Source organism: Niallia sp. FSL W8-0954 (assembly GCF_038005605.1).
Taxonomy (GTDB): Bacteria; Bacillota; Bacilli; order Bacillales; family Cytobacillaceae; genus Niallia; species Niallia circulans_A.
Genome location: NZ_JBBOTN010000001.1, coordinates 110,001 through 167,094 on the forward strand (window position 1 = coordinate 110,001; position 57,094 = coordinate 167,094).

Genomic DNA, 57,094 nt, shown 5'->3' on the forward strand with positions numbered 1-57,094 from the left:
TCCCAAGGGTTGGGCTGTTCGCCCATTAAAGCGGTACGCGAGCTGGGTTCAGAACGTCGTGAGACAGTTCGGTCCCTATCCGTCGTGGGCGTAGGAAATTTGAGAGGAGCTGTCCTTAGTACGAGAGGACCGGGATGGACGCACCGCTGGTGTACCAGTTGTCTTGCCAAAGGCATCGCTGGGTAGCTATGTGCGGAAGGGATAAGTGCTGAAAGCATCTAAGCATGAAGCCCCCCTCAAGATGAGATTTCCCATAGCGCAAGCTAGTAAGATCCCTGAAAGATGATCAGGTTGATAGGTCAGAGGTGGAAGCGTGGCGACATGTGGAGCTGACTGATACTAATAGATCGAGGACTTAACTAAAATGAAAAGCGGAAACGCCTGTTTATCGGCGTTGGAGCTGGACAATAATGATTACTCATTTCTTTCTTTTACTTCATAATCTAGTTTTGAGGGAACAACCTCAAAATTAAATAGTCTGGTGGCGATAGCGAGAAGGTCACACCCGTTCCCATACCGAACACGGAAGTTAAGCTTCTCAGCGCCGATGGTAGTTGGGGGTTCTCCCCCTGTGAGAGTAGGACGTCGCCAGGCTGTCAAAAAGTTCTAAAAGCATTTAGCTTTTAGGGCTTTTTTTATTGTTTTTTTATCGATAAATAACTTTCTGCTAATTCCCCATACTATGCAAAAAACTCCTTCTTTTTTAATACATTAAAAGATATACATTACATAAATTCTTAAACTTGAAAATTGCAATAAATCAGACTATAGTTAATATAATCTTTAAACATATCCTTTCCTTCCATGAAAGAATAACGATAGCAGGTTTGGAATAACTAAAAAATGGGAAAATTAATAAAACGTCTTCCTTGCTAAATAATATTTTTATCGTGTATAATTATAGTCAAATATAGTCAAAGTCAGAAGGGGGAGGCTTGGTGAGAAATATTTCGGATATAATTGAGAATTACTTAAAAGAAGTATTAGAAATGAGCGAAAAATCATTAGTAGAAATAAAACGAAGTGAAATCGCTGATAAGTTTGAGTGCGTACCATCACAAATTAATTATGTAATTAATACCCGTTTTACGATAGAAAAAGGGTATGTGGTGGAAAGTAAACGTGGTGGCGGTGGTTTTATTCGAATTATGAAAGTCCAAACATATGATCATGCCCATTTAATTGACCAATTACTATCCCTTATTCAAAGTCGGATACCTCAAAATAGTGCAGAAGATTTAATTCTTCGATTAGTAGAAGAAGATGTTATCAGTAAGCGAGAAGCGAAGATAATGTTAAGCGTAATTGATCGTTCTGTATTATATTTAGAATTACCATATAGAGATGAATTAAGAGCAAGATTATTAAAGGCGATGTTAACTTCATTAAAATATAAATAATATCCCTGTGTATAAATTGAGGTGAAGATTATGATGTGTTCTGAATGTAATCAAAGACCAGCTACTTTACATTTTTCTAAGAATATCAATGGCAAAATAACAGAGTTTCATCTATGTGAGCATTGTGCAAAGGAAAATGGTGATATATTTATGACGAATGGCTCATCTGGTTTATCTTTGAATAGTTTATTAGCTGGGTTATTAAATATAGAGCCAAGTTTTCAACATATCACAGAAGATACGTATAAGAGACAGCAGCCGTTACAGTGCAAAGAATGTAATATGACATTTTCTCAATTCAGGAAATTAGGTAAACTAGGTTGTCCTCATTGCTACGATACATTTAAAGACCAGCTGCTGCCATTTATAAAGCGTCTCCATGGTGGGAATATTGAGCACAAAGGAAAAATCCCAGAGCGCATTGGAGGGCATTTTCTCATTAAAAAGGAAATTGAGCAGTTGCGAATAGAGTTGAAAGAACTAATAAACAACGAAGAATTTGAAAAGGCTGCAATCATTCGAGATGAAATAAAAGATAAAGAAAAGCAGTTAACTTCTTTTACTGAGGGAGGGGAGTAACGTGTCTTTAGAAAAATTTATAAGTAAAGCACGAACTTCATGGATGTGTTCCGATGGTCCCGACTCTGAAATTGTTCTTACCTCTCGAATCCGATTAGCAAGGAATATAGAGGGTGTGAAATTTCCTCTATTATTTTCAAAAGAAGAAGCTGAGAATGTGATTCAACAGGTTGAGGGTGCAATCATAAATGAGTCCAATCAACCCTTTGGTCAATTGGAACTTCTTGCAATGAATAATTTAAATACATTGGAAAAAAGAGTCCTTGTAGAGAAACATTTAATTAGTCCTCAGCTGGCAGAACAATCTCCTAATGGTGCAGCAATCTTATCAGAGGATGAAGAAGTAAGTATTATGATTAATGAGGAAGACCATATTCGTATTCAGTGTATAAAGCCTGGTCTTCAAATAGAAGAAGCGATTAAAGAAGCTAATACAATTGATGATTTATTAGAAAAAAAGGTCAATTATGCTTACCATGTAGAAATGGGATATCTGACAAGCTGTCCAACTAATATCGGAACAGGATTAAGAGCTTCTGTTATGATGCATCTACCGGGAATGGTATTAACCCAGCAAATGAACCGAATCATTCCGGCGATTCAACAGCTTGGCTTAGTAGTTAGAGGAATATATGGAGAAGGCAGCGAAGCCCTCGGAAATATTTTTCAAATTTCTAATCAGATAACACTAGGAAGATCAGAAAAGGACATCATTGAGGAACTAAAAAGCGTTGTTACTCAATTAATTGAGCAAGAAAAAGAAGCAAGGAATGCATTAGCGCAAACCTCAAACATACAATTAGAAGATAGGGTTTTTCGTTCATACGGAATACTGTGTAATAGTCGTATTATGGAAACAAAGGAAGCAGCTAAATGTCTATCCGATGTTCGGTTAGGAATTGATATGGGATATATAAAAAATATATCGAAAAGCATCCTTAATGAATTAATGATTCTTACCCAGCCGGGGTTTCTACAACTATATGCTGGAGAAGAGATGAATCCAAATGAACGCGATATTCGTCGTGCAGTCTTAATAAGAGAAAGATTAAAATTGGAAACTGAATAGAGATTCTAAGGAGGATGAAAGTATGATGTTTGGCCGATTTACAGAAAGAGCGCAGAAAGTATTAGCACTTTCCCAGGAAGAAGCAATTCGATTAGGTCACAATAATATTGGTACAGAGCATATCTTATTAGGATTAGTCCGTGAAGGAGAAGGAATTGCTGCAAAGGCGTTACAAGCACTTGGATTAGGTGCTGAAAAAATCCAAGAGGAAGTAGAAAACTTGATTGGTCGTGGTCAAGATACAACACAAACCGTACCACATTATACACCCAGAGCTAAAAAAGTGATCGAACTATCCATGGATGAAGCAAGAAAATTAGGTCATTCTTATGTGGGAACAGAGCATATTCTTTTAGGCTTAATTAGAGAAGGCGAAGGGGTAGCTGCTAGAGTATTAAATAATCTAGGTGTAAGCCTAAATAAAGCGCGTCAACAAGTCCTCCAGTTGCTTGGTAGTAGTGAATCAGGAAACCATCCCGGTGGCTCTGCTGCTAGTGCTAATACACCAACGCTTGATAGCTTAGCTAGAGATTTAACTGCTATTGCAAGAGAAGGAAGCCTTGATCCAGTTATAGGGAGAAGCAAAGAAATCCAACGTGTTATTGAAGTATTAAGCAGACGGACAAAAAATAATCCTGTATTAATAGGGGAACCTGGTGTTGGTAAAACTGCTATTGCGGAAGGTCTTGCACAACAAATTGTTCAAAATGAAGTTCCAGAAATTTTGAGAGATAAACGTGTAATGACATTAGATATGGGAACAGTTGTTGCTGGTACGAAATACCGTGGTGAATTTGAAGATCGCTTGAAAAAGGTGATGGATGAAATTCGCCAAGCTGGTAATATCATTCTCTTCATTGATGAGCTGCATACATTAATCGGTGCAGGTGGTGCAGAAGGTGCTATTGATGCATCTAATATTCTAAAGCCATCCTTAGCTAGAGGAGAGCTTCAATGTATTGGTGCCACAACACTAGATGAATATCGTAAATATATTGAAAAAGATGCAGCATTAGAAAGAAGATTTCAGCCGATCACGGTTGATGAGCCTACTAGTGATGAATCTATTCAAATATTAAAAGGCTTAAGAGACCGTTATGAGGCGCACCATCGAGTATCAATTACAGACGATGCAATTGAAGCAGCTGTAAAATTATCTGATCGCTATATTTCAGATCGTTTCTTACCAGATAAAGCAATTGACTTAATTGACGAAGCTGGTTCTAAGGTTCGTTTAAGATCTTATACAACTCCACCTAACTTGAAAGAGTTAGAAGTCAAGTTAGAAGAAGTACGTAAAGAGAAGGATGCTTCTGTGCAAAGTCAAGAATTCGAAAAAGCTGCATCTTTACGAGATACAGAACAAAGATTGAGAGAACAGTTAGAAGAAACGAAGAAAAATTGGAAAGAGAAGCAAGGACAAGAAAATACAGAGGTGACAGTAGAAGATATTGCAAGTGTAGTATCTAGCTGGACTGGAATTCCTGTATCTAAGCTTGCACAAACAGAAACCGATAAATTACTGAACATGGAAAATATCCTTCATAATCGCGTAATTGGTCAAGAAGAAGCCGTTATTGCTATTTCTAAAGCTGTAAGACGCGCAAGAGCTGGCTTGAAAGATCCAAAGAGACCAATAGGTTCCTTTATTTTCCTTGGCCCTACTGGAGTAGGGAAGACCGAACTTGCTCGGGCACTGGCAGAGTCCATGTTTGGTGATGAAGATGCCATGATCCGTATTGATATGTCTGAATATATGGAGAAGCATTCTACTTCTAGATTGGTAGGATCTCCTCCTGGTTATGTAGGATATGAAGAAGGCGGACAATTGACAGAGAAGGTTAGAAGAAAGCCATATTCTGTTGTTCTTTTAGATGAAATTGAAAAAGCGCATCCCGATGTATTTAATATTTTACTTCAAGTGCTGGAGGATGGTCGCTTAACAGATTCGAAAGGAAGAACGGTTGATTTCCGAAACACAGTGTTAATTATGACTTCCAACGTTGGAGCTTCTGCATTAAAACAAAATAAATATGTTGGTTTTAATGTGCAAGATGGAGATCAAGATTATAAAGATATGAAGGGCAAAGTAATGGAAGAGCTGAAAAGAGCATTCCGTCCAGAGTTCTTAAACCGTATCGATGAAACAATTGTTTTCCATGCATTAGAGAAGAAGCATTTAAAAGAAATTGTTACTTTAATGGCAGATCAGTTAGTTAAACGTCTATCAGAACAGGATATTCAATTGAGTATCACAGAAGCGGCCAAAGAAAAAATTGCGGAAGAAGGCTATGATCCAGAGTATGGAGCGAGACCACTTCGTCGTGCAATACAAAAGCATATAGAAGATCGATTATCTGAAGAACTTCTAAAGGGAACAGTATTAACTGGTCAACAAATTGAATTGGATGTCGAAAATGGTGAGTTTACTGTGAAGGTGAACGGTGCAGAGCCAGCAGTAAACCTACAAAAATAATACCTAGAACATTTATAAGGTGACACACGTATTACAGCTTTACGTGTGTCCTTTCTTTATTTAAGATAAAAATAGAAAAAAATTAATATCTATTATTTGGGTTGGAGATGTTAGTAATAAAAGGGGAAGGAGGCTGAATATGGCCAAAAGAAAAACAAAATTTCTTTGCCAGGAATGTGGATATGAATCAGCAAAATGGATGGGGAAATGTCCTGGTTGTGGAAATTGGAATACAATGGTGGAAGAAGTAGAGAAGAGTGCTGTTCAAAGAAAAGGTGCGTTTGCTCATTCTGCAGCCACTACTGTTGCTGCAAAGCCTATTCCTATAACAAGCATTGAAACGGTTAATGAGCCCAGAATATATACCGACTTAATGGAGTTAAACCGTGTTCTTGGTGGAGGAGTTGTGCGTGGTTCTCTTGTATTAATAGGTGGAGATCCCGGAATTGGTAAATCAACGCTTCTTTTACAAGTATCCTCGCAGTTAGCACATAAGAAACATTCTGTCTTATATGTTTCAGGAGAAGAATCGCAAAAGCAAACAAAGTTAAGAGCAGACAGATTGGGGGTAGTTTCTGATCATTTGCTCGTCTATTCAGAAACCAATCTAGAGGAAATAAGTAGAACCATTGAAAATACGAATGTGGAATTTGTGGTTATTGATTCGATTCAGACCATCTATCATCCGGAGGTCACCTCTGCTCCAGGAAGTGTTTCTCAAGTTAGAGAATGTACAGCAGAATTAATGCGGATAGGAAAAACCAAAGGAATAGCAATCTTCATTGTAGGACATGTCACAAAGGAAGGATCGATTGCAGGACCAAGATTACTGGAGCATATGGTTGATACTGTATTGTATTTTGAAGGAGAAAGACATCATACATATCGTATTTTACGCGCTGTAAAGAACCGTTTTGGCTCTACTAATGAGATGGGTATTTTTGAGATGAAGGAATTTGGACTGGAAGAGGTAGAGAATCCCTCTGAAATTTTCTTAGAAGAGCGATCACAGGGTGCCGCTGGCTCCACTGTTGTAGCATCAATGGAAGGAACAAGACCGGTTCTGGTTGAAATCCAAGCATTGATTTCACCGACTAGTTTTGGGAATCCACGAAGGATGGCAACGGGCATAGATCATAATAGAGTGCCGTTGTTAATGGCGGTATTAGAAAAAAGAGTTGGAATGTTACTCCAGAATCAGGATGCCTATTTAAAAGTAGCTGGTGGTGTAAAACTTGACGAGCCTGCTATAGATTTGGCGATCGCTGTAAGCATTGCCTCGAGTTTTAGAGATAAACCAACAAGAGCAACTGACTGTATTATTGGGGAAGTTGGCTTAACTGGAGAAGTTAGAAGAGTATCCCGTATTGAGCAAAGGGTGCAGGAGGCTGCTAAATTAGGTTTTGAGCGTGTTATTATTCCAGCTAATAATTTAAGTGGTTTGAAGGCTCCAAAAGGCTTAGAGGTCGTTGGCGTTCATACGGTTGCGGATGCTTTAAAAGCGGCTTTAAGCGATTAGTTTTTCGAAAAAATACATTGATGTGAATTTTTAGTTGTGTTAAAATGTAATATTTAATTATTTGACTTGCGTTTATTTTTAATGCTAATCTAGTTTTATAAATTAAATAGGTATTTATCTCTTTGTCTGTGTTATATTTCCATTTTTGTAAGGGTTTAAGGGTTTTTCTGAGCTATTATAAATGTTTCTATTAAATATAAATAGTTGGTCATTATTTCCCGAGCAATGGAAAAGGGCATTTTTAACATTAGTATATGACATAGTCATCATATCTATAAAAATAACTTTTTCATTACAAATAAAAAATTCCTGTAATATTAGGTTTCAAAACTGGGAATTTGTTTATAATGTGAAAGAGGAGGTGGAAGTATTGTTAAAACGCATTGTTCAAGTTTGTTTTTTAATTATTGGAGGAACAATCGGGTTTTTATTTATTCCTGATTTATTCTCAGTAATGTCTATCGATCATGATCTTATTAATAACGCATATGTGTCTGCAATACTTGGTGCCATTATTTTTTATCTTATTACTTTTTGGGCGATTGATTATATTGTTAACTTTATTAAGTTTTTAGAAGAATCAATTGTAAAGGCTCCGATTACGGATATAATTTTCGGTAGTCTTGGAATAGGATTTGGGTTAACTTTAGCCTTTTTAGTAGGCTATGCATTAACGTCTGTTCCTGTGCTTAATACTGTCGCTCCAATCCTTTTATCATTACTTTTTGGGTATTTAGGCTTTCAAGTTGGGTTTAAAAAGAGAGATGAGCTATTAACACTCTTCACAGCTAGAAAGAAGAAGGTAGTGGAAGAGGAACCCACAAAAGTTGAGAAAAGTAATTTAAAAATATTGGATACTAGTGTTATTATTGATGGAAGAATAGCTGATATTTGTCAAACGGGCTTCCTGGAGGGCACAATTGTTATTCCGCAATTTGTGCTGGGAGAACTTCAGCATATAGCAGATTCATCCGATGCGCTAAAACGTAATCGTGGACGAAGAGGGCTAGATATTCTAAATCGAATTCAAAAGGAATTAGCGATTAAAGTGGAAATTTACGAAGGTGATTTTGAAGATATCACTGAAGTAGATAGTAAACTAGTCAAATTAGCTAAATTAACAAATGGTGTTGTTGTAACAAATGATTTTAATTTAAATAAAGTTTGTGAACTGCAGAAGGTTGCTGTTCTCAATATTAATGATTTGGCAAATGCAGTAAAGCCAGTAGTTCTTCCAGGGGAAGAGATGAAAATACAAATTATTAAAGATGGAAAAGAACATAATCAAGGTGTTGCCTATCTAGATGATGGCACGATGATTGTAGTAGAAGAAGGTCGCAATTATATTGGAAAACATATAGATGTTCTTGTAACGAGTGTATTGCAAACATCTGCAGGTCGAATGATCTTTGCAAAACCAAAATTATTAGAAAAAGCATTGTAAGAATAGGGGTTAGTTATATGACTTATGAAGTCATTATTCCGGCAGCAGGACAAGGGAAACGAATGGGACTAGGAAAAAACAAATTATTTCTTGAGCTAGACAGTTTACCAGTATTTATTCATACCTTAATTGTTTTCGAAAATGATCCAAACTGTAATGGAATTTGGTTGGTAGTTAGTTCAGATGATAAAAAAGAAATGAATGAACTAGTAAAAAAATATGCAATTACAAAGGTTATTGCTCTTATTGAGGGTGGTACAGAAAGACAGCATAGTGTTTACCATGCAGTAAAGGAAATATCGGATGATACAATTGTTCTTGTTCATGATGCGGCGAGACCTTTTATTCAAACAGAGCAAATAGCTAGATTAACAAAGGTTGCAGTAGAAAGCGGCGCAGCTGTTTTAGCAGTACCAATTAAAGATACGATCAAAAAAGTTGATGGTGATTTGGTAGTGGAAACAGTTGAGCGTTCAAGCTTGTGGGCGATTCAGACCCCACAAGCTTTTCGCGTTTCTATTTTAAAAGAAGCACATGAAAAGGCGATTCTCGATACATATATAGGTACAGATGATGCTAGTTTGGTGGAGCGATTAGGACAAGCTGTTCAAATCGTAGAAGGAAACTATGACAATATTAAATTAACGACACCAGAAGATTTATACTTTGCCGAAGCAATTGTGGCAAAGCGAAAAGAAAATATAGCAGAAAGTAAATAGATAAGCTTTGAGAAGTTTTAATACAAGCAAAATAGAATGGAGGAGTTATAGATGTTTCGCATAGGCCAAGGGTTTGATGTTCATCAATTAGTAAGCGGAAGGTCCCTGATTATCGGAGGGGTAGAGATACCATATGAAAAGGGTCTACTAGGACACTCTGATGCAGATGTTTTACTACATACGATTGCTGACGCTTGTTTAGGTGCTATTGGTGAAGGGGATATCGGAAAACATTTTCCTGATACAGATGAAGCCTTTAAAGATGCTGATTCTGCAAAATTATTGCAGCATGTATGGCAAATAGTAAAGGAAAAGGGTTATGAATTAGTGAATGCTGATTGTACGATAATGGCTCAACAGCCGAAAATGGCGCCACATATTCAAGCAATGCAAGCGAGAATTGCAGAATTGCTGGAGACAGAACAAGATAATATTAATGTGAAAGCAACAACCACAGAGAAATTGGGATTTACCGGAAGAGGGGAAGGGATTGCTTCCCAAGCAGTTGTATTGCTCCAAAAAAGAAATGTATAATTGATAACCAATTATAGAGGCGAACACCTTTTAAAGGAAAAAGCAAAGTGATAGAATAGATTAGAAAAAAGCGTAAGTAATCAAGGAGGCACAAGCATGTCTAACGAAATTCGTGTTCGTTATGCTCCAAGTCCAACAGGGCATTTGCATATAGGGAATGCGCGTACAGCGTTATTTAATTATTTATTTGCACGTAGTCAAGGCGGGAAATTTATTATTCGTATTGAAGATACGGACAAAAAAAGGAATATTGAGGGTGGAGAAGAAAGCCAATTAAAATATTTAAAATGGCTTGGAATGGATTGGGATGAAAGTACGGATGTTGGTGGAGAATATGGTCCGTATCGTCAATCTGAAAGAAATGACATCTATAAGAAGTACTACACAGAATTGCTGGAAAAGGGACTTGCTTATAAGTGTTACTGTACAGAAGAGGAAATTGAAGCAGAAAGAGAAGACCAAGTAAGTAGAGGGGAAACACCTAAGTACTCTGGCAAATGTCGTCATTTAACAAAGGAACAGCAAGCGGCATTAGAAGCGGAAGGAAGACAGCCGAGTATTCGAATTCGTGTTCCTGAAAATGTTGTATATGAATTTAATGATATGGTAAAAGGGGACGTTTCGTTCGAATCAGCAACAATTGGCGATTATGTTATTGTGAAAAAGGATGGTACTCCAACCTATAATTTTGCAGTAGCAATTGATGATCATTTGATGGATATCACACATGTATTGCGTGGAGATGATCATATTACCAATACACCAAAACAATTAATGATCTATGATGCACTAGGTTGGGACAGACCTATCTTTGGACATATGACTTTAATCGTTAATGAAAGCAGAAAGAAATTGAGTAAGCGGGATGAATCCATTATTCAATTTATTGAGCAATATGAAGAATTAGGCTATTTACCTGAAGCATTGTTCAATTTCATTGCTTTATTAGGGTGGTCTCCAGAGGGAGAAGAGGAATTATTCACTATAGAAGAATTTATTCGCATCTTTGATCCAGCAAGATTGTCTAAGTCTCCTGCGTTATTTGATCAAAATAAATTAGCGTGGATGAATAATCAATATATCAAAAAGGCAGATTTAGAAACGGTTGTTCGTCTAGCTGTTCCTCATTTAGAGAAAGCAGGCTTAGTAAGTGAAAATCGCTCAGCTGATGAAGAGGCATGGGTAAATAATCTGGTTGGTTTATATCAAGAGCAAATGAGCTGCGGAGCTGATATTGTAAACTTATCTACGTTATTCTTCAGTGATGAAGTCCAATATGATGAAGAGGCAAAAGAGGTTTTAGCTGGTGAACATGTTCCGACTGTAGTCCAAGCATTTAAAGAAGCATTAGCTGAAATGCCAGAGTGGAGTGCCGAGCAAATTAAAGCCGCTATTAAAGTGGTTCAAAAAGCTACTGGTCAAAAGGGCAAAAATTTATTTATGCCGATTCGCGTGGCTACAACAGGTCAAACACATGGTCCTGATTTACCAAAGGCGATCGAACTATTAGGTAAAGAAAAAATTGATGCGCGATTAACAGCATTAATTAGTTAACATTTTGGAGAAAATATAATATAGTAGTAGGAAAGCTATATAGAAAAAACGAAGATGAGGAAAAGTAAAAAAGGAGAAGCTTATTAGAGAGAATCATCACCCGGCTGAAAGTGATTCAAGTAACCTCTTTTTTGAAGTGCGCCTCAGAGTCCTGTATCGAAAAAGAATTTATTTAGTAGATAGAGGCGGAACCTATCCGTTAACAGGGATGAGTGGAGATTATTGCTTAAAAGCAGTAATCTAAACAGAGTGGAACCGCGCCTAAAAAAGCGTCTCTGTCTTTTAGACAGAGACGCTTTTTATATGGATAAAAAGCTTCAGTGGCATCAAGGAAAGAGAATGTAATAGTTTTACTTTTTTAGTGGGAGTTATGGGATTGAAATGAAGTAGTAAAAAATAGGGATTAAAATGGTTTTCTTGTATATAAGATATATAGACGTTTAAAGGGAAACAATGGTAAAGGAAATGACATCTTTTACGAGAGTGATGATTGCTAGATAGCTGCATTATAGTTGCAAAACAGGGGGGAGATTTGTATGTTTCGGCGCATGAAAGAGGATATTGCTGTAGTGTTTGAACAAGATCCTGCTGCAAGGAGCTCGATAGAAGTTATTTTAACTTATTCTGGGTTGCATGCTATATGGTTTCACAGAATTGCTCATTTCTTTTTTAGGCATAATCGTTTTTTCTTAGCAAGAGTTATCTCGCAATTTAGCCGCTTTATGACAGGGGTGGAAATACATCCCGGAGCAAAGATCGGCAATCGTCTATTCATTGATCATGGTATGGGTGTAGTGATAGGGGAAACCTGTGAGATAGGGGATAATGTCACTATTTTTCAGGGAGTAACGCTTGGGGGAACGGGAAAAGAAAAAGGGAAAAGGCATCCAACCGTTAAAGATAATGCTCTTATTGCCTCTGGTGCAAAAGTATTAGGATCTATTGTAATTGGAGAAAATGCCAAAATTGGTGCAGGATCAGTAGTGTTAAAAGATGTTCCTGCAAATTCGACAGTAGTAGGTATTCCAGGAAGAGTTAAAGTACAAGATGGTATTAAAATAAAGAAAGACTTAAATCATTGTGATTTACCAGATCCAATTGCGGATCGACTGAAAGAAATGGAATTGGAAATTAGCTATTTAAGAGAACAACTAAAAGAATTACAGGAAGAAAGGAGTTATAAGTAATGCCTATTCAAATATATAACACATTAACACGAGCAAAGGAGGATTTTGTTCCGCTAGAAGAGGGAAAGGTAAAAATGTATGTATGTGGACCGACTGTCTACAACTATATCCATATAGGAAATGCTCGACCAGCAATTGTCTTTGATACTGTGCGACGTTATCTAGAGTTTCGTGGATACGATGTACAATTCGTATCGAATTTTACCGATGTCGATGATAAGTTAATAAAAGCGGCAAATGAGCTTGGAGAAACGGTGCCGGTTATTGCTGACCGCTTTATTGACGCATATTTTGAAGATGTTTCTGCGTTAGGCTGCAAAAAAGCTGATTCTCATCCGCGTGTAACAGAAAATATGGATATTATTATCGATTTTATTGCAGCATTAATAGATAAAGGGTTTGCTTATGAGTCAGAAGGAGATGTGTATTATCACACTAGAGCCTTTGATGGATATGGAAAGCTTTCTCATCAATCTATTGATGAACTTCGTTCAGGTGCAAGAATTGCAGTTGGGGAGAAGAAACAAGATTCATTAGATTTTGCCCTATGGAAGAAGGCGAAAGAAGGCGAAATTTTCTGGGAGAGTCCTTGGGGGAATGGGCGTCCAGGCTGGCATATTGAATGCTCTGCGATGGTGCGTAAATATTTAGGTGATACAATTGATATCCATGCAGGTGGGCAGGACTTAGCATTTCCGCATCATGAGAATGAAATTGCCCAGTCAGAAGCATTAACAGGTAAGACCTTTGCTAATTATTGGATGCATAATGGTTATATTAATATTGATAATGAAAAGATGTCTAAATCCCTAGGGAATTTTATCACTGTAAACGATATTATTAAGATTCATGATCCACAAGTGTTAAGATTCTTTATGCTTTCTGTACATTATCGTAATCCAATTAACTATAGTGAAGAAGTATTGGAAAATACGAGAGCAGGGTTAGAGAGAATCAGAACTTCTTATGAAAATTTAAAACATCGCAGTATCGCGAGTACGGATCTTACAGATACCAATCAGGAATGGATTGCAAAAATTGCCGATCTTCGAAAACAATTCGTTGATAGTATGGATGATGATTTTAACACAGCGAATGGTATTTCTGTTCTTTTTGAATTATCGAAGCAAGCAAATTATTACCTGCTTGAAAAAACAACCTCTCCTGCTGTTATTCATGCTTTTATGAATGAGTTTGAAGAATTATTTACAGTGCTTGGGTTATCTTTATCTGCGAATGAGGAATTATTAGATGAAGAAATCGAGGCGCTAATAGAAAAAAGAACGCAAGCTAGAAAGGATAGAGACTTTGTGCTTGCTGATCAAATTAGAGATCAATTAAAAGCAATGAACATCATTTTAGAAGACACCGCACAAGGTATACGATGGAAAAGAGGGTAAAAAGATGCTCCTCTATGATAAAAAAGTGGATGAAAAACAACTGAACAGCCTTGCCCTTGCTTATATGGGCGATGCTGTTCTTGAAATATATGTAAGAAGACATTTGTTGTATAGCGGGAAGGTGAAGCCTAATCAGCTTCATCGAGAAGCAACAAAATATGTTTCGGCAAAAGGACAGGCAAAGGTAGTGCATAGTCTTTTAGAAAAAGGATTTTTTTCTGAAGAAGAGATTGCGGTATTAAAGCGAGGGCGAAATGCGAAATCAGGCACTATTCCTAAAAATACCGATGTACAAACCTACCGATATAGTACTGGTTTTGAAGCAGTTTTAGGTTATTTATATTTAGCGAAGCGAGAAGAGCGACTTGAGGAAATAATCAAAGCTGCTTTTTCTATCATTGAAAGCAAATAGGAGGAGCAAAAGTGTCAAGTGACTTTATTGTTGGAAAAAATGCAGTTATTGAAGCGTTAAAATCAGAAAGAGATGTAAATAAAATACTTATTGCGGAAGGTTCCCAAAAAGGCCAAATGCAAACAGTAATTGGTTTGGCTAAACAGGCAAATGTGCTTGTTCAGTTTGTTCCTAAAAAGAAATTGGATAGCTTAGTAGACGCGAATCACCAAGGTGTAGTAGCGCAAGTTGCTGCCTATCAATATGCTGAAATAGATGATTTATTTGCACTTGCAGAAAAGAAGCAGGAAACACCTTTTTTCTTGTTGCTTGATGAAATTGAGGATCCTCATAACTTAGGATCCATCATGAGAACGGCTGATGCGGTAGGTGCTCATGGGATTATTATTCCACGGAGAAGAGCAGTTGGGTTAACGGCTACAGTTGCAAAGGCATCTACTGGTGCTATCGAGCATATTCCCGTTGTGCGAGTAACAAATATGGCAAGGACGATAGAGGAGCTTAAAACGAGAGGAATATGGATTGCGGGAACGGATGCAAAAGGAAGTGAAGATTATCGCAAATTTGATGGAACGATACCATTAGGATTAGTGATTGGCAGTGAAGGAAAAGGCATGGGAAGATTGATTAAGGAAAAATGCGATTTTCTTATTCATTTACCGATGGCTGGAGCTGTTACGTCTTTAAATGCTTCTGTTGCAGCGGCACTTTTAATGTATGAGGTATATCGGAAACGCCATCCACTTGAGGGATAATAATGGATATTCTTATTGTTGACGGCTATAACATTATTGGTGCTTGGCCAGAACTAAATGCTTTAAAGAATAGAGATCTTGCAGCAGCAAGGGATGCTTTAGTAGCAAAAATGGCAGAATATCAAGGCTATTCCGGATACAGAGTAATGGTTGTTTTTGATGCATACTATGTAAAAGGCACAGAGAAAAAATATAAAGATTACAAGGTAGAAGTCATTTTTACCCGTGAAAATGAAACTGCTGATGAGCGTATCGAAAAACTAGCTATTGAACTAAATAACAGAAAAACACAAATTCATGTTGCGACTTCAGATTTTACAGAGCAATGGGCTATTTTTGGACAAGGTGCCCTGCGGAAATCAGCACGAGAGTTATTGTTAGAGATGGCTGGAATGGAACAGGAAATCGGAAAAAAAGTAAAAAAAATTAAAGAAAAAAAACCAGTTGCAAAGATTCCGCTTTCAAGAGAAGTGGAAGAAATTTTCGAAAAATGGCGACGTGGAGAGAAATGAGTTGTTGACGCTCAAAAAAAGGCTAGAGTATAATGGATTTATCCATGATTGCACGGTCGGGGGGATCTGTATGAGTACTGACAGCTGGACTAAGCGTAACGAGTATACTGGGAATTATATGGAACTTGAAGATGAAGTGTTGGTGGAATTGGTGCATCAAGGGGAAAGTGATGCTTTGGATTATTTAATTCAAAAGTATCGTAACTTTGTGCGAGCTAAAGCCAGATCCTATTTCTTAATCGGAGCAGACAAAGAAGATATTGTGCAAGAGGGAATGATTGGTCTTTATAAGGCAATACGCGATTTTAAAGAGGACAAACTTTCTTCCTTTAAGGCATTTGCTGAATTATGTATAACAAGACAAATCATTACTGCTATCAAAACGGCCACTAGGCAGAAGCATATTCCTTTAAATTCTTATGTTTCTTTGGACAAGCCCATTTACGATGAAGAGTCTGATCGAACGTTAATGGATATTATCTCTGGAGCAAAGGTTCTTGATCCAGAAGAATTGATCATTAATCAGGAAGAATATGATCACATCGAGATCAAAATGTCTGAATTATTGAGTGATTTAGAAAGAAAAGTATTGTCTCTATATCTTGATGGTCAATCTTATCAAGAAATTTCTGAGGAATTGAATAGGCATGTGAAGTCTATTGATAATGCCCTTCAGCGGGTGAAAAGAAAATTAGAGCGGTATTTAGAAATAAGAGAATTCTCGCTATGAGCGTAAAAGTTTTTTTGGAATAGCAAATATTTACTGATATTGACATCTTACGCGTGTCCATGATACAGTTTGAGAAGATATAAAGGACGTAGTAGGTGTAAGTGGAATGAGAAAAAAGATTGTGTTAGCATGTGAAAAATGTGGGTCAAGAAATTATTCTACTGTGAGTAACAATGGTACAGAACGTTTAGAAGTAAAGAAATTTTGTCAAAATTGTAATGCTCATACTGTTCATAAAGAAACAAAATAATGATTTTGGATAATGCCCGCTCTTAAAGATGGAGGTAACAAAAATGCAAAGTGCTGTTAAGTATTTTCGTGAAGTTGGTAGAGAATTAAAGAAAGTTAGCTGGCCGAAAAAAAAGGAGTTAACTAATTATACACTCACAGTCCTTGTGACAGTTGTCTTTTTTGCTATCTTCTTTGCTGTTGTTGATTTAGGAATTTCCGAACTTATTCGTTTAATACTTGAATAACAGTTGTCTACTCATGGTATAATGGTAAAACGATAGGAAACATTTACAAAAGCCCGGTAACGGGTTTTTTCATTTGCTGAAAAATAAATGACTTGTTCCTTACAGATACTATAAAAAACAGCACGAAAAAAATAATGTTGCAGGGAGGGACGGACGAAGTAGTCCTCTTTTATGGAAAAAAACTGGTATGTAGTGCATACGTACTCTGGATATGAGAATAAGGTGAAAGCGAATTTAGAAAAACGGGTAGAAACAATGGCGATGCAAGATAAAATTTTTCGCGTGGTTGTACCTGAAGAAGAAGAAACAGATATCAGAAACGGTAAAACAAAAGTAGTAAAAAGAAAAGTATTCCCAGGTTATGTGTTGGTAGAAATTGTTATGACTGATGATTCTTGGTATGTCGTACGTAATACCCCTGGTGTAACTGGATTCGTTGGTTCCGCTGGGTCTGGATCAAAACCAACGCCGCTTTTACCAGAAGAAGTCCAAGTAATTCTGAAAAGAATGGGCGTAGAGGAACAAAGAATTGAAATTGAGTTTGAATTAGGAGAAACAGTAAAAGTAAATGAAGGTCCATTTGCTAATTTCACTGGTACAGTTGAGGAAATTGATAAGGATAAAGCAAAGGTTAAAGTACTAGTAAATATGTTTGGTAGAGATACTCCTGTGGAGCTCGATTTTACACAAATTGAAAAATTTTAACTAGAAAACTTGAAATGGTATTGAAAAAGTGTTACTATTTCATAGGTCAGTATATCTCATAAAGAGATAAGATATTGTCAAATTTCTTTATTTCATATAAAGACGATAAGTTGAGTGGGAGGGGAAACCCCTATTACCACATCACGGACTTTAAGGAGGTGTGTCTCGTGGCTAAAAAAGTAATTAAAGTTGTTAAATTGCAAATCCCAGCAGCTAAAGCGAATCCGGCACCACCAGTTGGTCCTGCATTGGGTCAAGCTGGCGTAAATATCATGGGATTCTGTAAGGAGTTTAACGCTCGTACAGCTGAACAAGCTGGTTTAATCATTCCTGTTGAGATTACGGTTTTCGAAGACCGTTCATTTACATTTATTACAAAAACTCCACCTGCTGCAGTTTTACTTAAAAAAGCAGCTGGTATCGAGTCTGGTTCTGGTGAACCAAATCGTAATAAAGTAGCAACTGTTAAGCGTGATAAAGTACGCGAGATTGCTGAAACAAAAATGCCTGATCTAAATGCAGCTAGTGTTGAATCTGCTATGCGCATGGTTGAAGGTACTGCCCGCAGCATGGGTATTGTTATTGAAGACTAAACCTATATATGGTTAGTGTTGATTAAGGTTGTGACGACGGTGAATCTTTAGTCGCAACCTTTATTCGTGGGAGGTAATTCCGCTAAAACCACAATTCAAGGAGGAAATATAGTTATGGCTAAAAAAGGTAAGAAGTATTTAGAAGCTATCAAACTTGTTGATCGTACTAAAGCTTACCCAATTCAAGAAGCAATTGAGTTAGTGAAAAAAACTAGCACTACAAAATTTGATGCATCAGTTGAAGTTGCTTTCCGTCTAGGAGTAGATCCTAAGAAAGCAGACCAACAAATCCGTGGAGCAGTAGTTCTTCCAAACGGTACCGGTAAAACTCAACGCGTTTTAGTTTTCGCTAAAGGTGAAAAATTAAAAGAAGCAGAAGCAGCAGGAGCAGACTATGTAGGCGATGCTGAATTTATAAATAAAATCCAACAAGGTTGGTTCGATTTTGACGTAATCGTTGCAACTCCAGATATGATGGGTGAAGTTGGTAAACTTGGTCGTGTATTAGGACCTAAAGGTTTAATGCCAAACCCTAAAACTGGTACAGTTACATTTGATGTAACAAAAGCAGTTAACGAAATCAAAGCTGGTAAAGTAGAATACCGTGTAGACAAAGCTGGTAACGTACATGTTCCAATCGGTAAAGTTTCTTTCGATGAAGCTAAACTAGTTGAGAACTTCCAAACTATCTTTGACACAATGTCAAAAGCTAAACCAGCTGCTGCGAAAGGTACTTACATGAAGAACGTATCTGTTACTTCAACAATGGGACCTGGCGTAAAAGTAGATCCATCTACTGTTTGATAAAAATTGGTATTTGACAAAACAAGATGGATAGCATATACTTCATCTTGTTGAAAAAATAAATAACATTTGTACCGTAGACAGTAGGTGCTAAATTTTAGCTTAATTTCCTGCCGAGGTAATACGATAGATTATTTGATCAGTTGTGAGAACGACTATTGTATACACCTCCATGTCTAATAGATATGGAGGATTTTATTTGTCGGTATGAATGTAGAAATTCTACAGGAGGTGTAAAGATGAGCAGCGTAATCGAACAAAAGAAACAAATAGTATCTGATATTGCGGAGAAATTCAAAGCAAGTAAATCAACTATCGTTGTTGACTACCGTGGTTTGACTGTTTCAGAAGTAACTGAACTTCGTAAACAACTTCGTGATGCAGGAATCGAGTTTAAAGTTTTCAAAAACTCTTTAACTCGCCGTGCTGCAGAATCTGTTGAATTAGCAGGTTTAAACGAATCCTTAACTGGTCCAAACGCTATTGCGTTCAGTAATGAGGATGTTGTTGCACCAGCAAAAATTCTAAATGACTTCGCTAAAAACCATGAAGCATTAGAAATTAAAGCGGGAGTAATCGAAGGGAACTTAGCAACAGTTGAAGAAGTGAAAGCTCTAGCAGAACTTCCGTCACGCGAAGGTTTACTTTCTATGTTACTCAGCGTTCTTCAAGCACCAATCCGCAACCTTGCTCTTGCTACAAAAGCAGTTGCAGATCAAAAAGAAGAACAAGGCGCTTAATATTTTATACGGAAACGTATCATAAAACCCCAAAAAACAAGGAGGAAACATATAATGTCTAAAGAACAAATCTTAGAAGCAGTTAAAAATATGACTGTTTTAGAATTAAACGATTTAGTAAAAGCAATTGAAGAAGAATTTGGAGTAACTGCTGCTGCTCCTGTAGCTGTAGTTGCAGGTGGCGGAGAAGCTGCTGCTGAAAAATCTGAGTTTGATGTAGTTCTTGCATCTGCTGGAGATCAAAAAATCAAAGTTATCAAAGTTGTACGTGAAATCACAGGTCTTGGTCTTAAAGAAGCAAAAGAACTTGTTGACAACACTCCAAAAGCAGTTAAAGAAGGAGCTTCTAAAGAAGAAGCTGAAGAAATCAAAGCTAAACTTGAAGAAGTTGGAGCTAACGTTGAAGTTAAGTAATGTTAGTTGAAAAGAAGCTCGCTATTTTAGCGGGCTTTTTTTTCCTGAAAAGTGAGAAGGACTTAAGAAAAGTTAGGCGCAATTTACCAAGTTAGAAGTGAATGTGAACTGCTGGGGGAATTTATCTTCTAAGGAGTTCTATGAATAAGCTACTGATGGTATAAGATAACTTTAGGAAAAGTCGTCTGCGCTTTTTAATTGATTACGATGCTGTGCTTTGTAGTCAATCCTCAAGTAGTCTTCCTTAAATAAATTCTCCTAAGGAGGTGTTCGTATGACGGAACATTATTATTCCCGAACCCAAAATGTAAATAGCGATCCAAATTACTGGAATTTTACGCTTAAAGGTAATACAATACGTTTTAAAACAGATAATGGAGTCTTTTCTAAAAAAGAAGTGGACTTTGGGTCTAGATTATTGATAGAGACGTATACCTTGCCTGATTTAGATGGAGATATATTAGATGTAGGCTGTGGATATGGCCCGATAGGTATATCTATTGCGAAGACTTCCCCAAATAGAATGGTCCATATGGTTGATGTTAATTTACGTGCTATTGAATTAGCAGAAGAAAATGCCAGACAAAACGGCGTTGAAAATATTCGCATATATGAAAGTGATCGACTGCTTCGTGTGAAAGGACAAAAGTTTGCCTCTATTTTAACTAATCCGCCGATAAGAGCGGGGAAGAAAGTAGTTCATGATATTTTTGAGCAAAGCTATGAGTGTTTAGTACCTAATGGGGAATTATGGGTTGTGATTCAAAAGAAACAAGGAGCACCCTCTGCTATTGCGAAATTAGAAGAATTCTTTAAAGAGGTAAACATAGTAGAAAAGAAAAAAGGCTATTTTATAATTCAAGCAAAAAAGATTGACTAGTCCTTTTTGTTGTGATAGCATTGTATAATGCCAATATAATATTTTTCTGAAACTCGCAATTTTATCTAAGTTACTGTATAAAATTGGTGTAAGAAGGAAAAACTAACAGAATAATATTAGAAATATGAAAATGTGGTTTTTTGATTGGAAAACCCTTTTTCTTTTTGTCTTATAAAAATGGGTCTAATATCCTTTTTTATAAGATGTTAATAGATGTACTATAACGTTTGATTTGAGGGGTGAATCAGTTGACAGGTCAACTTGTTCAGTATGGACGACACCGCCAGCGGAGAAGCTACGCACGAATTAGTGAGGTTTTAGAATTACCAAATCTTATTGAAATCCAAACCTCTTCCTATCAATGGTTTTTAGATGAGGGATTGCGAGAAATGTTCCAGGACATTTCGCCTATTGAAGATTTTACTGGCAATTTATCACTTGATTTCATTGATTATAGCTTGGGAGATCCTAAGTATTCAGTGGAAGAATCGAAAGAGCGAGATGTTACATATTCTGCACCTTTGCGTGTGAAGGTTCGTCTTGTAAATAAAGAAACAGGAGAAGTAAAAGACCAAGATGTATTCATGGGTGATTTCCCGCTTATGACTGAAACTGGTACTTTTGTTATTAATGGTGCGGAACGAGTTATCGTTTCTCAGTTAGTACGTTCTCCAAGTGTTTATTATAATGGAAAACTTGATAAAAACGGTAAAAAAGGATTTACTGCAACAGTAATTCCTAACCGTGGAGCATGGCTAGAGTATGAAACAGATGCAAAGGATGTAGTATATGTGCGTATTGATCGTACACGTAAACTTCCTGTTACTGTTCTTTTACGCGCATTAGGATTTGGTTCCGATCAAGAGATTATTGAATTGATTGGTGACAATGAGTATTTGCGTAATACTTTAGAAAAAGATAACACAGAAGGAACAGACAAAGCGCTATTAGAAATTTATGAGCGTCTTCGTCCAGGAGAACCACCTACTGTTGAAAACGCAAAAAGTCTATTGGTATCGAGATTTTTCGATCCAAAAAGATACGACCTTGCGAATGTAGGTCGTTATAAAATCAATAAAAAGCTTCATATTAAAAATAGATTATTTAATCAGCGTTTAGCAGAAACATTAGTGGATCCTGAAACTGGCGAGATTATCGCTGAAAAAGGAACTCTTTTAGATCGCCGTGCGCTTGACCGTATTATTCCTAATCTAGAAAACAATATCGGCTTTAAAAAGCTGAGCCCGTATGGCGGAGTATTAGAAGATGATGTTGTTGTACAATCAGTGAAAATTTATTCACCACTAGATGAAGGGGATAAAGAAATTAATGTTATTAGTAATGCATATGTAGAAGAAGCTGTGAAAAACATCTCTCCTTCAGATATCATTGCTTCTATCAGTTATTTCTTTAATTTATTACATGGAGTAGGTCTAACAGATGATATTGACCATTTAGGTAACAGACGTCTTCGTTCTGTAGGCGAATTGTTGCAAAATCAATTCCGTATTGGTTTATCAAGAATGGAGCGTGTTGTTCGTGAAAGAATGTCTATTCAAGACACAAATACTATTACACCGCAGCAGTTAATTAATATCAGACCTGTTATTGCATCTATTAAAGAATTCTTTGGAAGCTCTCAGCTTTCTCAATTCATGGACCAAACAAATCCATTAGCAGAATTAACACACAAACGTCGTTTATCTGCATTAGGACCTGGTGGTTTAACAAGAGAACGTGCAGGAATGGAAGTTCGTGACGTTCACTATTCTCACTATGGCCGTATGTGTCCGATTGAAACACCTGAGGGACCAAACATTGGTTTGATTAACTCTTTATCTTCTTATGCAAAAGTAAACCGTTTTGGTTTTATTGAAACACCATACAGACGTGTTGATCCTGAGACAGGTAAAGTATCGTCACGAATTGATTATTTAACAGCTGATGAACAAGATAACTATGTTGTTGCCCAAGCGAATGCTCGTTTAGGGGAAGATGGTTCTTTCTTAGATGAAGATGTAGTAGCACGTTTCCGTGATGAGAACGTTGTTGTTAAGCGTGATCGTGTAGACTATATGGACGTATCTCCAAAGCAGGTTGTATCTGCTGCAACAGCGTGTATCCCGTTCTTAGAAAATGATGACTCTAACCGTGCCTTAATGGGTGCGAACATGCAGCGTCAAGCAGTACCTTTAATGCAGCCAGAAGCTCCAAGAGTAGGAACTGGAATGGAATACGTTTCAGGAAAAGACTCAGGGGCAGCTGTTATCTGTAAGCATCCTGGTATTGTTGAACATGTAGAAGCTCGTGAAGTATGGGTTAGACGTATTTCTGAAGTAGATGGTCAAGAAGTAAAAGGAAATCTTGATAAATATAAGATGCTTAAGTTTGTTCGTTCAAACCAAGGTACTTGTTATAATCAACGCCCGATTGTTGCTGTAGGTGATAAAGTAACAAAAGGTGAGGTTTTAGCTGATGGTCCTTCTATGGAACTTGGTGAATTAGCCCTTGGACGTAACGTATTAGTTGCCTTTATGACATGGGACGGATACAACTATGAGGATGCTATTATCATGAGTGAACGCTTAGTAAAAGATGATGTTTATACTTCTATTCATATTGAAGAATATGAATCAGAATCTCGTGATACAAAATTAGGACCAGAAGAAATTACGCGTGATATTCCGAATGTCGGAGAAGATGCGTTACGTAACTTAGATGATCGTGGTATTATTCGTATCGGTGCCGAAGTAAAAGATGGTGATTTGCTTGTTGGTAAAGTTACACCTAAAGGGGTAACTGAATTAACAGCAGAAGAAAGATTATTACATGCTATCTTTGGTGAAAAAGCACGTGAAGTACGTGATACAAGTTTACGCGTTCCACATGGTGGCGGCGGAATCGTCCACGATGTTAAAGTCTTCAATAGAGAAGATGGAGACGAATTACCACCAGGTGTTAACCAATTAGTACGTGTATATATTGTTCAAAAACGTAAAATCCATGAAGGCGATAAGATGGCAGGTCGTCACGGTAACAAAGGGGTTATTTCCCGAATTTTACCTGAAGAAGATATGCCATACTTACCAGACGGAACACCAGTTGATATCATGTTAAATCCACTAGGTGTACCATCACGTATGAATATCGGTCAGGTATTAGAATTGCATCTGGGAATGGCTGCAAGAAGCTTAAATATCCATGTTGCATCACCAGTATTTGATGGTGCTCGTGAGGAAGATGTATGGGAAACAATTAGAGAAGCTGGAATGGCGCAAGATGCGAAAACAGTACTATATGACGGACGTTCAGGTGAACCTTTTGATAACCGTGTATCCGTTGGAGTTATGTATATGATCAAACTTGCTCATATGGTTGATGATAAACTACATGCTCGTTCAACAGGACCATATTCTTTAGTAACGCAACAACCACTAGGAGGAAAAGCTCAGTTCGGTGGTCAGCGTTTTGGAGAGATGGAGGTTTGGGCGCTGGAGGCTTATGGAGCTGCTTATACTTTACAAGAAATTCTTACTGTTAAATCAGATGACGTTGTTGGTCGTGTGAAAACATATGAAGCGATTGTTAAAGGAGAAAACGTTCCAGAACCAGGAGTTCCTGAATCATTCCGCGTATTAATGAAAGAGCTGCAAAGTTTAGGATTAGATGTGAAAATCTTATCTAGCACAGAAGAAGAAATTGAAATGAGAGACACAGATGATGACGATGATATTCATCAAGCTGAATCTCTGACAATTGTTTCCGAAACACAAGAGCCTGAGTCAGAAAAGGTAGGCATGCAAGAATAATAAAGTAATGAACATGGCCTGTCTAAAAACAAAAGGGTCAGACTCCACTGCGAAGACATCTAGATAGAAGATCCTTTTATATCTTTTAAAATAGATTATTCAAGTGAAGTCAGACCCTTTTGTGACGGCCTGTCTTTGATTATAAATGTTTTTAGAAGTTTTTAAGTAAGGCAAAAGCCTGAAGATCGAAAGGGAGGTAGGACCCTTGTTGGATGTTAATAATTTTGAATATATGAAAATAGGTCTAGCTTCGCCAGATAAAATCCGTTCATGGTCATTTGGTGAAGTCAAAAAGCCAGAAACAATTAACTATCGTACTTTAAAACCGGAAAAAGATGGCTTGTTCTGTGAGCGTATTTTTGGTCCTACAAAAGACTGGGAATGTCACTGTGGTAAATACAAGCGTGTTAGATACAAAGGGGTAGTCTGTGACCGTTGTGGAGTAGAAGTTACTCGTGCAAAGGTTCGTCGTGAACGTATGGGACACATCGAATTAGCGGCTCCGGTATCACATATTTGGTATTTCAAAGGAATCCCAAGCCGTATGGGTCTAGTGTTAGATATGTCTCCACGTGCACTGGAAGAAGTTATTTATTTTGCTTCTTATGTTGTAACAGATCCAGGTGACACTGCTCTTGAGAAGAAACAACTTCTTTCAGAGAAAGAGTATAGAGCATACCGTGATAAATACGGTGTGAAGTTCCAAGCTTCAATGGGTGCTGAATCTATAAAGAAGTTATTATCAGATATTGATTTAAATAAAGAAGTAGATGCATTAAAAGAAGAATTAAAAACAGCACAAGGGCAAAGAAGAACTCGTGCGATTAAAAGACTAGAAGTATTAGAAGCGTTCCGTGGTTCTGGAAATGAGCCTTCTTGGATGATTCTTGACGTGCTTCCAGTAATTCCTCCAGAATTGCGCCCGATGGTTCAATTAGATGGTGGCCGCTTTGCGACTTCTGACCTAAATGATTTATACCGTCGTGTTATTAACCGTAATAATCGTCTAAAAAGATTATTAGACTTAGGTGCACCAAGCATTATCGTACAAAACGAAAAACGTATGCTCCAAGAAGCTGTAGATGCGTTGATTGATAACGGCCGTCGCGGGCGTCCAGTAACTGGTCCTGGTAACAGACCACTTAAATCATTGTCACATATGCTTAAAGGTAAACAAGGACGTTTCCGTCAAAACTTATTAGGAAAACGTGTTGATTATTCTGGTCGTTCTGTTATCGTTGTAGGTCCGAACTTAAAGATGTATCAATGTGGTCTACCTAGAGAAATGGCGATTGAATTATTTAAGCCTTTCGTAATGAAAGAGTTAGTAGAAAAGGGTATTGCCCACAATATTAAATCTGCGAAAAGAAAAATCGAAAGACTTCAACCGGAAGTTTGGGATGTGCTGGAGGAAGTTATTAAGGAGCACCCTGTTTTACTTAACCGCGCCCCAACTTTACACAGATTAGGTATTCAAGCATTTGAACCAACGCTAGTAGAAGGCCGTGCAATTCGTCTACATCCGCTAGTATGTACAGCTTACAACGCTGACTTTGACGGAGACCAAATGGCGGTTCACGTTCCGTTATCATCTGAAGCACAAGCAGAAGCTCGTTTACTTATGCTTGCAGCCCAAAACATTTTGAACCCTAAAGATGGTAAGCCAGTTGTTACTCCTTCGCAGGATATGGTATTAGGAAACTACTACCTAACATTAGAGCGTGAAGGTGCAGTTGGAGAAGGTATGATCTTCAATGATACAAATGAGGCTTTATTAGCTTATCAAAATGGTTATGTGCATTTACACACTCGTGTGGCGGTACGTGCTAGTTCTTTAAATAACGAAACATTTACAGAAGAACAGAATAAACAATTGTTGTTAACAACAGTAGGTAAGTTAGTGTTCAATGAAATTTTACCAAAATCTTTCCCGTACATTAACGAACCAACGAAAACAAACTTAGAAGAAAAAACTCCTGAAAGATACTTTGTTGAGCCAGGTGTAGATGTACCTGCTGCAATTAGAGAGTTGCCGATTATCGAACCGTTCAAAAAGAAAATTTTAGGTAATATAATTGCTGAAGTCTTTAAACGATTCAAGATAACAGAAACTTCTAAGATGTTGGATAGAATGAAAGACTTAGGATTTAAACATTCTACTAAAGCTGGTATTACTGTTGGTGTAGCTGACATCGTAGTATTAGGCGAAAAACAAGAAATTATCGAAGAAGCACAAAGCAAAGTAGATAATGTAATGAAACAGTTTAGACGTGGATTAATCACAGAGGAAGAGCGTTATGATCGCGTTATTTCTATCTGGAGTGCTGCAAAAGATACAATCCAGGCAAAACTGATGAAATCCTTAGATAAACGTAATCCAATCTTTATGATGAGTGACTCCGGAGCCCGTGGTAACGCATCTAACTTTACACAGCTTGCTGGTATGCGTGGTTTGATGGCCAACCCGGCTGGTAGAATCATCGAATTACCGATTATCTCAAGTTTCCGTGAAGGTTTAACGGTATTAGAGTACTTTATCTCTACACATGGTGCGCGTAAAGGTCTTGCCGATACAGCACTAAAAACAGCAGACTCTGGTTACTTGACTCGTCGTCTTGTTGACGTAGCACAAGATGTCATTGTTCGTGAGGATGATTGTGGTACAGACAGAGGATTATTAGTTTCGGCGCTTAAAGAAGGTACAGAAATTATCGAATCACTAGATGAGCGTTTAATCGGAAGATATGCAAGAAGATCAATTAAACACCCAGAAACAAACGAAGTTATTGTTCCTGAAAATGGACTTATTACAGAAGATTTAGCAGTGGAAATTGTTGAAGCTAATATCGAAGAAGTATGGATCCGTTCGGCGTTTACATGTAATACTCGTCATGGTGTATGTAAAAAATGTTATGGTCGCAACCTAGCAACTGGTCAAGAAGTGGAAGTTGGAGAAGCTGTTGGTATTATTGCAGCACAATCTATCGGGGAACCGGGTACACAGTTAACAATGCGTACATTCCATACTGGTGGGGTTGCTGGAGACGATATCACACAAGGTTTACCTCGTATCCAAGAAATATTCGAAGCTCGTAATCCAAAAGGGCAAGCGGTTATTACGGAAATGGCAGGGGTTGTTGTTGGTATCAACGAAGGTAGAGACCGTCAACATGAAATTGTTGTTCAAGGTGAATTAGAAACTAGAACATATACTGCTCCTTATACAGCAAGACTTAAAGTAAAAGTTGATGATGTAGTAGAGCAAGGGCAGGAATTAACAGAAGGTTCTATTGATCCGAAAGAATTAATTAAAGTGAAAAACGTTACAGCAGTACAAGAATATCTACTTCGTGAAGTACAAAAAGTTTATCGTATGCAAGGGGTAGAAATTGGTGATAAGCACGTAGAAGTAATGGTTCGCCAAATGCTACGCAAAATCAGAGTGGTAGATGCTGGTGAGACAGATGTATTACCAGGTACTCTATTAGACATTCACCAATTTACTGATGCAAACGCAAAAGCTTTAAGAGAAGGAAAACTTCCTGCAACAGGAAGACCGGTATTACTTGGTATCACAAAAGCATCTCTTGAAACAGATTCATTCTTATCAGCTGCATCATTCCAAGAAACTACAAGAGTTCTGACAGATGCTGCGATTAAAGGTAAACGCGATGAATTACTAGGATTGAAAGAGAATGTAATTATTGGTAAATTAGTTCCTGCTGGAACTGGTATGCCAAGATATCGTCATGCTGAACCTATTACTGCAGAAGAACTAACAGAAGAGTCTGTTACTGTAGAGTAATAGCGATAAATTAGATCTTTTCCAAAAAAGGCATATGGTTATTACGTTGACCTATCTATCATTTGTGAATTGATAGATAGGTCAACATCCATACCTTTTATGAACATATCTATTTTTTAAAGGAAAGTTTTTTAGGAAAATAATTGACATCTAATTTTATAGATGATACTATATCAAAGGTGCTCCTATTCACCTGTTGCTTTGGAGGATATAAAAATGTCTTATGAAAAAGTACGACAGGCAAGTAAAATAGTAGTAGGAACAAAGCAAACAGTAAAAGCGTTAAAAAAAGGGATTGCAACTGAGGTTATCGTTGCAGAGGATGCCGATCCGATGATCATTAGAAAGGTATCTGAGGTAGCTGAAGAAGTGAATATTCCTATTATACTTGTTGAATCCATGAAGAAGCTTGGCGAATCATGCGGAATAGAAGTAGGCGCAGCGACTGTTGCCATAATTATTTAAAACTGTTTTTATGGAATTAACCATGAGAACTTTGTTTTTGCCCTAATATGAACCACCTGGATGTGTGGGCTTCAAACATAAAGGAAGGGAGGAAAAAGAAATGCCAACAATTAACCAATTAGTGCGCAAGCCTCGTCAATCTACTGAAGAGAAGTCGAAGTCTCCTGCGTTAAACAAAGGTTATAACAGTTTCAAAAAAGCACAAACAAACGTATCTTCACCTCAAAAACGTGGGGTATGTACTCGTGTTGGTACAATGACACCGAAAAAACCAAACTCTGCATTACGTAAATATGCACGTGTTCGTTTAACAAATGGTATCGAAGTAACAGCATACATTCCTGGTATTGGTCACAACCTACAAGAACATAGTGTTGTACTAATCCGTGGAGGACGTGTAAAAGACTTACCGGGGGTACGTTATCATATCGTACGCGGTGCGCTTGATACTGCTGGAGTTAACAACCGTATGCAAGGTCGTTCTAAATACGGTACTAAAAAACCAAAAGCAGCTAAAAAATAATAAAATAGAATTTATAGCATAATTGAAAGGAGGAAATCAAATGCCACGTAAAGGTCCTGTAGCAAAAAGAGACGTATTACCAGATCCGATTTACAATTCAAAGCTTGTATCTCGTTTAATCAACAAAATGATGATTGATGGTAAAAGAGGGAAATCGCAAGCTATCCTGTATTCAGCATTCGAAATCGTTGCTGAGCGTTCTGGAAAAGAAGCGATTGAAGTATTTGATCAAGCATTAAAGAATATCATGCCAGTTCTTGAAGTAAGAGCACGCCGTGTTGGTGGTTCTAACTATCAAGTTCCAGTGGAGGTTCGTCCTGAAAGACGTACAACTTTAGGTCTTCGCTGGTTAGTTAACTACGCTCGTCTTCGCGGAGAGAAAACAATGGAAGAGAGACTAGCTAACGAAATCTTAGATGCAGCTAACAACACTGGTGCATCAGTTAAGAAACGTGAAGATACACACAAAATGGCAGAAGCGAACAAAGCGTTTGCTCACTACCGTTGGTAAAATTATAATTTACAAAAATACTTTCATTATGAAAGGAGAAAGACCAAATGGCAAGAGAGTTCTCCTTAGAAAACACTCGTAATATTGGTATCATGGCACATATTGATGCTGGTAAAACGACTACAACTGAGCGTGTACTTTACTACACTGGTCGTATCCACAAAATTGGTGAAACTCACGAAGGTGCATCTCAAATGGACTGGATGGAGCAAGAACAAGAGCGTGGAATTACCATCACATCAGCAGCAACAACTGCACAATGGAAAGGTAACCGTGTAAACATCATTGATACTCCAGGACACGTAGACTTCACTGTTGAAGTTGAACGTTCTCTGCGTGTACTTGATGGTGCTGTTGCAGTACTTGATGCACAATCTGGTGTTGAGCCACAAACAGAAACTGTTTGGCGTCAAGCAACAACATATGGTGTACCTCGTGTAGTATTCGTAAACAAAATGGATAAAATCGGTGCAGATTTCCTTTATTCATTAAAAACTTTACATGACCGTTTACAAGCAAACGCTCATGCAATTCAACTACCAATTGGTGCTGAAGATCAATTCGAAGGTATCATTGACTTAGTTGAAATGAAAGCAACTTTCTACGGAAATGACTTAGGAACAGATATTCAAGAACGTGAAATTCCAGAAGACTACAGAGAGTTAGCAGAAGAATACCATGAGAAATTGGTTGAAGCTGTAGCTGAACTTGATGAAGAGTTAATGGAAAAATATCTTGGTGGTGAGGAAATCACTACTGATGAATTAAAAGCTGCTATCCGTAAAGGTACAGTTAACGTTGAATTCTACCCAGTAATCTGTGGTTCTGCTTTCAAAAACAAAGGTGTTCAAAAAATGCTTGATGCTGTTATTGAATACTTACCATCTCCATTAGACGTACCAGCAATTAAAGGTACTGCTCCTGATTCAGATGAAGTGATCGAAAAGCATTCAAGTGATGATGAGCCATTCGCTGCTCTTGCATTCAAAGTAATGACAGATCCATTCGTTGGTAAACTGACATTCTTCCGTGTATACTCTGGTACATTGAGCTCTGGTTCATATGTACAAAACTCTACAAAAGGTAAGCGTGAGCGCGTAGGACGTATTCTACAAATGCACGCAAACAGCCGTCAAGAAATTACAGAAGTATATGCTGGTGATATCGCAGCAGCTGTAGGTTTAAAAGATACTACTACTGGAGATACTCTATGTGATGAAAAGGATTTAGTAATCTTAGAATCAATGGAATTCCCAGAGCCGGTTATCGAATTGTCTATTGAGCCAAAATCAAAAGCTGACCAAGATAAAATGACAACTGCACTACAAAAATTACAAGAAGAAGATCCAACATTCCGCGCGCATACAAACCAGGAAACTGGTCAGGTTATCATCGCTGGTATGGGTGAACTTCACTTAGATATTCTTGTAGACCGTATGCGTCGTGAGTTCAAAGTTGAAGCTAATGTTGGTGCTCCTCAGGTTGCTTACCGTGAAACATTCCGTTCATCTGCTGCAGTTGAAGGGAAATTCACACGTCAATCTGGTGGACGTGGACAATATGGTCACGTTTGGATTGAGTTCTCACCAAACGAAGAAGGTAAAGGATTCGAATTTGAAAATGCTATCGTCGGTGGTGTTGTTCCACGTGAATACATCGCTCCGGTTCAAGCTGGTTTAGAAGATGCATTACAAAGAGGAGTACTTGCTGGTTATCCAATGGTAGACATCAAAGCTAAATTATTTGATGGATCATACCATGATGTTGACTCATCTGAAATGGCGTTCAAAATCGCTGCTTCAATGGCATTGAAAAATGCAGCATCTAAATGTAATCCTGTAATTCTTGAACCTGTTATGAAGGTAGAAGTTATCATCCCTGAAGAATACATGGGTGATATCATGGGTAATATCACTTCACGTCGTGGACGTGTTGAAGGTATGGAAGCTCGTGGTAACGCACAAGTTGTTCGTGCGATGGTTCCTCTTTCTGAAATGTTTGGTTATGCTACGACATTACGTTCAAGCACACAAGGTCGTGGAGTATTCTCTATGGTGTTTGATCACTATGAAGAAGTACCAAAATCAATCTCTGAAGAGATCATCAAAAAAAATAAAGGGTAATTGTTGATTTTACCTTTTTAATGAAGTATAACTACTATGTAGGCAATAAAGCTGTGATCATTAATCACAGCTCTATAAAAATACTTATTTTTTACAAATCAAAGGAGGATTTTCCTAATGGCAAAAGCTAAATACGATCGTTCTAAGCCACACGTAAATATTGGAACAATTGGTCACGTTGACCATGGTAAAACTACATTAACAGCTGCTATCACAACTGTACTTTCTAAAGTTGGTGGCGGTGAAGCTCGCGGTTATGATCAAATCGACGCTGCTCCAGAAGAGCGTGAGCGTGGAATCACAATCTCAACTGCACACGTTGAGTACGAAACTGCTACTCGTCACTATGCACACGTTGACTGCCCAGGACATGCTGACTATGTTAAAAACATGATCACTGGTGCTGCTCAAATGGATGGTGGTATCTTAGTAGTATCTGCTACTGATGGTCCAATGCCACAAACTCGTGAGCACATCCTTCTTTCTCGTCAAGTTGGTGTACCTCACTTAGTAGTATTCTTAAACAAATGTGATATGGTTGATGATGAAGAATTATTAGAATTAGTAGAAATGGAAGTACGTGACCTATTAACAGAATATGAATTCCCTGGTGATGATATTCCTGTAATTAAAGGTTCTGCTCTTAAAGCTCTTGAAGGAGATGCTGCTTGGGAAGAAAAAATCACTGAGCTTATGGCTGCAGTTGATGAATATATCCCAACTCCAACTCGTGACACTGACAAACCATTCATGATGCCAGTTGAGGATGTATTCTCAATCACTGGTCGTGGTACAGTTGCAACAGGTCGTGTTGAGCGTGGACAAGTTAAAGTTGGTGACGTTGTAGACATCATCGGTTTAGCTGAAGAGAAAAAATCAACTACTGTAACTGGTGTTGAAATGTTCCGTAAATTACTTGATTATGCTGAAGCTGGAGATAACATTGGTGCACTTCTTCGTGGGGTTGCTCGTGAAGAAATCCAACGTGGTCAAGTATTAGCAAAACCAGGTTCAATTACTCCACACGTAAAATTCAAAGCAGAAGTTTACGTATTATCAAAAGAAGAAGGTGGACGTCATACTCCATTCTTCACAAACTACCGTCCTCAGTTCTACTTCCGTACAACTGATGTAACTGGTATTTGTAACTTACCTGAAGGTGTAGAAATGGTTATGCCTGGCGATAACATCGAAATGGATGTTGAATTAATTTCTTCTATCGCTATCGAAGAAGGAACTAAATTCTCTATTCGTGAAGGTGGACGTACAGTAGGCGCTGGTGTCGTTGCTACTATCGTTGAATAATAACCTTTGATAAAAAACAAGCTGATTCGTCAGCTTGTTTTTTTTTTTGTGAACAAATCTATCGTATTAAAATAGATTTAGGAGCGCAAATAGTTATTATGCTATTTGGATAATGATTGTATAAAGGAATAATGTTTAAATATTCTCAGGTTAGCTATAATAGATAGGGTTATTAATATAGAAGAAAGACGTTTTCCAAAATCTTTCTATATAATCTTTCACTATTTTTTGTTAGAATATAAAAGTCTTAATAATAGTTTTCTCAATCTAAACGGTTCATTACCAATTGACTGACAATTATACATTGGGTTGAAATATGATCATGGAATATGTATAATAATCTGAGTGTACTAAAACGAAAGAAAAATAATAAATGTTGTTGCTTTTCTAGGCGTTTTTATGTATAATAGACAATGTTGGTCTTTGACTTGCGATGATGTGGGAGGTTGCTGACACACCCGGCCGCTTTGCCATGGCGAGTGTGTGGGAAATTCCTGCGGAGAATGTCTATTCTAAAATAGGCGAAAAGGAGGGAAAATAATGGCAAAACAAAAAATTCGTATTCGTTTAAAAGCGTATGATCATAGAATTTTGGATCAATCAGCTGAGAAAATCGTTGAAACTGCAAAACGTTCTGGTGCTGCTGTATCTGGACCGATTCCGTTACCAACAGAGAAGTCTATATACACAATCCTACGTGCGGTTCATAAATATAAAGATTCTCGTGAACAGTTTGAAATGCGTACGCATAAACGTCTAATCGACATCGTGAACCCAACTCCACAAACAGTTGATTCACTAATGCGTCTGGATTTACCATCAGGTGTAGATATCGAAATTAAATTATAATTGAAATAAACATTTAAACAATCAGGAGGTGTGACTTAAATGACCAAAGGAATCTTAGGAAGAAAAATAGGTATGACTCAAGTATTCGCTGATAACGGCAATCTTATCCCTGTAACTGTAGTGGAAGCTGCTGAGAACGTTGTTCTTCAAAAGAAAACTGTTGAAGCTGATGGCTATGCAGCAGTACAAATCGGATTTGAAAACAAACGTGAAAAGTTAGCTAACAAACCTGAACAAGGACATGTTGCTAAAGCAAGTACTGCTCCTAAGCGCTTCGTTCGTGAATTTAGAGATGTTAGCGTGGAAGAGTACGAGGTTGGTCAAGAAGTCAATGTAAGTATTTTCGCTGAAGGCGATATAGTGGATGTAACAGGTGTTTCTAAAGGGAAAGGTTTCCAAGGTTCAATTAAGCGCCATGGACAATCTCGCGGACCAATGGCTCACGGATCTCGTTACCATCGTCGTCCGGGTTCAATGGGACCTGTAGCACCAAACCGTGTATTTAAAGGGAAAGCATTACCAGGACGTATGGGTGGAGAACAAATTACTGTTCAAAACTTAGAAATCGTTAAAGTAGATGCAGAACGCAATCTTCTATTAATTAAAGGTAATGTACCTGGAGCTAGAAAAGCTTTATTAAAAATCAAAACTGCTGTTAAAGCATAATTATTAATCTGGAAAGGAGGAAATAAGAATGCCTAAAGTTGCATTATTCAACCAAGACGGTAAGCAAGCTGGAGATATCGAATTAAATGAATCAGTATTTGGTATCGAGCCTAACAAAAGTGTTTTATTTGAAGCAGTTGTTATGCAAAGAGCTTCTTTACGTCAAGGAACTCATAAAACTAAAATTCGTTCTGAGGTTGCTGGTGGTGGACGTAAGCCATGGCGCCAAAAAGGTACAGGACGTGCACGTCAAGGATCTATCAGATCTCCACAATGGCGTGGTGGTGGTACGGTATTTGGACCGGTTCCGCGTAGCTATAGCTATAAATTACCTAAAAAAGTTCGTAGATTAGCAATTAAATCCGCATTATCTACTAAAGTATTAGAAGAAAATATTTTAGTATTACAAAGCCTTGCTTTTGATGCACCTAAAACTAAAGATTTCAAAGCCGTATTAGGTAATCTTTCTGTAGAAAAGAAAGCATTAATCGTTACAGCTGACCTTGATGAAAACGTAGCATTATCTGCTCGTAACATCCCGGGGGTAACAGTTGTTACTGCTTCTGGAATTACAGTATTAGATGTTTTAAACCATGATAAATTAATCATGACAAAAGCAGCGGTTGAAAAAGTAGAGGAGGTGCTTGCATAATGGATGCACGCGATACGATTAAGCGCCCCGTTATCACTGAACGTTCTACTGATTTAATGGTTGATAAAAAATACACGTTTGAAGTTGATGTAAGAGCTAATAAAACTCAAGTTAAAGATGCTGTCGAAGAAATCTTTGGCGTTAAAGTTGAAAAAGTTAACATCATGAACTACAAAGGTAAATTCAAGCGTATGGGACGTTTTGGTGGATACACAAACAAACGTCGTAAGGCAATTGTTAAATTAACAGCTGACAGCAAAGAAATCGAATTCTTTGAAGCTTAATAATAATATTTAGAAGAGGAGGGAACACAAATGGCGATTAAAAAATATAAACCTACCTCCAACGGTCGACGTAATATGACGTCTTCAGACTTTAGTGAAATCACTACAAGTACTCCTGAAAAGTCATTACTTGCTCCTTTACACAGAAAAGGCGGCCGTAATAACCAAGGTAAGTTAACTGTTCGTCATCAAGGTGGAGGTCATAAGCGTCAATATCGTGTAATCGATTTTAAACGTGACAAAGATGGCATTCCAGGACGCGTTGCTACAATTGAGTACGATCCAAATAGATCTGCTAATATCGCGTTAATCAATTATGTAGACGGTGAAAAACGCTACATTCTTGCACCGAAAAATTTAGAAGTTGGATTAGAAGTTATGTCAGGGCCTGAGGCTGATATCAAGCCAGGTAATGCATTACCACTTGCTAACATTCCAGTTGGTACAGTAATCCACAACATCGAGTTAAAACCAGGTAAAGGTGGACAATTAGTTCGCTCTGCTGGAACAAGCGCTCAAGTGCTTGGTAAAGAAGGGAAATACGTACTTGTACGTTTAAATTCTGGTGAAGTTCGTTTAATTCTTGCTACTTGCCGTGCATCAATCGGTCAAGTTGGTAATGAACAACATGAATTAATCAACATTGGTAAAGCAGGTCGTAATCGTTGGTTAGGTAAACGCCCAACTGTACGTGGATCTGTAATGAACCCTAATGACCATCCACACGGTGGTGGTGAAGGACGCGCTCCAATCGGACGTAAATCACCAATGTCTCCATGGGGTAAACCAACACTTGGTTACAAAACGCGTAGCAAGAAAAATAAATCTGATAAATTTATTGTACGTAGCCGTAAAAAATAACGGGGTTGAACTACGGTTCAATGATAGAACCGTAGAACAATCACGAAGGGAGGTTCCATTATGGGTCGCAGCTTAAAAAAAGGACCTTTTGTTGATGATCATTTACTAACAAAGATCGAAAAATTAAGTGATAGTGATAAGAAGCAAGTTGTGAAAACTTGGTCTCGTCGTTCTACGATCTTCCCACAATTCATCGGTCAAACAATCGCTGTTTATGATGGTCGTAAACATGTTCCAGTTTATGTTACTGAAGACATGGTAGGTCACAAACTTGGAGAATTTGCTCCAACTCGTACTTACAAAGGTCATGCAAGTGACGATAAGAAAACAAGACGTTAATGAGAGGAGGGCATTCTAATGCAAGCAAAAGCTGTTGCAAATACAGTTCGTATTGCTCCTCGTAAAGCTCGTTTAGTCGTAGATTTAATTCGAGGAAAGCAAGTTGGTGAAGCGGTAGCTATTTTGAAGTTAACTCCAAAAGCAGCTTCTCCAATCGTAGAGAAAGTTTTAAAATCTGCTATTGCTAACGCAGAGCATAACTACGAAATGGATATTAATAACCTAGTGGTTGAGCAAGCATACGTTAATGAAGGACCAACTCTAAAGAGATTCCGTCCACGTGCACAAGGTCGCGCAAGTCAAATTAACAAACGTACTAGCCACATCACTATCGTTGTATCAGAAAAGAAGGAGGGGTAATTAGTGGGTCAAAAAGTAAATCCAGTCGGTTTACGTGTCGGGATCATTCGTGACTGGGAATCTAAATGGTTCGCAGGTAAAGACTATGCTGATCTTTTACACGAAGACCTAAAGGTACGTGAGTATATTACAAAACGCCTAAGTGATGCTTCTGTTTCTAAAGTAGAAATCGAGCGTGCTGCTAACCGCTTAAATGTTACTATCCACACTGCTAAACCAGGTATGGTTATTGGTAAAGGTGGAACAGAAGTTGAAGCTTTACGTAAAGCTCTTAACTCACTTACTGGCAAACGTGTACACATCAATATTTTAGAAATTAAAAGAGCAGATATGGATGCGAAACTAGTTGCTGAGAACATTGCTCGTCAATTAGAAAACCGTGTATCTTTCCGTCGTGCTCAAAAACAAGCAATCCAACGTTCAATGCGTGCTGGTGCTAAAGGTATCAAAACAATGGTATCAGGTCGTCTAGGCGGCGCAGATATCGCTCGTTCAGAGTCTTATAGCGAAGGAACTGTTCCATTACACACTCTACGCGCAGATATCGACTATGCAACTGCTGAAGCTGATACAACTTATGGTAAATTAGGTGTAAAAGTTTGGATCTATCGTGGAGAGATCCTTCCAACGAAGAAGAAAACTGAGGAAGGAGGCAAATAATATGTTACTACCTAAACGTGTAAAATATCGTCGTGTTCATCGTGGTAAAATGCGTGGTCAAGCAAAAGGTGGTACAGAAGTTGCATTCGGTGAATATGGTTTACAATCTTTAGAAGCTTCTTGGATTACAAACCGTCAAATCGAGTCTGCTCGTATTGCAATGACACGTTATATGAAACGTGGCGGTAAAGTTTGGATTAAAATTTTCCCTCATAAGCCTTACACTGCTAAGCCTCTTGAAGTCCGAATGGGTTCCGGTAAGGGTGCTCCTGAAGGTTGGGTAGCGGTAGTTAAGCCTGGAAAAATTATGTTCGAAGTAGCTGGTGTATCTGAAGAGATCGCTCGTGAAGCTCTTCGTCTTGCAGCGCACAAACTTCCTGTTAAATGTAAGTTTGTAAAACGTGAAGAAATTGGTGGTGAAACTAATGAAAGCTAATGAAATTCGTGACCTTACCACTGCTGAAATTGAACAAAAAGTTAAATCCTTAAAAGAAGAGCTTTTCAACCTTCGCTTTCAATTAGCGACTGGACAACTTGAAAATACAGCTCGCATTCGTGAAGTACGCAAAGCGATCGCTCGAATGAAAACTGTCATTCGTGAGAGAGAAATCGGCGTCAATAATCGATAAGTTGAGAGGAGGTTCGTAGAATGAGCGAACGCAATCAACGCAAAGTCTATACTGGTCGTGTTGTATCTGATAAAATGGATAAAACCATTACAGTTGTTGTTGAAACATACAAAAAACACCCTTTATATGGCAAACGCGTGAAATACTCTAAGAAGTATAAAGCTCATGATGAGCAAAACACAGCAAAAACTGGCGATATCGTACGCATTATGGAAACTCGCCCGTTATCAGCTACAAAACGTTTCCGTCTTGTAGAAGTAGTAGAAAAAGCAGTTATTATATAATTGTTCGGAATTAAGCATCCCGAAGGGAGGTTACACACATGATTCAACAAGAATCACGTTTGAAAGTTGCTGACAACTCTGGTGCTCGTGAAGTACTTACTATTAAAGTTCTTGGTGGTTCAGGACGTAAAACTGCAAACATCGGTGATATCATCGTCGTTACTGTGAAACAAGCAACACCAGGTGGCGTTGTTAAAAAAGGTGACGTAGTTAAAGCAGTAGTCGTTAGAACTAAAAGTGGTGTTCGTCGTGCAGACGGTACTTACATTCGTTTCGATGAAAACGCATGTGTAATTATCCGTGATGATAAGAGTCCACGTGGAACACGTATCTTTGGACCAGTTGCACGCGAACTTCGCGATAACAACTTTATGAAGATTGTATCATTAGCTCCAGAAGTACTATAATATAAATTTTAATTGCCTTTAAGGAGGTGCGAAAAGATGCATGTTAAAAAAGGTGACAAAGTAATGGTCATCTCTGGTAAGGATAAAGGCAAAACTGGTGTTGTTCTTGCTGCATTCCCTAAAAAAGATCGCGTGATCGTTGAAGGAATCAACATTGTTAAGAAGCACTCTAAGCCATCCCAATTGAATCCACAAGGTGGAATCAATGACCAGGAAGCTGCTATTCATGTATCCAACGTTATGCCTATCGACCCTAAAACTGGTGAACCTACTCGTGTAGGATCAAAAACGGTTGATGGTAAAAAAGTACGCGTAGCGAAAAAATCCGGTGAAATTCTAGATAAATAGTTCAAATGAAGAAGGGAGGTACAATGAATGAACCGCCTAAAAGAAAAATTTGTTAAAGAAACTACTCCTGCTCTTATGAGCAAGTTCAATTATAAATCAGTTATGGAAGTTCCAAAACTGGAAAAAATCGTTGTTAACATGGGTGTCGGTGATGCGGTAGCAAACGCTAAAGCATTAGATGTTGCTGTTGAAGAATTAGCACAAATTACAGGTCAAAAACCAGTAATCACTCGTGCTAAGAAGTCAATTGCAGGTTTCCGTCTACGTGAAGGAATGCCTATCGGAGCAAAAGTTACTCTTCGTGGAGAACGCATGTATCAATTCCTTGATAAACTTGTATCTGTTTCTCTTCCACGTGTACGTGACTTCCGTGGTGTATCTAAAAAATCATTTGATGGACGCGGTAACTACACTCTAGGTGTTAAAGAACAATTGATTTTCCCTGAAATTGATTACGATAAAGTAAACAAAGTTAGAGGAATGGATATTGTTATCGTTACAACTGCAAAAACAGATGAAGAAGCTCGTGAACTGTTAACTCAATTTGGAATGCCGTTCCAAAAGTAATCTCTAATTAGAGGGAGGCGAAGATGTGGCTAAGAAGTCAATGATTGCGAAACAAAAACGCACGCCTAAATATAAAGTACAAGAATACACACGTTGCGAACGTTGTGGTCGTCCACATTCTGTGTACCGTAAATTTAAGCTTTGCCGTATTTGTTTCCGCGAATTAGCGTATAAGGGACAAATTCCTGGTGTGAAAAAAGCTAGCTGGTAAAACCCGATATTGGGAAGGAGGTAAATACAAATGGTTATGACAGATCCAATTGCAGATTTGCTTACAAGAATCCGTAATGCGAATATGGTTCGTCACGAAAAATTAGAAGTTCCTGCTTCTAACATCAAAAAAGAGATCGCTGAAATCTTAAAGCGTGAAGGTTTTGTACGTGATGTAGAATATATCGAAGACAACAAACAAGGTATTATCCGCATTTTCTTAAAATACGGTTCAAGCAACGAGCGTGTAATAACTGGACTTAAAAGAATTAGTAAACCTGGTCTTCGTGTTTATGCGAAAGCAACAGAAGTACCTCGTGTATTAAACGGTCTTGGAATTGCATTAGTTTCTACTTCTCAAGGAGTACTTACTGATAAAGAAGCTCGTGCGAAACAAGTTGGCGGAGAAGTATTAGCATACGTTTGGTAATAATAGGTTTAATGAATGGAGGTGCAACTAAATGTCTCGTGTAGGTAAAAAACCAATCGAAGTACCAGCAGGCGTTACAGTTACTATTGATAAAAGTACTGTAACGGTGAAAGGTCCTAAAGGTGAATTAACTCGTACTTTTAATTCTGATATTGCGATCAGCTTAGAAGAAAACGTGATTAATGTAACTCGTCCTTCTGATGTGAAGGAACATCGTGCATTACATGGAACAACTCGTGCATTGTTATCTAACATGGTGGAGGGTGTTTCAAAAGGCTTTGAGAGAGGTCTTGAATTAATCGGTGTCGGTTACCGTGCTCAAAAACAAGGAAGCAAACTTGTATTGAACGTAGGTTACTCTCATCCAGTAGAAATCGAACCAGAAGCTGGTATTGAAATCGAAGTACCATCTGCTACGAAAGTAGTTGTAAAAGGAACTAGTAAAGAGCGTGTTGGAGCACTTGCTGCTAACATTCGTGACGTTCGTCCACCAGAACCTTATAAAGGGAAAGGTATCCGTTATGAAGGCGAATATGTACGTAGAAAAGAAGGTAAAACTGGTAAGTAATGCCGCATAGGTAAACGAAAGGAGTGACCTAAATGATTACGAAGGCTGATAAAAATCAAGTTCGTAAGAAAAGACACGCACGTGTGCGTTCTAAACTTAGCGGAACTGAAGCTCGTCCTCGTTTAAATGTGTTCCGTTCAAACAAACACATTTACGCTCAATTAATTGATGATGTTAACGGTGTAACAATCGCAAGTGCATCTTCATTAGATAAAGAGCTTAACCTTGAATCTACTGGTAATTTAGAAGCTGCAGTTAAGATCGGTGAATTAGTAGCTAAACGTGCTGTAGAAAAAGGAATTAAATCAGTAGTATTTGACCGCGGAGGATATTTATATCATGGTCGCGTAAAAGCTTTAGCTGATGCTGCTCGTGAGAACGGCCTAGAATTTTAATAGACAAAGGAGGGACATAAAAAGATGCGTCGTATTGATCCAAACAAACTTGAACTTGAAGAACGCGTAGTTACAGTTAACCGTGTAGCGAAAGTTGTTAAAGGTGGACGTCGTTTTCGTTTCTCTGCTCTAGTAGTAGTTGGGGACAAAAATGGTAACGTTGGTTTTGGTACTGGTAAAGCTCAAGAAGTACCTGATGCAATTCGCAAAGCGGTTGAAGATGCGAAGAAAAATCTTATTGAAGTACCAATGGTTGGTACAACAATTCCACACGAAATTATCGGACATTTCGGAGCTGGTGAAATTCTATTAAAGCCTGCTTCTGCAGGTACAGGAGTTATCGCTGGTGGTCCAGTACGTGCTGTGCTTGAATTAGCTGGTGTAGCTGATATCTTATCTAAGTCATTAGGTACTAACACACCAATTAACATGGTTCGTGCAACTTTAGACGGTTTAAAACAATTAAAACGTGCTGAAGACGTAGCGAAGTTACGTGGAAAATCAGTAGAAGAACTGTTAGGATAAGGAGGGAAATTAAATGGCAAACAATCTGGAAATTACCCTCACTAGAAGCGTAATTGGTCGTCCGCAAGACCAACGCGAAACAGTTAAAGCTTTAGGATTACGTAAGGTAAATCAAACAGTTGTTCAACAAGATAATGCTGCAATTCGCGGTATGATCAATAAAGTATCACATCTTGTAACTGTAAAAGAAAACTAAAAATCATTCTTCTTCAATAAGGAGGTGCCAAAATGAAACTTCATGAATTAAAACCTGCAGAAGGTTCTCGTCAAGAACGTAAACGCAAAGGGCGCGGTATCGGTTCAGGTAATGGTAAAACTGCTGGTAAAGGTCATAAAGGTCAAAACGCACGTTCAGGTGGGGGTGTAAGACCTGGATTCGAAGGTGGTCAAACGCCTTTATTCCGTCGTTTACCTAAACGTGGTTTTACTAATATCAACCGTAAAGAATACGCTATTGTTAATTTAGATACTCTAAATCGTTTTGAAGAGGGAACTGAAGTAACTCCAGAACTTCTTATCGAAACAGGAGTTGTTAGCAACGAAAAAGCAGGAATTAAGATTCTTGCAAAAGGCAATGTAGAGAAAAAGCTTACTGTTAAAGCTCATAAATTCTCCTCTGCTGCAAAGGAAGCTATTGAAGCTGCCGGCGGTCAAACAGAGGTGATCTGATGTTTCAGACAATCTCCAATTTTATGCGCGTGGGTGAAATAAGACGAAAAATCATATTCACCCTATTAATGTTGATTATATTTCGCCTTGGTACATTTATTCCTGTACCGTACGTGAATGCAGACTTTCTAAAAGCACAAGATGCTTTTAGCGCCTTCGGAATTTTAAATACTTTCGGTGGTGGAGCACTAAAAAACTTTTCTATTCTTGCGATGGGGATCATGCCGTATATTACAGCATCTATTATAGTAAGCTTATTACAAATGGATGTTGTGCCAAAATTTACGGAATGGTCAAAGCAGGGTGAGGCTGGACGAAGAAAGTTAACGCAATTTACGCGTTACTTTACAATCGTTCTAGCTCTTATCCAAGGTTTTGGTATGTCATACGGTTTTAATAATCTTGCTGGTGGTGCATTGATTACAAAACCTGGATTTTCGTCGTATTTGGTAATTTCGATCGTGTTAACAGCAGGTACAGCCTTTTTGATGTGGTTAGGAGAACTAATAACTTCTAAAGGGGTTGGTAATGGTATTTCTATTATCATTTTTGCTGGTATCGCAGCAGGAATTCCTTCTATTGCTAATCAAATCTATGCTCAGCAGTTTGACAACCCGGGTGATCAATTGTTCCTTAATATTGTAACGTTAGCTTTAATTGTTATAGCTGTCATTGCAATAGTAGTAGGAGTAATTTTCATTCAGCAAGCTCTTAGAAAGATACCAATTCAATATGCTAAAAGAATGGTAAACGGAAATAGCAGCACAGGTGGTCAATCAACACATTTACCGTTGAAAGTAAACTCTGCTGGTGTTATTCCAGTTATCTTTGCAGTTTCCTTCTTGGTCACACCGAGAACTATTGCATCATTCTTACCGCAAAATGATGTTACTTCCTGGATTCAAAGAGTATTTGATTATACTCATCCAATAGGAATGATTATATATACAGTATTAATCCTTGCGTTTACTTATTTCTATGCTTTCATTCAGGTAAACCCAGAACAAGTTTCTGAAAATCTGAAAAAACAAGGTGGATATATTCCAGGTATTCGACCTGGTAAAAGTACGCAAGATTATTTATCACGTGTTCTATCTCGTTTAACACTAGTTGGAGCTCTATTCTTAGCCATTATTGCTATACTTCCTGTATTTTTTATTAATATTGCAGGGCTTCCACAATCTGCTCAGATTGGCGGAACAAGTATTATAATTGTGGTTGGGGTTGCATTGGAAACAATGAAGCAATTAGAATCTCAATTAGTAAAACGACACTATAAAGGTTTTATTAAATAGTATAATTTAGGGGACGTTTGTCCCTTGAATTTTATGTAAGAGAACTTGAGGGGGAATACGCATGAATTTAGTCTTAATGGGGCTCCCTGGCGCAGGTAAAGGTACACAAGCTGAGAAGATTGTCGCGAAGTACGACATCCCTCATATTTCAACTGGCGACATGTTCCGTGCGGCTATGAAAGACGAAACAGAACTGGGACTAAAAGCAAAATCTTTTATGGATAAAGGTGAATTAGTACCAGATGAAGTGACTATTGGTATTGTTCGCGAAAGACTTAGCAAGGATGACTGTGAAAAAGGTTTTCTTTTAGATGGTTTTCCTCGTACAGTTCCTCAAGCAGAAGCTTTAGAAAATATTTTGTCTGAATTGAATAAGAAACTAGACTTTTGTATCAATGTTCAAGTGGATCAAGAGATATTAATGGAGCGTTTAACAGGCAGACGTATTTGTAAAAGCTGTGGTGCAACCTATCATCTAGTGTTTAATCCGCCATCCAAGCCAGATACATGTGATCGTTGTGGAGGCGAATTATACCAACGCGCAGATGATAATGAAGCAACAGTGAAAAATCGTTTAGAAGTTAATATTAAGCAGTCTCAACCATTACTTGATTTCTATGAGTCAAAAGGTTATCTTCGTAATATCAATGGACAACAAGATATTAATAAAGTATTCGTAGATCTTGATGAATTATTAAGTACTTTAAAATAAGAGTAACTTTTGCTTTGACTAATCTGTTCTCTAGCATGGAAATAAATCAGAGATAATAAATAGAAGAATTGGGATGAAATGGCTGAGGAGTTTATTCCTAAACATGATGCATTTCCTTTTTTCAAAAGGTATAATAATTTTCATGGTTATATCTGTAACAAAAAAAGCATAACCGTGTTATTTTGACATGTTTATCTTCGTTAAAAGATTAATCAATTTAGATAATTGGTGCAGAGTATTTTGGATTTCATGGTAACTCCGCTTGAATTGCTTTTTTATCTAGTAGTGAAGAAGGTAATGTAACTATTATTCTTTCTATTATGACGATTGGTATTAGAACAGGTGTGCAGTTGTCGAACAGTCTACGAAATCCTTGAAATACGAAATCTATGTGGCTTTTCAAGTGAAACCAAGTATGAGTGGGAAGTTTTAAGGCTAGACTCTTGAAGAATGACAATTTTTCTTGAAAAAGGTCATATAAATGCTTGCATACTTCGATACGATAAGACACAAGGCTGTTGATAGAATGTTCGTAATGAGAGGAAAGATCATTTCTTTCTTAAAATGAATGATCTAGCAATGCTAAGTTTAGTTGGTAGCATTAAACCTTTTTCTATTTCTTTGCCTATTATTATATTTTTTTATAATTAATAGCGGACGAAGTACCTTCTCTTATGGTATAATCAATTAGTTGCAGTTTAATGCAGTTTTATTATATTATAGGAGCAGTTCAGAGTAGTTTAATGTACACCGATCGTGTGACAAGAAGAGCTACACTTTGCTATATTAGTTAAGATGGATCTCGTATTTTTTTATGGAAAGGAGAGATTTTCGATGGCTAAAGACGATGTAATCGAAATTGAAGGCACAATCACTGAAACTTTGCCGAACGCCATGTTTAAGGTAGAATTAGAAAATGGTCATACTGTATTGGCTCACGTTTCTGGTAAAATTCGCATGCATTTCATCCGTATTTTACCTGGTGATAAAGTAACGGTTGAGTTATCTCCATATGACTTAACTCGCGGAAGAATTACTTACCGCTTTAAATAATCTGATTGCACTCCGTACTATCAAGGAGGTTAGGATAATGAAAGTTAGACCATCTGTTAAACCAATCTGCGAAAAATGTAAAGTTATCCGCAGACGTGGTAAAGTTATGGTTATCTGTGAAAACCCTAAACACAAACAAAAACAAGGTTAATAACAAGGAGGTGCGCATATAGATGGCACGTATTGCTGGTGTGGATATTCCACGTGAAAAACGTGTAGTAATATCTTTAACTTACATTTACGGTATTGGAAAAAATACTGCACAAAAAGTATTAGCAGAAGCTGGTGTTTCTGAAGATACACGCGTTCGTGATTTAACGGAAGATGAATTAAACAAAATCCGTGATATCATTGACGGTTTAAAAGTAGAAGGGGATCTTCGTCGTGAGATTTCTTTAAATATTAAGCGTCTAATGGAAATTGGTTGCTACCGTGGCCTTCGTCACCGTCGTGGTTTACCAGTTCGTGGACAAAACACGAAAAACAACGCTCGTACTCGCAAAGGTCCTCGTAAGACTGTAGCTAATAAGAAAAAATAATCGGTAAAGGAGGTACATTATAATGGCACGTAAAACTAATACACGTAAACGTCGTGTTAAAAAGAATATTGAGTCTGGTGTTGCTCATATTCGTTCTACTTTCAACAATACTATCGTAACTATTACAGACGTTCATGGAAATGCTCTTTCATGGTCAAGCGCTGGTGCACTTGGATTCAGAGGTTCTCGTAAATCTACTCCATTCGCTGCACAAATGGCTGCTGAAACTGCTGCAAAAGCATCTATGGAACACGGTATGAAAACTTTAGAAGTAACAGTTAAAGGACCAGGTGCAGGTCGTGAAGCTGCTATTCGTGCTCTTCAAGCTGCAGGACTAGAAGTTACAGCGATCAGAGACGTAACTCCAGTTCCTCATAATGGTTGCCGACCACCTAAACGTCGCCGAGTTTAATTTTTCTGTATAAATTTTCTATCCTTGTCTATAATGGGATATGACTAAAACTTTTAGAACCCGTACAGATTTACTAACTAACCCAGTTGTTGTGCACAAGCGGGAACGTAAACATGGGGAATTTCGGTAAAAATTACCGAGGTTTCGACGTTTTGAAGGAGGGTATATCTTGATGATCGAAATAGAAAAACCAAAAATCGAAACGGTTGAGATCAACGATGATGCCAAGTATGGTAAGTTCGTCGTAGAGCCACTTGAGCGTGGATATGGTACTACTTTGGGTAACTCCTTACGTCGTATTCTACTATCCTCACTGCCAGGTGCCGCTGTCACATCCATTCAAATTGATGGGGTACTTCATGAGTTCTCAACTATTGAAGGCGTCGTAGAAGATGTTACAGCTATCATATTAAATATCAAAAAGCTAGCATTGAAAATATACTCTGATGATGAAAAAACTTTAGAGATTGATATGCAAGGTGCAGGGGTAGTAACAGCAGCAGACATTACACATGATAGTGATGTAGAGATCTTAAATCCAGATCTTCATATCGCAACTTTAGGTAGTAACGGAAATTTCCGCATGCGTTTAACTGCAAAGCGTGGCCGTGGATACACACCAGCAGAGCAAAACAAACGTGAAGATCAACCTATTGGTGTAATTCCTATTGACTCTATCTTTACGCCAGTATCTCGTGTTTCTTATCAAGTAGAGAATACTCGTGTTGGTCAATTGACTAATTATGATAAGTTAACTTTTGACGTGTGGACTGACGGTAGTACAGGTCCTCAAGATGCTATCGCACTTGGTGCAAAGATTTTAACTGAGCATTTGAATATCTTTGTTGGGTTAACTGACGAAGCACAAAATGCTGAGATTATGGTAGAAAAAGAAGAAGATCAAAAAGAAAAAGTTCTTGAGATGACAATCGAAGAATTAGATCTTTCTGTTCGTTCTTATAACTGCTTAAAACGTGCTGGTATTAATACCGTACAAGAATTAGCGAATAAGACGGAAGAAGATATGATGAAAGTTCGAAACTTAGGTAGAAAATCTCTTGAAGAAGTAAAACATAAATTAGAAGAGCTTGGATTAGGATTAAGAAAAGACGACTGATAAGTCTCTTGATTATGAACGATATCTATAAAGCTTGTATTTTAACAAAAGGAGGGAATCTCACATGGGTTACAGAAAGTTAGGACGCACAAGCGCACAACGTAAAGCTATGTTACGTGACTTAACTACAGACTTAATCATCAATGAGCGCATTGAAACAACTGAAGCGCGTGCAAAAGAACTTCGTTCTGTTGTAGAAAAAATGATTACACTTGGTAAACGTGGAGATCTACATGCACGTCGTCAAGCAGCTGCTTATGTACGTCATGAAGTTGCTAATGCTGAAACAAACCAAGACGCTGTACAAAAGTTGTTCAGTGATGTTGCTGCTCGTTATACTGATCGTCAAGGTGGTTACACTCGTATCATGAAAATGGGTCCTCGTCGCGGAGACGGAGCACCAATGGTAATTATCGAGTTAGTGTAATAGGATTTCAAAGAAACTTAGGGTACGGGACAGTTTATATTGTTATGAAACTTGTTCAAGTGCCCTTTTTCTTTAATAATCCTCACTTTTGATCAAGCCAATATAGAGTGTTATGATGAGCATTTATCTTCATTTAATGACTCGTCTAGCTCGTGCACCTCTTCTTTGGATTAAATCGTTAGAAAGAGGTGCGGGCTTTTTTCATGTTTTATTAGGACTGCAGGGTGCTAAGAAGTGGAATACCATAAGATATATTTAACAAGCATAGAAAAAGGATATCAAAGATTATACAAATAATCTTATGTTAAACCAATTCAAAGCTCGCCCAATTGGCGAGTTTATTTTTTTATATTGCTTTAACAATGAGTTAGAATAAAAAAATGAACTATTACCCGGAGATTACTACACGAAGGTTATTAATTGTTTATGTGAATGTAGTAATTTTACTTTATTTATAATCAATAATATCTAGCAGGTAAATGGTGGGAATATAATGGACCAAAAGATTTTACTAAAGGTTGAAGATGTATCCTTTAAATATGAGGAGCAGTCAGAATATGCCCTTAATCGCGTTTCTTTTCATGTAAACGCTGGTGAGTGGGTTGCGATAGTTGGACATAATGGTTCAGGTAAATCTACGTTAGCTAAGTTATTAAATGGATTACAATTCTCTCATGAAGGTTCTATAGTAATAGACGGTATTCCGATAACAGAGGAGACTGTCTGGGACATAAGGAAAAAGGTAGGAATGGTATTCCAGAATCCTGATAATCAGTTTGTTGGTACAACGGTGAAGGATGATGTGGCTTTTGGTTTAGAAAATAACGCTGTTCCAAGAAGTGAGATGGTAACAAGAGTAGAGCGTTCTTTGGAAAAAGTAAAGATGTTATCTTTTCTTGATCAAGAGCCGCACCATCTATCTGGAGGACAAAAACAGAGAGTCGCTATTGCAGGAATTATTGCATTGAAACCTGAAATTATCATATTAGATGAGGCTACCTCTATGCTTGATCCCCAGGGAAGAGAAGAAGTCTTTGATATTATGAGAGAGCTGCAAAAAGAAAATATGACCATTATTTCGATTACTCATGACCTAGATGAGGCTGCTAAGGCAGACCGGATTATCGTAATGAATAAGGGTAGAGTATATAAGGAAGGTAATCCTAAGGAAATATTTAAACTGCAGAAGGAACTTGTTGAAATAGGTTTAGATATACCTTTTACTATTAAGATTAGAGAAAGCTTAATAAACAAAGGTATTTCATTAGAGGAAATATATTTAACAGAAGAAGAGTTGGTGACAGGCATATGGACATCTCACTTCAAAAAGTAGAGTATCGTTACCAGGAAAATTCTCCGTTTGAGCGATTGGCGATAGAGGATGTAAGTTTTGATATTCCCTCAGGAAGCTATGTTGCCGTTATAGGTCATACTGGTTCAGGTAAATCTACCATTTTACAGCATCTTAATGCTCTTTTAACACCGTCTAAAGGGAAAGTGGTAATAGGTGACCGTACACTTGAAGGTGGACAGAAACATAAGAACTTGCGGAGTATCCGGCAAAGAGTAGGGATTGTTTTTCAGTTTCCAGAACAACAGTTGTTTGAAGAAACAGTAGAAAAGGATATCTGTTTTGGCCCTCTTAATTTTGGTATTCCTGAATCAGAAGCAAAGATAAGAGCTGTAAAGGCATTAAGTGAGGTAGGATTGTCTGAAGATTTTCTCATGAAATCTCCTTTTGATTTATCAGGTGGTCAGATGAGAAGAATAGCTATTGCTGGTGTGCTGGCTATGGAACCAGATGTACTTGTATTAGACGAGCCGACAGCTGGTTTAGATCCAAGAGGCAGACGAGAAATTATGGATATGTTTTATAAGCTTCATAAAGAGCGAAATTTAACGACTGTTCTAGTTACACATAGTATGGAGGATGCTGCTCATTATGCAGATCAAATAGTCATTATGAATAAAGGGAAAGTTCATCGTCAAGGGACTCCAATAGAAATTTTTAAAGAAGCAGAGGATTTAGCTGCTATTGGATTGAATGTTCCTGAAGTTGTACGATTCCAAAAGAAAGTAGAAGCAAAATTCGGAATGAAGATGGAACGGGTTCACTTAAACATGGAAGATTTTACGGATGAGTTAGCAGTGTATCTTCAGAAGAAAGTAGGGAGCAGTTAATGGGAAAAATGATTATAGGGCGTTTTATTCCCGTTGATTCTACATTACACAGAATGGACCCCCGTTCCAAGTTACTACTTGTTTTCCTCTTTATTTGTATTGTATTTTTGGCTAATAATATTTGGAGCTATTTGCTATTGATTGTATATGTAGGTACTTTAGTCGCCATCTCCAATGTACCGATTAAGTACATTTATTTAGGACTGAGGCCAATTTTTTGGTTAATTATTTTTACGTTTATTTTGCATATTTTTTTCACGAAAAATGGAGAGCTATTGTTTGAATGGGGATGGATTACGATTTATAAAGAAGGTATTAGAATGGGGATTCTCATTTCTATTCGCTTCTTCTTGCTCATTATCATGACATCCTTGCTTACATTAACAACAACGCCAATCGAGTTAACGGATGCAATTGAAACACTATTAGGACCACTAAAAAAGGTGAAATTTCCTGTTTATGAACTGGCGCTTATGATGTCTATCTCCCTGCGCTTTATTCCAACTTTAATGGATGAAACAGAAAAGATTATGAAGGCTCAGATGGCAAGAGGAGTAGAATTCTCTAGTGGCTCCATTAAAAGCCGTGTACAAGCAATTATTCCTTTATTGATTCCTTTATTTGTTAACTCCTTTAAAAGAGCAGAGGAGCTTGCTATTGCGATGGAAGCACGTGGCTATCAAGGTGGAGAAGGAAGAACGAAATACCGCCAATTAATCTGGAATCCTATTGATACCATAATGATTATTATTCTGATACTAATAACAGCTATGCTGTTTGTATTAAGAACATAATGGAGAATACGATGCAAAGATATAAATGTACAGTTAGCTATGATGGATCAAATTACAGTGGGTTTCAAATTCAGCCAAAGGATCGAACCGTACAAGGGGAAATCGAAAGGGCTTTAAGAAGGCTCCATAAAGGAGTAGAAGTAAAGATTCAGGCTTCTGGTAGAACGGATGCTGGCGTTCATGCTAAGGGACAAGTCATTCATTTTGATAGCTCTCTTGATATACCTGCAGATAAGTGGCCGATTGCTCTAAATACTCTTTTGCCCCACGATATTGTGGTTGCAGATGCAGAGATAGTACCTGACTCCTTTCATGCCAGATATAATGTAACAGCGAAAGAGTATCGCTATTTTATTCAATTAGGAGAGCGGAGAGATCCCTTTAAACGTAATTATGCCTATTATTATCCATATGCTCTAAATATGGAGGCGATGAGGGAAGCACTTTGTTATTTTATTGGAGAGTATGATTTTACTAGTTTTTGCTCTGCTAAAACAGACAAAGAAAGAAAAGTAAGAACGATTACTGGAGTAAAGCTTACAGAGGAAGACAATATGTTAATTTTTTCTTTCCAAGGGAATGGATTCCTTTATAATATGGTGCGGATTATGGTCGGTACCTTATTAGATGTAGGAAGAGGGAAAAAGTTACCACAAGATATTCCCGTAATTTTAGAGAAAAAGGATAGAAAGGCAGCAGGAAAAACAGCCTCTGCAAATGGATTGTATCTTTGGAAAGTATGGTATTAAACCATGATTCTTGCGACGCTGGGAGAGGAGACTAATGCTTTCCTCCTTTTCCAAAAAGAGTACAGAAAGCGACCAAGGAATCCTTTTCTTATAAGTAAAAAGTGATGTTCTTTGAGTAAAAGTCACGGAAAAAAGATTTTTTTCTCATAACAACTAAACCTGGCGTAACATTCCCTTGACATATGCTACTCTAGGATATATCATAATATGGTATGTATTTTAATCCCACATTAAGCCCCGGAACTTAATTGTGTGAACATATAGACGTAAGAACAGACATTTATATTTTAAACAAACTATAACTTTAACATTTCAGGAGGGAAACTCATGCGTACAACGTTTATGGCTAATTCAAACAATGTTGATCGTAAATGGTACGTAATTGATGCTGAAGGCCAAACTTTAGGTCGTCTTGCTAGTGAGATTGCATCAATTCTACGTGGTAAACATAAACCAACTTTCACACCTCATGTGGATACTGGTGATCATGTAATTATTTTAAATGCTTCAAAAATTGAATTGACTGGTAAAAAATTAACTGACAAAATTTACTACCGTCACTCTATGCACCCAGGTGGATTAAAGCAAAGAACTGCTTTAGAAATGCGTACTAAATACCCAGAGCAAATGTTAGAACTTGCAATCAAAGGTATGCTTCCAAAGAATTCTCTTGGTCGTCAAATGTTTAGAAAATTACACGTATATGCTGGTAGCGAACATCCGCACCAAGCTCAACAACCAGAAGTTTACGAACTTCGTGGATAATTAATAAAGGGAGGTAAAACAAATGGCACAGGTTCAATATATCGGTACTGGTCGTCGTAAAAGCTCTGTTGCTCGTGTACGTTTAGTTCCAGGTGACGGACAAATCATCATCAATGGTCGTGAAATCGAAAATTATATCCCGTTTGCAGCTTTACGCGAAGTTGTTAAACAACCATTAGTGGCTACTGAAACAACTGGAAGCTACAATATTTTAGTAAATGTTAACGGTGGAGGTTATACTGGTCAAGCTGGCGCTATCCGTCATGGTATCGCACGTGCTTTACTTCAAGTAGATCCTGAATACCGTCCAACATTAAAACGCGCAGGATTATTAACTCGTGACGCTCGTATGAAAGAACGTAAAAAATACGGTCTTAAAGGCGCTCGTCGTGCACCTCAGTTCTCAAAACGTTAATTTTTGGCGTTTCAAGGCTCTTTTCACTCTTGTGGAAAGGGTCTTTTTTTATGCTAAAAGTTGTCTGTGATTATATTTGATGACAACTCATAACAGAAGCCTTCAAGCACCTCAGACTATGTACTATTGGTTTTCCCCAGCGAAACTATGGAGTACAATGATCCACTTTATTCCTCATTAAACTAAATTATTGCTCAATTTTCATTGAAAGGTGGAGAATTACTAGAACGAGAGCTAGGTTGTTTCTTATAAATTTCACAAATGGATAATATTAGTCTTAAATCGTCCCATTTTTGAACCACAGACTTTTTAAATCATTATAATGAAAGGAGAAAAGCGTTATATTAGAGCTTAAAGGGAGGCGCAATTTGATCGAAATGAATAATAGTTATGAGTTTTTATGGGGATCAACCACTGCAGTTTATCTATGTAAAGGAGCATGGTATATTTTTACCTATAAGAGTCCATAGAATATTTGAATGTGAATGGTGATGTTGCAAGTGATACTTAAAAATACTCTAAAATGTGAGGTGTAGATACCATGATAGATAAAAAAACCACAGTACAATTTACGCTGCTGACTTTTAGCATAGCATATTTTGTGTCAGGTGCCTTGATTGTTCTTGGGCCATTCGGATATTCAGTTCACAATTGGGTTCACACATTCCAGCAATTCTTGATGAATATTCCTTTTGCAATTTATATTTTGTCGCCTGCTATTGCTTCATATGTCGTTTTGAAGAAAAATAAAAAAATAGCAGATTTTAAGGAATGGTTGAAAACTGTTTTTTATATCAAAAACAACATATTTGTCTATTTGTTTGTTGTTGCAGGGCTTGCACTGTATTTCTTAATCCATATAGCAGTTTCAGACCGCACAGAAATAGTGCTTCCGTTTTATACGTTTTTTCTTTCGCTGCCTGGTAATCTTATTATTGGCGGCTTAGAGGAAGCTGGCTGGATGTACATATTGCAGCCTAAACTCAACAAAAAATACGGCTTTGTTGTATCTTCTGTTCTCACTGGGATTATTTGGACTGTATGGCACATTCCCCTTTTCTTCATTCCGGGGACGAATCACGGTGAAGGGCTTATTAACTTTGGGATGTTTGTAGTTCAACTCATGGCTTTTCGATTTTTCCACGGGGCAATCTACAAAATTTCAGGAAAAGGCTTTGTCTTTATGTCCGTATTATTCCATACCATGTTCAATGCAGCATCCCCTATCTTTGGTACCATGACGATGACCTGGACGGGAACAATTGCTGCAAATACTGCGATCATTCTTGTGTCCATTTTAACTGTTGTGATATACGAAAAAAGGAGCATGACAATAATGCAAGTTAGAAAGCTATAGCATAATCGCCAATAAAGTGGATCATAAGTATTATCTCTAATAAGACTGTAAGCTTATTCAGGACCATAGATACTTAACAAAATTTTCGGAGGAATACTATGACAATTAATTTATGTACAATTGGTTTTTTGCAAAAAAAATTACGGACATTCGTAGAGTTATTAGAACGTAATCATGTAACTAAGTTAGTAGATATCAGACTGAATAATACTTCACAGTTATCGGGATATTCGAAAACAGATGACTGGCTGGGTCTATCAACGTTTTGCCAATGGATCGGCGATACAATATAGTCAAAAAGTGATTACACAATGTTATAGGAAAAACGTGTATTATCATACTTTAAAACCTATTTCGCCCCCCGACCACCATCATTATAAGGACAAAATATGTTCAATTTAATAAGATATAAAGGCTCACAAATGGTGATTAATCAAATTTGTGAGCTTTTTCATTTATTGAAAAAGGAAAGGTAGATTTACAAAGCTGTCAAAAGGTGCAGAATTGGTTTTGGCAGTGGGGATATATCACATACGATTAAAGATTATGTCTAGAAGGATGCAAAAAAATAACTAAAATATCTTTGTCGTTGTGTAATTAGAGCCGTTTTTCTTTATGATTTTGAAGAACAATACTATTTGAGGTCAGAACGAGAGCTTGCTTACTTTCTTCTTTAAAACTAAACGAATAGATAATATCAATCTCAAATCGTTCCATTTTTGAACCACAGACTTTTTTTAAAATTACTATAATGAAATTGTGAAAGCGTTATATTAGAGCTTAAAGGGAGGAGTGTTTAAACGAGATGAATAATAATAATGAGTTTTTATGGGGATCAGCTACTGCAGCTTATCAATGTGAAGGAGCATGGAAAGAGGATGGGAAAGGTTTAAACGAATGGGATAGTTTTAATCATAAGAGTCCATTGAATATTTTGAATGTAAATGGTGATGTTGCAAGTGACTTTTATCACAGATATAAGGAAGATATTGATTTAATGGCAGAAGGAAATCAAAATACTTACCGCTTTTCGATTTCCTGGGCTCGTATTATTCCAAATGGAGTCGGTGAAGTGAATGTAAAGGGAATTGAATTTTATAATAACGTTATCGACTATTGTTTGGAAAAAGGCATTATTCCAAATGTTACGTTATTCCATTATGATCTTCCAAATGAAATGGCAAAGATTGGTGGATGGGAAAATCGAAAAGTTGTGGATGCCTTTAATGAATATGCAAAAGTATGCTTTGAACATTTCGGGGATCGAGTTAAAATTTGGTCTACTATTAATGAGCCAAGGTATTATGCATATTGCAGCTATATAGTAGGAAACTATCCGCCAAATTACAAAGCAGACTTCGGACGTTTTTGGACAGTAGTTTATAACCTTATGCTAGGGAGTGCTAAGGCTGTTCAGACGTATAAAAAATTAAGTTTGGATGGGAATATTGGTGTTGTTCATGATAACGGTAATGTGGAGCTAGATCCTACTACAAAAGAAAAAGGACTAGTAAAACTAAGAGCGGATATTTTTTATAATCGAATTATACTAGATACAGCCGTATTAGGAAAATTGCCTGCCGAGTTAATAGCAGTTTTAGAAGACAATAATGTTAGTACAACGTTTATTCATGAAGAGGATTTTGTTGAATTTGCAAGAGGAAAGATTGATTATATTGGATTAAACCTATATAACCGTCAATATGTAACAGATTATTCTGAGGGTGAGACGGAAGTTTTTCACAATAATAAAGGAAAAGGCTCCAATTCCAAGGAAGGCATTCGTATTAAGAATATGTTTGAAACTTCATTTGACCCAAAAGTAAAAAGGAATCTTTGGGGCAGGGAAGTCTATCCCAAATGTATGTATAATGCACTGATGGAAATTAAAGAAAAATATGGTGATATTTTGGTCTATATCACTGAAAACGGACATGGTCAATATGAAACCCCGGATGAAAATGGCTATGTTGAAGATAAAGAGAGAATTAAATTAGTAGGAGAGTTTATTGACTATATGCTAAAAGCACGTGAAGAGGGGGTCAATGTCCAAGGTTATTATATGTGGTCAACAATGGATATATATAGTTGGATAAATGGCTATGAAAAAAGATATGGTTTAGTTCGAGTTG

Annotated in this window: 67 protein-coding genes, 2 rRNA genes and 2 other annotated features (2 of these 71 only partly in view); all 69 genes read left to right on the top strand. The window is 37.5% G+C overall.

What is annotated here, in order from left to right:
• Positions 1–363: ribosomal RNA gene (locus NX902_RS00575) — 23S ribosomal RNA — on the top strand (it extends 2,573 nt beyond the left edge of the window).
• Between the two features lie 114 nt (positions 364–477).
• Positions 478–594, top strand: a 5S ribosomal RNA gene (rrf, locus tag NX902_RS00580).
• Positions 595–938: 344 nt separating this feature from the next.
• Positions 939–1,400, top strand: a complete 462-nt coding sequence (locus NX902_RS00585; RefSeq protein WP_095333598.1) for a CtsR family transcriptional regulator — start codon at positions 939–941, stop codon at positions 1,398–1,400.
• Positions 1,401–1,430: 30 nt separating this feature from the next.
• Positions 1,431–1,979 (top strand): UvrB/UvrC motif-containing protein, encoded by a 549-nt coding sequence (locus tag NX902_RS00590; protein ID WP_095333600.1) that lies wholly within the window; start codon positions 1,431–1,433, stop codon positions 1,977–1,979.
• Between the two features lies 1 nt (position 1,980).
• Complete coding sequence (locus NX902_RS00595; RefSeq protein ID WP_095333603.1) at positions 1,981–3,048, top strand: protein arginine kinase; 1,068 nt, start codon at positions 1,981–1,983, stop codon at positions 3,046–3,048.
• A 22-nt stretch (positions 3,049–3,070) separates the two neighbouring features.
• Positions 3,071–5,524, top strand: a complete 2,454-nt coding sequence (gene clpC, locus NX902_RS00600) for an ATP-dependent protease ATP-binding subunit ClpC (RefSeq protein ID WP_095333605.1) — start codon at positions 3,071–3,073, stop codon at positions 5,522–5,524.
• Between the two features lie 139 nt (positions 5,525–5,663).
• Positions 5,664–7,043 carry a DNA repair protein RadA gene (gene radA / locus NX902_RS00605; RefSeq protein WP_123260148.1) on the top strand — a complete coding sequence of 460 codons (1,380 nt, stop codon included), beginning with the start codon at positions 5,664–5,666 and terminating at the stop codon, positions 7,041–7,043.
• 370 nt (positions 7,044–7,413) lie between these two features.
• Positions 7,414–8,487 carry a PIN/TRAM domain-containing protein gene (locus NX902_RS00610; RefSeq protein ID WP_095333610.1) on the top strand — a complete coding sequence of 358 codons (1,074 nt, stop codon included), beginning with the start codon at positions 7,414–7,416 and terminating at the stop codon, positions 8,485–8,487.
• A 17-nt stretch (positions 8,488–8,504) separates the two neighbouring features.
• A complete protein-coding gene (gene ispD, locus NX902_RS00615; RefSeq protein ID WP_095333612.1) occupies positions 8,505–9,206 on the top strand; it encodes a 2-C-methyl-D-erythritol 4-phosphate cytidylyltransferase in 702 nt (233 codons plus the stop codon).
• A 51-nt stretch (positions 9,207–9,257) separates the two neighbouring features.
• On the top strand, positions 9,258–9,740 hold the full coding sequence (ispF, locus tag NX902_RS00620; protein ID WP_341160489.1) for a 2-C-methyl-D-erythritol 2,4-cyclodiphosphate synthase: 483 nt from the start codon (positions 9,258–9,260) through the stop codon (positions 9,738–9,740).
• Positions 9,741–9,836: 96 nt separating this feature from the next.
• Complete coding sequence (gene gltX / locus NX902_RS00625; RefSeq protein ID WP_123258672.1) at positions 9,837–11,294, top strand: glutamate--tRNA ligase; 1,458 nt, start codon at positions 9,837–9,839, stop codon at positions 11,292–11,294.
• Between the two features lie 42 nt (positions 11,295–11,336).
• Positions 11,337–11,574 (top strand) — a binding site (T-box leader).
• 256 nt (positions 11,575–11,830) lie between these two features.
• Positions 11,831–12,481, top strand: coding sequence for a serine O-acetyltransferase (gene cysE, locus NX902_RS00630; protein ID WP_047943697.1), 651 nt, complete (start codon positions 11,831–11,833; stop codon positions 12,479–12,481).
• The gene (gene cysS, locus NX902_RS00635) at positions 12,481–13,881 is read left to right on the top strand and encodes a cysteine--tRNA ligase (RefSeq protein WP_095333616.1); all 1,401 of its coding nucleotides are present in this window, start codon (positions 12,481–12,483) and stop codon (positions 13,879–13,881) included. Before cysE ends, cysS begins: the two co-directional genes overlap by 1 nt.
• Positions 13,882–13,885: 4 nt before the next feature.
• Positions 13,886–14,293: a Mini-ribonuclease 3 gene (locus tag NX902_RS00640; RefSeq protein ID WP_095333618.1), complete on the top strand. Its 408-nt coding sequence runs from the start codon at positions 13,886–13,888 to the stop codon at positions 14,291–14,293.
• An 11-nt stretch (positions 14,294–14,304) separates the two neighbouring features.
• On the top strand, positions 14,305–15,048 hold the full coding sequence (gene rlmB, locus NX902_RS00645; protein ID WP_095333620.1) for a 23S rRNA (guanosine(2251)-2'-O)-methyltransferase RlmB: 744 nt from the start codon (positions 14,305–14,307) through the stop codon (positions 15,046–15,048).
• A 2-nt stretch (positions 15,049–15,050) separates the two neighbouring features.
• Complete coding sequence (locus tag NX902_RS00650; protein WP_047943701.1) at positions 15,051–15,560, top strand: NYN domain-containing protein; 510 nt, start codon at positions 15,051–15,053, stop codon at positions 15,558–15,560.
• A gap of 70 nt (positions 15,561–15,630) precedes the next feature.
• Positions 15,631–16,290, top strand: a complete 660-nt coding sequence (gene sigH, locus NX902_RS00655) for an RNA polymerase sporulation sigma factor SigH (protein WP_341160490.1) — start codon at positions 15,631–15,633, stop codon at positions 16,288–16,290.
• Between the two features lie 106 nt (positions 16,291–16,396).
• Positions 16,397–16,540: a 50S ribosomal protein L33 gene (gene rpmG, locus NX902_RS00660; RefSeq protein ID WP_047943703.1), complete on the top strand. Its 144-nt coding sequence runs from the start codon at positions 16,397–16,399 to the stop codon at positions 16,538–16,540.
• Positions 16,541–16,583: 43 nt separating this feature from the next.
• Positions 16,584–16,766, top strand: coding sequence for a preprotein translocase subunit SecE (gene secE, locus NX902_RS00665; protein ID WP_047943704.1), 183 nt, complete (start codon positions 16,584–16,586; stop codon positions 16,764–16,766).
• Positions 16,767–16,937: 171 nt separating this feature from the next.
• Positions 16,938–17,471: a transcription termination/antitermination protein NusG gene (gene nusG, locus NX902_RS00670; RefSeq protein WP_016204544.1), complete on the top strand. Its 534-nt coding sequence runs from the start codon at positions 16,938–16,940 to the stop codon at positions 17,469–17,471.
• A 167-nt stretch (positions 17,472–17,638) separates the two neighbouring features.
• Entirely contained in the window at positions 17,639–18,064 is a 426-nt protein-coding gene (gene rplK / locus NX902_RS00675; protein WP_031537888.1) for a 50S ribosomal protein L11, read from the top strand.
• A 114-nt stretch (positions 18,065–18,178) separates the two neighbouring features.
• The gene (gene rplA, locus NX902_RS00680) at positions 18,179–18,868 is read left to right on the top strand and encodes a 50S ribosomal protein L1 (RefSeq protein ID WP_095333624.1); all 690 of its coding nucleotides are present in this window, start codon (positions 18,179–18,181) and stop codon (positions 18,866–18,868) included.
• A gap of 56 nt (positions 18,869–18,924) precedes the next feature.
• Positions 18,925–19,075, top strand: a sequence feature (ribosomal protein L10 leader region).
• A 32-nt stretch (positions 19,076–19,107) separates the two neighbouring features.
• A complete protein-coding gene (gene rplJ / locus NX902_RS00685) occupies positions 19,108–19,608 on the top strand; it encodes a 50S ribosomal protein L10 (RefSeq protein WP_047943706.1) in 501 nt (166 codons plus the stop codon).
• Between the two features lie 54 nt (positions 19,609–19,662).
• Positions 19,663–20,022, top strand: a complete 360-nt coding sequence (gene rplL, locus NX902_RS00690; protein ID WP_095333626.1) for a 50S ribosomal protein L7/L12 — start codon at positions 19,663–19,665, stop codon at positions 20,020–20,022.
• A 274-nt stretch (positions 20,023–20,296) separates the two neighbouring features.
• The gene (locus NX902_RS00695) at positions 20,297–20,902 is read left to right on the top strand and encodes a class I SAM-dependent methyltransferase (protein ID WP_341160491.1); all 606 of its coding nucleotides are present in this window, start codon (positions 20,297–20,299) and stop codon (positions 20,900–20,902) included.
• A gap of 248 nt (positions 20,903–21,150) precedes the next feature.
• Positions 21,151–24,711, top strand: coding sequence for a DNA-directed RNA polymerase subunit beta (gene rpoB, locus NX902_RS00700; RefSeq protein ID WP_047943709.1), 3,561 nt, complete (start codon positions 21,151–21,153; stop codon positions 24,709–24,711).
• Positions 24,712–24,916: 205 nt separating this feature from the next.
• Positions 24,917–28,516, top strand: coding sequence for a DNA-directed RNA polymerase subunit beta' (gene rpoC, locus NX902_RS00705; protein WP_047943710.1), 3,600 nt, complete (start codon positions 24,917–24,919; stop codon positions 28,514–28,516).
• Positions 28,517–28,732: 216 nt separating this feature from the next.
• Positions 28,733–28,981, top strand: a complete 249-nt coding sequence (locus NX902_RS00710; RefSeq protein WP_047943711.1) for a 50S ribosomal protein L7ae-like protein — start codon at positions 28,733–28,735, stop codon at positions 28,979–28,981.
• 100 nt (positions 28,982–29,081) lie between these two features.
• On the top strand, positions 29,082–29,504 hold the full coding sequence (gene rpsL, locus NX902_RS00715) for a 30S ribosomal protein S12 (protein ID WP_047943712.1): 423 nt from the start codon (positions 29,082–29,084) through the stop codon (positions 29,502–29,504).
• A gap of 40 nt (positions 29,505–29,544) precedes the next feature.
• Positions 29,545–30,015: a 30S ribosomal protein S7 gene (rpsG, locus tag NX902_RS00720; protein WP_016204554.1), complete on the top strand. Its 471-nt coding sequence runs from the start codon at positions 29,545–29,547 to the stop codon at positions 30,013–30,015.
• Positions 30,016–30,062: 47 nt separating this feature from the next.
• Positions 30,063–32,138 carry an elongation factor G gene (fusA, locus tag NX902_RS00725; protein WP_095333632.1) on the top strand — a complete coding sequence of 692 codons (2,076 nt, stop codon included), beginning with the start codon at positions 30,063–30,065 and terminating at the stop codon, positions 32,136–32,138.
• 117 nt (positions 32,139–32,255) lie between these two features.
• Positions 32,256–33,443 (top strand): elongation factor Tu, encoded by a 1,188-nt coding sequence (gene tuf, locus NX902_RS00730; RefSeq protein WP_095333634.1) that lies wholly within the window; start codon positions 32,256–32,258, stop codon positions 33,441–33,443.
• A 540-nt stretch (positions 33,444–33,983) separates the two neighbouring features.
• Positions 33,984–34,292 carry a 30S ribosomal protein S10 gene (gene rpsJ / locus NX902_RS00735; protein WP_009336571.1) on the top strand — a complete coding sequence of 103 codons (309 nt, stop codon included), beginning with the start codon at positions 33,984–33,986 and terminating at the stop codon, positions 34,290–34,292.
• Positions 34,293–34,331: 39 nt separating this feature from the next.
• Entirely contained in the window at positions 34,332–34,958 is a 627-nt protein-coding gene (gene rplC / locus NX902_RS00740) for a 50S ribosomal protein L3 (RefSeq protein WP_095333636.1), read from the top strand.
• Positions 34,959–34,986: 28 nt separating this feature from the next.
• On the top strand, positions 34,987–35,610 hold the full coding sequence (gene rplD / locus NX902_RS00745; protein WP_095333638.1) for a 50S ribosomal protein L4: 624 nt from the start codon (positions 34,987–34,989) through the stop codon (positions 35,608–35,610).
• Positions 35,610–35,894, top strand: a complete 285-nt coding sequence (rplW, locus tag NX902_RS00750) for a 50S ribosomal protein L23 (protein ID WP_016204560.1) — start codon at positions 35,610–35,612, stop codon at positions 35,892–35,894. Before rplD ends, rplW begins: the two co-directional genes overlap by 1 nt.
• Before the next feature lie 30 nt (positions 35,895–35,924).
• Positions 35,925–36,755 (top strand): 50S ribosomal protein L2, encoded by an 831-nt coding sequence (gene rplB, locus NX902_RS00755; protein WP_016204561.1) that lies wholly within the window; start codon positions 35,925–35,927, stop codon positions 36,753–36,755.
• Between the two features lie 60 nt (positions 36,756–36,815).
• The gene (gene rpsS / locus NX902_RS00760) at positions 36,816–37,094 is read left to right on the top strand and encodes a 30S ribosomal protein S19 (protein ID WP_016204562.1); all 279 of its coding nucleotides are present in this window, start codon (positions 36,816–36,818) and stop codon (positions 37,092–37,094) included.
• A gap of 18 nt (positions 37,095–37,112) precedes the next feature.
• Positions 37,113–37,454, top strand: a complete 342-nt coding sequence (gene rplV / locus NX902_RS00765) for a 50S ribosomal protein L22 (protein ID WP_047943717.1) — start codon at positions 37,113–37,115, stop codon at positions 37,452–37,454.
• Positions 37,455–37,457: 3 nt separating this feature from the next.
• On the top strand, positions 37,458–38,114 hold the full coding sequence (gene rpsC / locus NX902_RS00770; RefSeq protein ID WP_047943718.1) for a 30S ribosomal protein S3: 657 nt from the start codon (positions 37,458–37,460) through the stop codon (positions 38,112–38,114).
• A gap of 1 nt (position 38,115) precedes the next feature.
• A complete protein-coding gene (gene rplP, locus NX902_RS00775; RefSeq protein WP_016204565.1) occupies positions 38,116–38,550 on the top strand; it encodes a 50S ribosomal protein L16 in 435 nt (144 codons plus the stop codon).
• Positions 38,540–38,743 (top strand): 50S ribosomal protein L29, encoded by a 204-nt coding sequence (rpmC, locus tag NX902_RS00780; RefSeq protein ID WP_003351417.1) that lies wholly within the window; start codon positions 38,540–38,542, stop codon positions 38,741–38,743. The genes rplP and rpmC overlap by 11 nt, the downstream gene beginning before the upstream one ends.
• Before the next feature lie 20 nt (positions 38,744–38,763).
• On the top strand, positions 38,764–39,027 hold the full coding sequence (rpsQ, locus tag NX902_RS00785; protein WP_031537905.1) for a 30S ribosomal protein S17: 264 nt from the start codon (positions 38,764–38,766) through the stop codon (positions 39,025–39,027).
• Positions 39,028–39,065: 38 nt separating this feature from the next.
• Complete coding sequence (gene rplN, locus NX902_RS00790) at positions 39,066–39,434, top strand: 50S ribosomal protein L14 (RefSeq protein WP_016204567.1); 369 nt, start codon at positions 39,066–39,068, stop codon at positions 39,432–39,434.
• A gap of 36 nt (positions 39,435–39,470) precedes the next feature.
• Complete coding sequence (gene rplX / locus NX902_RS00795) at positions 39,471–39,782, top strand: 50S ribosomal protein L24 (RefSeq protein WP_016204568.1); 312 nt, start codon at positions 39,471–39,473, stop codon at positions 39,780–39,782.
• 27 nt (positions 39,783–39,809) lie between these two features.
• Entirely contained in the window at positions 39,810–40,349 is a 540-nt protein-coding gene (rplE, locus tag NX902_RS00800) for a 50S ribosomal protein L5 (RefSeq protein WP_047943719.1), read from the top strand.
• A gap of 25 nt (positions 40,350–40,374) precedes the next feature.
• Positions 40,375–40,560, top strand: a complete 186-nt coding sequence (gene rpsN, locus NX902_RS00805; RefSeq protein ID WP_009499044.1) for a 30S ribosomal protein S14 — start codon at positions 40,375–40,377, stop codon at positions 40,558–40,560.
• 30 nt (positions 40,561–40,590) lie between these two features.
• Entirely contained in the window at positions 40,591–40,989 is a 399-nt protein-coding gene (gene rpsH / locus NX902_RS00810; RefSeq protein WP_016204570.1) for a 30S ribosomal protein S8, read from the top strand.
• Between the two features lie 31 nt (positions 40,990–41,020).
• The gene (rplF, locus tag NX902_RS00815; RefSeq protein WP_095333640.1) at positions 41,021–41,557 is read left to right on the top strand and encodes a 50S ribosomal protein L6; all 537 of its coding nucleotides are present in this window, start codon (positions 41,021–41,023) and stop codon (positions 41,555–41,557) included.
• 32 nt (positions 41,558–41,589) lie between these two features.
• On the top strand, positions 41,590–41,952 hold the full coding sequence (gene rplR, locus NX902_RS00820) for a 50S ribosomal protein L18 (protein ID WP_047943721.1): 363 nt from the start codon (positions 41,590–41,592) through the stop codon (positions 41,950–41,952).
• A gap of 24 nt (positions 41,953–41,976) precedes the next feature.
• A complete protein-coding gene (gene rpsE / locus NX902_RS00825; RefSeq protein ID WP_047943722.1) occupies positions 41,977–42,477 on the top strand; it encodes a 30S ribosomal protein S5 in 501 nt (166 codons plus the stop codon).
• A gap of 13 nt (positions 42,478–42,490) precedes the next feature.
• On the top strand, positions 42,491–42,673 hold the full coding sequence (rpmD, locus tag NX902_RS00830; RefSeq protein WP_016204574.1) for a 50S ribosomal protein L30: 183 nt from the start codon (positions 42,491–42,493) through the stop codon (positions 42,671–42,673).
• Positions 42,674–42,705: 32 nt separating this feature from the next.
• Entirely contained in the window at positions 42,706–43,146 is a 441-nt protein-coding gene (rplO, locus tag NX902_RS00835; RefSeq protein ID WP_047943723.1) for a 50S ribosomal protein L15, read from the top strand.
• On the top strand, positions 43,146–44,441 hold the full coding sequence (gene secY / locus NX902_RS00840; protein ID WP_095333642.1) for a preprotein translocase subunit SecY: 1,296 nt from the start codon (positions 43,146–43,148) through the stop codon (positions 44,439–44,441). Before rplO ends, secY begins: the two co-directional genes overlap by 1 nt.
• A gap of 61 nt (positions 44,442–44,502) precedes the next feature.
• Positions 44,503–45,153: an adenylate kinase gene (locus tag NX902_RS00845; protein WP_095333644.1), complete on the top strand. Its 651-nt coding sequence runs from the start codon at positions 44,503–44,505 to the stop codon at positions 45,151–45,153.
• Positions 45,154–45,987: 834 nt separating this feature from the next.
• Positions 45,988–46,206 (top strand): translation initiation factor IF-1, encoded by a 219-nt coding sequence (gene infA, locus NX902_RS00850; protein WP_016204578.1) that lies wholly within the window; start codon positions 45,988–45,990, stop codon positions 46,204–46,206.
• Positions 46,207–46,243: 37 nt separating this feature from the next.
• Positions 46,244–46,357: a 50S ribosomal protein L36 gene (gene rpmJ / locus NX902_RS00855; protein ID WP_000868344.1), complete on the top strand. Its 114-nt coding sequence runs from the start codon at positions 46,244–46,246 to the stop codon at positions 46,355–46,357.
• A 22-nt stretch (positions 46,358–46,379) separates the two neighbouring features.
• Entirely contained in the window at positions 46,380–46,745 is a 366-nt protein-coding gene (gene rpsM / locus NX902_RS00860) for a 30S ribosomal protein S13 (RefSeq protein ID WP_016204579.1), read from the top strand.
• 22 nt (positions 46,746–46,767) lie between these two features.
• Positions 46,768–47,157, top strand: coding sequence for a 30S ribosomal protein S11 (gene rpsK, locus NX902_RS00865; RefSeq protein WP_016204580.1), 390 nt, complete (start codon positions 46,768–46,770; stop codon positions 47,155–47,157).
• Between the two features lie 172 nt (positions 47,158–47,329).
• Positions 47,330–48,274: a DNA-directed RNA polymerase subunit alpha gene (locus tag NX902_RS00870; protein WP_016204581.1), complete on the top strand. Its 945-nt coding sequence runs from the start codon at positions 47,330–47,332 to the stop codon at positions 48,272–48,274.
• A 64-nt stretch (positions 48,275–48,338) separates the two neighbouring features.
• Positions 48,339–48,701, top strand: a complete 363-nt coding sequence (gene rplQ / locus NX902_RS00875) for a 50S ribosomal protein L17 (protein ID WP_016204582.1) — start codon at positions 48,339–48,341, stop codon at positions 48,699–48,701.
• A gap of 493 nt (positions 48,702–49,194) precedes the next feature.
• Complete coding sequence (locus tag NX902_RS00880) at positions 49,195–50,034, top strand: energy-coupling factor ABC transporter ATP-binding protein (protein ID WP_095333646.1); 840 nt, start codon at positions 49,195–49,197, stop codon at positions 50,032–50,034.
• Positions 50,010–50,882 (top strand): energy-coupling factor ABC transporter ATP-binding protein, encoded by an 873-nt coding sequence (locus NX902_RS00885; protein ID WP_303984676.1) that lies wholly within the window; start codon positions 50,010–50,012, stop codon positions 50,880–50,882. The genes NX902_RS00880 and NX902_RS00885 overlap by 25 nt, the downstream gene beginning before the upstream one ends.
• Positions 50,882–51,676: an energy-coupling factor transporter transmembrane component T family protein gene (locus NX902_RS00890; protein WP_095333650.1), complete on the top strand. Its 795-nt coding sequence runs from the start codon at positions 50,882–50,884 to the stop codon at positions 51,674–51,676. Before NX902_RS00885 ends, NX902_RS00890 begins: the two co-directional genes overlap by 1 nt.
• An 11-nt stretch (positions 51,677–51,687) precedes the next feature.
• On the top strand, positions 51,688–52,425 hold the full coding sequence (gene truA / locus NX902_RS00895) for a tRNA pseudouridine(38-40) synthase TruA (RefSeq protein WP_328588024.1): 738 nt from the start codon (positions 51,688–51,690) through the stop codon (positions 52,423–52,425).
• A gap of 327 nt (positions 52,426–52,752) precedes the next feature.
• Positions 52,753–53,190, top strand: a complete 438-nt coding sequence (gene rplM / locus NX902_RS00900; protein ID WP_047943730.1) for a 50S ribosomal protein L13 — start codon at positions 52,753–52,755, stop codon at positions 53,188–53,190.
• Between the two features lie 22 nt (positions 53,191–53,212).
• Positions 53,213–53,605, top strand: coding sequence for a 30S ribosomal protein S9 (gene rpsI / locus NX902_RS00905; RefSeq protein WP_047943731.1), 393 nt, complete (start codon positions 53,213–53,215; stop codon positions 53,603–53,605).
• A gap of 541 nt (positions 53,606–54,146) precedes the next feature.
• On the top strand, positions 54,147–54,962 hold the full coding sequence (locus NX902_RS00910) for a CPBP family glutamic-type intramembrane protease (RefSeq protein ID WP_163188078.1): 816 nt from the start codon (positions 54,147–54,149) through the stop codon (positions 54,960–54,962).
• Positions 54,963–55,767: 805 nt separating this feature from the next.
• Positions 55,768–57,094 carry the 5' portion of a glycoside hydrolase family 1 protein gene (locus NX902_RS00915; RefSeq protein ID WP_095333660.1) on the top strand. Its footprint extends 83 nt past the window's final position, so the window shows 1,327 of its 1,410 coding nt (coding positions 1–1,327); its start codon is at positions 55,768–55,770; its stop codon lies beyond the right edge, outside the window.

Bases quoted from the DNA above. Each gene is read 5' to 3' on its own strand.
- rpmD (WP_016204574.1), top strand. From the start codon at position 42,491: ATGGCAAACAATCTGGAAATTACCCTCACTAGAAGCGTAATTGGTCGT.
- gltX (WP_123258672.1), top strand. From the start codon at position 9,837: ATGTCTAACGAAATTCGTGTTCGTTATGCTCCAAGTCCAACAGGGCAT.
- rplQ (WP_016204582.1), top strand. From the start codon at position 48,339: ATGGGTTACAGAAAGTTAGGACGCACAAGCGCACAACGTAAAGCTATG.
- cysS (WP_095333616.1), top strand. From the start codon at position 12,481: ATGCCTATTCAAATATATAACACATTAACACGAGCAAAGGAGGATTTT.
- rpmG (WP_047943703.1), top strand. From the start codon at position 16,397: ATGAGAAAAAAGATTGTGTTAGCATGTGAAAAATGTGGGTCAAGAAAT.
- rplF (WP_095333640.1), top strand. From the start codon at position 41,021: ATGTCTCGTGTAGGTAAAAAACCAATCGAAGTACCAGCAGGCGTTACA.
- NX902_RS00910 (WP_163188078.1), top strand. From the start codon at position 54,147: ATGATAGATAAAAAAACCACAGTACAATTTACGCTGCTGACTTTTAGC.
- rplO (WP_047943723.1), top strand. From the start codon at position 42,706: ATGAAACTTCATGAATTAAAACCTGCAGAAGGTTCTCGTCAAGAACGT.
- rpsL (WP_047943712.1), top strand. From the start codon at position 29,082: ATGCCAACAATTAACCAATTAGTGCGCAAGCCTCGTCAATCTACTGAA.
- cysE (WP_047943697.1), top strand. From the start codon at position 11,831: ATGTTTCGGCGCATGAAAGAGGATATTGCTGTAGTGTTTGAACAAGAT.
- rplB (WP_016204561.1), top strand. From the start codon at position 35,925: ATGGCGATTAAAAAATATAAACCTACCTCCAACGGTCGACGTAATATG.
- rpsG (WP_016204554.1), top strand. From the start codon at position 29,545: ATGCCACGTAAAGGTCCTGTAGCAAAAAGAGACGTATTACCAGATCCG.
- secE (WP_047943704.1), top strand. From the start codon at position 16,584: ATGCAAAGTGCTGTTAAGTATTTTCGTGAAGTTGGTAGAGAATTAAAG.
- rpmJ (WP_000868344.1), top strand. From the start codon at position 46,244: ATGAAAGTTAGACCATCTGTTAAACCAATCTGCGAAAAATGTAAAGTT.
- NX902_RS00890 (WP_095333650.1), top strand. From the start codon at position 50,882: ATGGGAAAAATGATTATAGGGCGTTTTATTCCCGTTGATTCTACATTA.
- rplJ (WP_047943706.1), top strand. From the start codon at position 19,108: ATGAGCAGCGTAATCGAACAAAAGAAACAAATAGTATCTGATATTGCG.
- NX902_RS00880 (WP_095333646.1), top strand. From the start codon at position 49,195: ATGGACCAAAAGATTTTACTAAAGGTTGAAGATGTATCCTTTAAATAT.
- rplL (WP_095333626.1), top strand. From the start codon at position 19,663: ATGTCTAAAGAACAAATCTTAGAAGCAGTTAAAAATATGACTGTTTTA.
- clpC (WP_095333605.1), top strand. From the start codon at position 3,071: ATGATGTTTGGCCGATTTACAGAAAGAGCGCAGAAAGTATTAGCACTT.
- ispD (WP_095333612.1), top strand. From the start codon at position 8,505: ATGACTTATGAAGTCATTATTCCGGCAGCAGGACAAGGGAAACGAATG.
- NX902_RS00640 (WP_095333618.1), top strand. From the start codon at position 13,886: ATGCTCCTCTATGATAAAAAAGTGGATGAAAAACAACTGAACAGCCTT.
- rpsH (WP_016204570.1), top strand. From the start codon at position 40,591: ATGGTTATGACAGATCCAATTGCAGATTTGCTTACAAGAATCCGTAAT.
- rplA (WP_095333624.1), top strand. From the start codon at position 18,179: ATGGCTAAAAAAGGTAAGAAGTATTTAGAAGCTATCAAACTTGTTGAT.
- NX902_RS00870 (WP_016204581.1), top strand. From the start codon at position 47,330: ATGATCGAAATAGAAAAACCAAAAATCGAAACGGTTGAGATCAACGAT.
- rpsK (WP_016204580.1), top strand. From the start codon at position 46,768: ATGGCACGTAAAACTAATACACGTAAACGTCGTGTTAAAAAGAATATT.
- rpsM (WP_016204579.1), top strand. From the start codon at position 46,380: ATGGCACGTATTGCTGGTGTGGATATTCCACGTGAAAAACGTGTAGTA.
- truA (WP_328588024.1), top strand. From the start codon at position 51,688: ATGCAAAGATATAAATGTACAGTTAGCTATGATGGATCAAATTACAGT.
- rpmC (WP_003351417.1), top strand. From the start codon at position 38,540: ATGAAAGCTAATGAAATTCGTGACCTTACCACTGCTGAAATTGAACAA.
- infA (WP_016204578.1), top strand. From the start codon at position 45,988: ATGGCTAAAGACGATGTAATCGAAATTGAAGGCACAATCACTGAAACT.
- NX902_RS00590 (WP_095333600.1), top strand. From the start codon at position 1,431: ATGATGTGTTCTGAATGTAATCAAAGACCAGCTACTTTACATTTTTCT.
- rplW (WP_016204560.1), top strand. From the start codon at position 35,610: ATGGATGCACGCGATACGATTAAGCGCCCCGTTATCACTGAACGTTCT.
- rplX (WP_016204568.1), top strand. From the start codon at position 39,471: ATGCATGTTAAAAAAGGTGACAAAGTAATGGTCATCTCTGGTAAGGAT.
- NX902_RS00710 (WP_047943711.1), top strand. From the start codon at position 28,733: ATGTCTTATGAAAAAGTACGACAGGCAAGTAAAATAGTAGTAGGAACA.
- NX902_RS00845 (WP_095333644.1), top strand. From the start codon at position 44,503: ATGAATTTAGTCTTAATGGGGCTCCCTGGCGCAGGTAAAGGTACACAA.
- tuf (WP_095333634.1), top strand. From the start codon at position 32,256: ATGGCAAAAGCTAAATACGATCGTTCTAAGCCACACGTAAATATTGGA.
- rplV (WP_047943717.1), top strand. From the start codon at position 37,113: ATGCAAGCAAAAGCTGTTGCAAATACAGTTCGTATTGCTCCTCGTAAA.
- rplM (WP_047943730.1), top strand. From the start codon at position 52,753: ATGCGTACAACGTTTATGGCTAATTCAAACAATGTTGATCGTAAATGG.
- rplE (WP_047943719.1), top strand. From the start codon at position 39,810: ATGAACCGCCTAAAAGAAAAATTTGTTAAAGAAACTACTCCTGCTCTT.
- NX902_RS00885 (WP_303984676.1), top strand. From the start codon at position 50,010: ATGGACATCTCACTTCAAAAAGTAGAGTATCGTTACCAGGAAAATTCT.
- sigH (WP_341160490.1), top strand. From the start codon at position 15,631: ATGAGTACTGACAGCTGGACTAAGCGTAACGAGTATACTGGGAATTAT.
- NX902_RS00695 (WP_341160491.1), top strand. From the start codon at position 20,297: ATGACGGAACATTATTATTCCCGAACCCAAAATGTAAATAGCGATCCA.
- NX902_RS00650 (WP_047943701.1), top strand. From the start codon at position 15,051: ATGGATATTCTTATTGTTGACGGCTATAACATTATTGGTGCTTGGCCA.
- radA (WP_123260148.1), top strand. From the start codon at position 5,664: ATGGCCAAAAGAAAAACAAAATTTCTTTGCCAGGAATGTGGATATGAA.
- rpsJ (WP_009336571.1), top strand. From the start codon at position 33,984: ATGGCAAAACAAAAAATTCGTATTCGTTTAAAAGCGTATGATCATAGA.
- rpsS (WP_016204562.1), top strand. From the start codon at position 36,816: ATGGGTCGCAGCTTAAAAAAAGGACCTTTTGTTGATGATCATTTACTA.
- rplR (WP_047943721.1), top strand. From the start codon at position 41,590: ATGATTACGAAGGCTGATAAAAATCAAGTTCGTAAGAAAAGACACGCA.
- rpsE (WP_047943722.1), top strand. From the start codon at position 41,977: ATGCGTCGTATTGATCCAAACAAACTTGAACTTGAAGAACGCGTAGTT.
- nusG (WP_016204544.1), top strand. From the start codon at position 16,938: ATGGAAAAAAACTGGTATGTAGTGCATACGTACTCTGGATATGAGAAT.
- ispF (WP_341160489.1), top strand. From the start codon at position 9,258: ATGTTTCGCATAGGCCAAGGGTTTGATGTTCATCAATTAGTAAGCGGA.
- secY (WP_095333642.1), top strand. From the start codon at position 43,146: ATGTTTCAGACAATCTCCAATTTTATGCGCGTGGGTGAAATAAGACGA.
- rpsQ (WP_031537905.1), top strand. From the start codon at position 38,764: ATGAGCGAACGCAATCAACGCAAAGTCTATACTGGTCGTGTTGTATCT.
- rplN (WP_016204567.1), top strand. From the start codon at position 39,066: ATGATTCAACAAGAATCACGTTTGAAAGTTGCTGACAACTCTGGTGCT.
- fusA (WP_095333632.1), top strand. From the start codon at position 30,063: ATGGCAAGAGAGTTCTCCTTAGAAAACACTCGTAATATTGGTATCATG.
- rplP (WP_016204565.1), top strand. From the start codon at position 38,116: ATGTTACTACCTAAACGTGTAAAATATCGTCGTGTTCATCGTGGTAAA.
- rplD (WP_095333638.1), top strand. From the start codon at position 34,987: ATGCCTAAAGTTGCATTATTCAACCAAGACGGTAAGCAAGCTGGAGAT.
- rpsI (WP_047943731.1), top strand. From the start codon at position 53,213: ATGGCACAGGTTCAATATATCGGTACTGGTCGTCGTAAAAGCTCTGTT.
- rplC (WP_095333636.1), top strand. From the start codon at position 34,332: ATGACCAAAGGAATCTTAGGAAGAAAAATAGGTATGACTCAAGTATTC.